This is a genomic window from Bacteroidota bacterium, from assembly GCA_023957335.1.
Taxonomy (GTDB): domain Bacteria; phylum Bacteroidota; class Bacteroidia; order NS11-12g; family UBA955; genus JALOAG01.
The window spans coordinates 230,686-288,356 of the sequence record JAMLHC010000001.1 but is presented as its reverse complement, the minus strand read 5'-3'; the positions used below and the strand labels follow the sequence as shown (position 1 = coordinate 288,356).

Annotated in this window: 41 protein-coding genes and 1 CRISPR repeat array (2 of these 42 only partly in view); of the genes, 16 read left to right on the top strand and 25 right to left on the bottom strand. The window is 38.8% G+C overall.

The window, feature by feature from the left end; translation table 11 throughout:
• Nucleotides 1–157: the 3' portion of an efflux RND transporter periplasmic adaptor subunit gene (locus tag M9892_01155; GenBank protein MCO5252958.1), read on the top strand. The gene continues 938 nt to the left of window position 1, outside the view; the window shows 157 of its 1,095 coding nt (coding positions 939–1,095); the start codon falls outside the window, past its left edge; its stop codon occupies nucleotides 155–157.
• Between the two features lie 26 nt (nucleotides 158–183).
• Nucleotides 184–3,285 (top strand): CusA/CzcA family heavy metal efflux RND transporter, encoded by a 3,102-nt coding sequence (locus tag M9892_01150; protein ID MCO5252957.1) that lies wholly within the window; start codon nucleotides 184–186, stop codon nucleotides 3,283–3,285.
• A gap of 6 nt (nucleotides 3,286–3,291) precedes the next feature.
• On the opposite strand, the gene M9892_01145 is transcribed toward M9892_01150, so the two are convergent.
• On the bottom strand, nucleotides 3,292–4,593 hold the full coding sequence (locus M9892_01145) for an insulinase family protein (GenBank protein MCO5252956.1): 1,302 nt from the start codon (nucleotides 4,591–4,593) through the stop codon (nucleotides 3,292–3,294).
• Nucleotides 4,568–5,515, bottom strand: a complete 948-nt coding sequence (locus M9892_01140) for a nitronate monooxygenase (protein MCO5252955.1) — start codon at nucleotides 5,513–5,515, stop codon at nucleotides 4,568–4,570. Before M9892_01140 ends, M9892_01145 begins: the two co-directional genes overlap by 26 nt.
• 114 nt (nucleotides 5,516–5,629) lie before the next feature.
• Here M9892_01140 and M9892_01135 point away from each other — a divergent pair, with 114 nt between their 5' ends.
• The gene (locus tag M9892_01135; GenBank protein ID MCO5252954.1) at nucleotides 5,630–7,378 is read left to right on the top strand and encodes a 1-deoxy-D-xylulose-5-phosphate synthase; all 1,749 of its coding nucleotides are present in this window, start codon (nucleotides 5,630–5,632) and stop codon (nucleotides 7,376–7,378) included.
• Nucleotides 7,379–7,393: 15 nt separating this feature from the next.
• Nucleotides 7,394–8,119 (top strand): DsbA family oxidoreductase, encoded by a 726-nt coding sequence (locus M9892_01130; protein ID MCO5252953.1) that lies wholly within the window; start codon nucleotides 7,394–7,396, stop codon nucleotides 8,117–8,119.
• Between the two features lie 92 nt (nucleotides 8,120–8,211).
• Here the strand turns inward: M9892_01130 and trxA are convergent, their stop codons facing one another.
• Both trxA and M9892_01120 read right to left on the bottom strand, forming a co-directional pair.
• Nucleotides 8,212–8,934 carry a thioredoxin gene (gene trxA, locus M9892_01125; GenBank protein MCO5252952.1) on the bottom strand — a complete coding sequence of 241 codons (723 nt, stop codon included), beginning with the start codon at nucleotides 8,932–8,934 and terminating at the stop codon, nucleotides 8,212–8,214.
• Nucleotides 8,935–9,029: 95 nt separating this feature from the next.
• On the bottom strand, nucleotides 9,030–9,314 hold the full coding sequence (locus M9892_01120; protein MCO5252951.1) for a YbaB/EbfC family nucleoid-associated protein: 285 nt from the start codon (nucleotides 9,312–9,314) through the stop codon (nucleotides 9,030–9,032).
• A 36-nt stretch (nucleotides 9,315–9,350) separates the two neighbouring features.
• On the opposite strand from M9892_01120, the gene trmB reads away from it, so the two are divergent.
• The 4 genes from trmB to M9892_01100 are packed head-to-tail and all read left to right on the top strand — an operon-like array spanning nucleotide 9,351 to nucleotide 13,090.
• Nucleotides 9,351–10,100 (top strand): tRNA (guanosine(46)-N7)-methyltransferase TrmB, encoded by a 750-nt coding sequence (gene trmB, locus M9892_01115; GenBank protein MCO5252950.1) that lies wholly within the window; start codon nucleotides 9,351–9,353, stop codon nucleotides 10,098–10,100.
• A gap of 23 nt (nucleotides 10,101–10,123) precedes the next feature.
• Nucleotides 10,124–11,140, top strand: a complete 1,017-nt coding sequence (locus M9892_01110; protein MCO5252949.1) for an iron ABC transporter permease — start codon at nucleotides 10,124–10,126, stop codon at nucleotides 11,138–11,140.
• Nucleotides 11,130–11,846 (top strand): ABC transporter ATP-binding protein, encoded by a 717-nt coding sequence (locus M9892_01105; GenBank protein ID MCO5252948.1) that lies wholly within the window; start codon nucleotides 11,130–11,132, stop codon nucleotides 11,844–11,846. The genes M9892_01110 and M9892_01105 overlap by 11 nt, the downstream gene beginning before the upstream one ends.
• 35 nt (nucleotides 11,847–11,881) lie before the next feature.
• Nucleotides 11,882–13,090: a bifunctional 3,4-dihydroxy-2-butanone-4-phosphate synthase/GTP cyclohydrolase II gene (locus M9892_01100; GenBank protein MCO5252947.1), complete on the top strand. Its 1,209-nt coding sequence runs from the start codon at nucleotides 11,882–11,884 to the stop codon at nucleotides 13,088–13,090.
• Between the two features lie 2 nt (nucleotides 13,091–13,092).
• On the opposite strand, the gene dnaE is transcribed toward M9892_01100, so the two are convergent.
• The 5 genes from dnaE to M9892_01075 form a co-directional block, all read right to left on the bottom strand.
• Entirely contained in the window at nucleotides 13,093–16,770 is a 3,678-nt protein-coding gene (dnaE, locus tag M9892_01095) for a DNA polymerase III subunit alpha (GenBank protein ID MCO5252946.1), read from the bottom strand.
• Nucleotides 16,771–16,949: 179 nt separating this feature from the next.
• Complete coding sequence (gene gdhA, locus M9892_01090) at nucleotides 16,950–18,305, bottom strand: NADP-specific glutamate dehydrogenase (protein MCO5252945.1); 1,356 nt, start codon at nucleotides 18,303–18,305, stop codon at nucleotides 16,950–16,952.
• A gap of 284 nt (nucleotides 18,306–18,589) precedes the next feature.
• Complete coding sequence (locus tag M9892_01085) at nucleotides 18,590–19,471, bottom strand: DUF808 domain-containing protein (protein MCO5252944.1); 882 nt, start codon at nucleotides 19,469–19,471, stop codon at nucleotides 18,590–18,592.
• A 91-nt stretch (nucleotides 19,472–19,562) separates the two neighbouring features.
• On the bottom strand, nucleotides 19,563–21,212 hold the full coding sequence (locus tag M9892_01080; protein MCO5252943.1) for an MFS transporter: 1,650 nt from the start codon (nucleotides 21,210–21,212) through the stop codon (nucleotides 19,563–19,565).
• Complete coding sequence (locus M9892_01075; protein ID MCO5252942.1) at nucleotides 21,209–21,835, bottom strand: hypothetical protein; 627 nt, start codon at nucleotides 21,833–21,835, stop codon at nucleotides 21,209–21,211. The genes M9892_01080 and M9892_01075 overlap by 4 nt, the downstream gene beginning before the upstream one ends.
• Between M9892_01075 and M9892_01070 the strand changes: the two genes are divergently transcribed.
• Entirely contained in the window at nucleotides 21,825–22,562 is a 738-nt protein-coding gene (locus tag M9892_01070; GenBank protein MCO5252941.1) for a hypothetical protein, read from the top strand. The two genes, M9892_01075 and M9892_01070, sit on opposite strands and share 11 nt — an antisense overlap.
• Nucleotides 22,563–22,962: 400 nt before the next feature.
• A CRISPR array of direct repeats spans nucleotides 22,963–24,853; the repeat unit is 47 nt; unit sequence GTTGTGATTTGCTTTCAATTCGTATCTTTGACATCATCATAAACAAC.
• 116 nt (nucleotides 24,854–24,969) lie between these two features.
• On the opposite strand, the gene cas2 is transcribed toward M9892_01070, so the two are convergent.
• From cas2 to cas9, 5 genes are read right to left on the bottom strand one after another with little or no spacing between them, the layout of a single operon-like run.
• Entirely contained in the window at nucleotides 24,970–25,314 is a 345-nt protein-coding gene (gene cas2, locus M9892_01065; protein ID MCO5252940.1) for a CRISPR-associated endonuclease Cas2, read from the bottom strand.
• A gap of 16 nt (nucleotides 25,315–25,330) precedes the next feature.
• Nucleotides 25,331–26,269, bottom strand: a complete 939-nt coding sequence (cas1, locus tag M9892_01060) for a type II CRISPR-associated endonuclease Cas1 (GenBank protein MCO5252939.1) — start codon at nucleotides 26,267–26,269, stop codon at nucleotides 25,331–25,333.
• A gap of 20 nt (nucleotides 26,270–26,289) precedes the next feature.
• Nucleotides 26,290–26,925, bottom strand: a complete 636-nt coding sequence (locus M9892_01055; GenBank protein MCO5252938.1) for a transposase — start codon at nucleotides 26,923–26,925, stop codon at nucleotides 26,290–26,292.
• A gap of 54 nt (nucleotides 26,926–26,979) precedes the next feature.
• The gene (locus M9892_01050; protein MCO5252937.1) at nucleotides 26,980–27,465 is read right to left on the bottom strand and encodes a hypothetical protein; all 486 of its coding nucleotides are present in this window, start codon (nucleotides 27,463–27,465) and stop codon (nucleotides 26,980–26,982) included.
• Nucleotides 27,466–27,467: 2 nt separating this feature from the next.
• Nucleotides 27,468–32,144 (bottom strand): type II CRISPR RNA-guided endonuclease Cas9, encoded by a 4,677-nt coding sequence (gene cas9, locus M9892_01045; GenBank protein ID MCO5252936.1) that lies wholly within the window; start codon nucleotides 32,142–32,144, stop codon nucleotides 27,468–27,470.
• 233 nt (nucleotides 32,145–32,377) lie between these two features.
• Here cas9 and mtaB point away from each other — a divergent pair, with 233 nt between their 5' ends.
• From mtaB to M9892_01030, 3 genes are all read left to right on the top strand, one after another.
• Nucleotides 32,378–33,703, top strand: coding sequence for a tRNA (N(6)-L-threonylcarbamoyladenosine(37)-C(2))-methylthiotransferase MtaB (gene mtaB, locus M9892_01040; protein ID MCO5252935.1), 1,326 nt, complete (start codon nucleotides 32,378–32,380; stop codon nucleotides 33,701–33,703).
• A gap of 16 nt (nucleotides 33,704–33,719) precedes the next feature.
• Complete coding sequence (locus M9892_01035) at nucleotides 33,720–34,925, top strand: prolipoprotein diacylglyceryl transferase (protein ID MCO5252934.1); 1,206 nt, start codon at nucleotides 33,720–33,722, stop codon at nucleotides 34,923–34,925.
• Between the two features lie 63 nt (nucleotides 34,926–34,988).
• A complete protein-coding gene (locus M9892_01030) occupies nucleotides 34,989–35,822 on the top strand; it encodes an aminotransferase class IV (protein ID MCO5252933.1) in 834 nt (277 codons plus the stop codon).
• An 80-nt stretch (nucleotides 35,823–35,902) separates the two neighbouring features.
• On the opposite strand, the gene lpdA is transcribed toward M9892_01030, so the two are convergent.
• The 8 genes from lpdA to M9892_00990 form a co-directional block, all read right to left on the bottom strand.
• A complete protein-coding gene (gene lpdA / locus M9892_01025; protein ID MCO5252932.1) occupies nucleotides 35,903–37,288 on the bottom strand; it encodes a dihydrolipoyl dehydrogenase in 1,386 nt (461 codons plus the stop codon).
• A gap of 79 nt (nucleotides 37,289–37,367) precedes the next feature.
• Nucleotides 37,368–38,429 carry a cytochrome-c peroxidase gene (locus M9892_01020; GenBank protein ID MCO5252931.1) on the bottom strand — a complete coding sequence of 354 codons (1,062 nt, stop codon included), beginning with the start codon at nucleotides 38,427–38,429 and terminating at the stop codon, nucleotides 37,368–37,370.
• 112 nt (nucleotides 38,430–38,541) lie between these two features.
• Nucleotides 38,542–39,816 carry a glycosyltransferase gene (locus M9892_01015; protein MCO5252930.1) on the bottom strand — a complete coding sequence of 425 codons (1,275 nt, stop codon included), beginning with the start codon at nucleotides 39,814–39,816 and terminating at the stop codon, nucleotides 38,542–38,544.
• 94 nt (nucleotides 39,817–39,910) lie between these two features.
• Nucleotides 39,911–40,963 (bottom strand): NAD-dependent epimerase/dehydratase family protein, encoded by a 1,053-nt coding sequence (locus tag M9892_01010; GenBank protein MCO5252929.1) that lies wholly within the window; start codon nucleotides 40,961–40,963, stop codon nucleotides 39,911–39,913.
• A gap of 112 nt (nucleotides 40,964–41,075) precedes the next feature.
• A complete protein-coding gene (locus M9892_01005) occupies nucleotides 41,076–41,363 on the bottom strand; it encodes a T9SS type A sorting domain-containing protein (GenBank protein MCO5252928.1) in 288 nt (95 codons plus the stop codon).
• Complete coding sequence (locus M9892_01000) at nucleotides 41,360–41,830, bottom strand: hypothetical protein (protein MCO5252927.1); 471 nt, start codon at nucleotides 41,828–41,830, stop codon at nucleotides 41,360–41,362. The genes M9892_01005 and M9892_01000 overlap by 4 nt, the downstream gene beginning before the upstream one ends.
• 6 nt (nucleotides 41,831–41,836) lie before the next feature.
• The gene (locus M9892_00995) at nucleotides 41,837–42,631 is read right to left on the bottom strand and encodes a T9SS type A sorting domain-containing protein (protein ID MCO5252926.1); all 795 of its coding nucleotides are present in this window, start codon (nucleotides 42,629–42,631) and stop codon (nucleotides 41,837–41,839) included.
• A gap of 32 nt (nucleotides 42,632–42,663) precedes the next feature.
• Nucleotides 42,664–43,461: a hypothetical protein gene (locus tag M9892_00990; GenBank protein ID MCO5252925.1), complete on the bottom strand. Its 798-nt coding sequence runs from the start codon at nucleotides 43,459–43,461 to the stop codon at nucleotides 42,664–42,666.
• Nucleotides 43,462–43,887: 426 nt separating this feature from the next.
• On the opposite strand from M9892_00990, the gene acs reads away from it, so the two are divergent.
• Entirely contained in the window at nucleotides 43,888–45,786 is a 1,899-nt protein-coding gene (gene acs, locus M9892_00985) for an acetate--CoA ligase (GenBank protein ID MCO5252924.1), read from the top strand.
• 402 nt (nucleotides 45,787–46,188) lie between these two features.
• Here the strand turns inward: acs and M9892_00980 are convergent, their stop codons facing one another.
• The 3 genes from M9892_00980 to M9892_00970 form a co-directional block, all read right to left on the bottom strand.
• Nucleotides 46,189–49,704, bottom strand: a complete 3,516-nt coding sequence (locus M9892_00980; GenBank protein MCO5252923.1) for a S8 family peptidase — start codon at nucleotides 49,702–49,704, stop codon at nucleotides 46,189–46,191.
• Nucleotides 49,705–49,779: 75 nt separating this feature from the next.
• On the bottom strand, nucleotides 49,780–51,381 hold the full coding sequence (locus tag M9892_00975; GenBank protein ID MCO5252922.1) for a peptide chain release factor 3: 1,602 nt from the start codon (nucleotides 51,379–51,381) through the stop codon (nucleotides 49,780–49,782).
• 1 nt (nucleotide 51,382) lies between these two features.
• Nucleotides 51,383–51,607 (bottom strand): hypothetical protein, encoded by a 225-nt coding sequence (locus M9892_00970; GenBank protein ID MCO5252921.1) that lies wholly within the window; start codon nucleotides 51,605–51,607, stop codon nucleotides 51,383–51,385.
• Nucleotides 51,608–51,949: 342 nt separating this feature from the next.
• Here M9892_00970 and M9892_00965 point away from each other — a divergent pair, with 342 nt between their 5' ends.
• The 3 genes from M9892_00965 to M9892_00955 form a co-directional block, all read left to right on the top strand.
• Nucleotides 51,950–53,365 (top strand): hypothetical protein, encoded by a 1,416-nt coding sequence (locus M9892_00965; GenBank protein MCO5252920.1) that lies wholly within the window; start codon nucleotides 51,950–51,952, stop codon nucleotides 53,363–53,365.
• 35 nt (nucleotides 53,366–53,400) lie between these two features.
• Nucleotides 53,401–55,317: a cbb3-type cytochrome c oxidase subunit I gene (locus tag M9892_00960; protein ID MCO5252919.1), complete on the top strand. Its 1,917-nt coding sequence runs from the start codon at nucleotides 53,401–53,403 to the stop codon at nucleotides 55,315–55,317.
• Nucleotides 55,318–55,593: 276 nt separating this feature from the next.
• On the top strand, nucleotides 55,594–57,671 hold the 5' portion of the coding sequence (locus tag M9892_00955; GenBank protein MCO5252918.1) for an OmpA family protein. The gene runs 571 nt beyond the window's last position; only the first 2,078 of its 2,649 coding nucleotides appear in the window; it begins with the start codon at nucleotides 55,594–55,596; its stop codon lies beyond the right edge, outside the window.

Here is a 57,671-nt window from a genome sequence, read left to right as displayed (position 1 = left end):
TGTGTTGGTGTATCGCAACGATTGCGATTTTGAAATTCGCAGAGTGGAACTGCTTACCAAAAGCGGCAATCATACCTTTATTGCCAAAGGTTTGACCGCCAACGACAAAATTGTCTCCAAAAATCAATTGCTGATTTACGAAAGAATAAACAAATAAATGCAAACCCTAATCAGTTCAAAACAATGAAAAAATTCATTCTACACATTGTTACATTTTCGCTCAAGAATTCCTTTATCATATTCTTTCTGACTGCATTGTTGATTATTATTGGAGTAATTAGCTATATCAAAACCCCAATCGAAGCTTTTCCCGATGTTACCAATACCAGGGCAAGGATTATCACCCAATGGCCCGGACGCAGTGCTGAAGAAGTGGAAAAGTTTGTAACGCTGCCTTTGATGAAGGTAATGAATACTATCCCCAAAAAGTCTCAGGTTCGCTCAATTTCGCTATTTGGATTATCAGTAGTTACTGTTATTTTTGAAGATGATGTAGAAGATTTTTATGCGCAGCAATATACTGCTAACAGATTGCAAGGTGTGGATTTGCCCGATGGAGCCCACCCGGATATTGAGCCTCCGTATGGAGCCACGGGCGAAATTTTTCGTTATGTAATTAAAAGCAAAAGACCTGTCAGAGAATTAACTGCATTGCAAGATTGGGTGATCGAGAGAGAACTTGTTTCTGTGCCGGGTGTGGCACAGGTTGTTAGTTTTGGAGGAGAAGAAAAAATATACGAAATCAAAATCAACCCGACAGAACTCGCCAATTATGACCTTTCTCCGCAAGAAGTTTATGATGCTGTTTCCAAAAGTAATATCAACGTGGGTGGTGACGTAATTGAAAGAGGCGACCAAGCTTATGTTGTACGTGGGGTTGGGCTTTTAGAAAAAATTGATGATATCAAAAATATCCTGATCAAGGTGCAGGGTAATACTCCCATTCTCATTAAGCATGTAGCAGAAGTAGTTGTTTCTGCTAAGCCGAGGTTAGGAAAAGTGGGTTTGCAAGATAATGATGATTTGGTGGAAGGGATTGTAGTCATGCTCAGAGGCGAAAACCCTTCTACTGTGATTACCAAACTCAAAGAACGAATTGCCGATTTGAATAATCGCATCTTGCCCGATGATGTTAAGATTGAGCCTTTTATTGACCGAACAGAACTGGTCAATACAACCATTCACACAGTCAGTAAGAACCTTGTGGAAGGTGTTGTGTTTGTTTCGCTCATTGTCTTTATTTTCTTATTTGATTGGCGTTCTACACTCATCATTGCTTCTGTGATTCCGCTTTCTTTTTTGTTTGCTATTATTATGTTGCATATACAAGGACTTCCGGCAAATTTGATTTCATTGGGAGCGATTGATTTTGGACTGATGCTGGAGGGCACATTGGTAATCACTGAAGCAGTATTTGTAGGAATGGTCAAGAAGTCTCATTTGATAGGGATGGATAAGTTTAACCTGATGTCAAAATCGGGGATTATCAAAAAAAGTACTAAAAGTGTCGCTTCTTATGTTGTCTTTGCACAGATTATTTTGATTGTGGCATTGTTGCCTATTTTTTCTTTCCAAAAAGTTGAGGGCAAAATGTTTTCACCTCTTGCATTTACATTAGGCTATGCATTGTTGGGTTCTTTATTGTTGAGTATTACATACGTGCCTGCTATGTGCAGGTTGTTGCTCAAAAAGAACGTGTTTGAAAAAGAAAATTTTATAACTAAATTTATTACCAACAATCTGTTTAAACTGTTCTTGTGGACTAATAAACATCGCAGGGCAACGGTTTTGACCTTTGGAATTTTGCTGCTGACCTCAACTGTGGGCTTTGTCTTTTATGGTTCGGAATTTATTCCCAAGCTGAACGAGGGTGCTTTGTATGTCAGAGCAACTTTGCCCAATAGTGTCAACCTGAAAGAATCTACTCGACTTGCCAAGGAAATGAAAGCCAAAATTCGGGAATTTCCGGAAGTTAAATTTGTTCTCAATCAAGTAGGCAGGCCTAATGACGGTACAGACCCGACAGGTTTTTTCAATATAGAGTTTCACATTCAGTTGTACCCGCAACAAGAATGGAAACACAAGGTTACAAAGGATGAACTTATTGCGCAAATTCGCAAAAAATTAGAAAGCTATCCCGGCATTGTGTTTGGTTTCAGTCAGCCTATACAAGACAATGTCGAAGAGTATGTTGCCGGAGTAAAAAGTTCACTTGCCGTCAAAATTTATGGAGATGACCTCTATGAACTCGAAAAATATGCTTTGCAGATTGCAAATACACTCAAAGAAGTGCGCGGTATTACGGATTTGAATGTATATAGAAACATTGGATTGCCTGAATTGAGAATACAACTTCACGAGCATAAAATGGCGCGTTACGGTATTGATATTGCCGATGCACAAGCAGTAGTTGAAATGGCAATTGGGGGTAGAGCGGCTACAAGTTTTTATGAAAACGAAAAGAGATTTGATGTAAGGCTAAGATTTGACGAGGGATACAGAAATAATGAAGAAAAAATCGGCAATATTCTTATTCCTACAAAAGACAACAAAAAAATTCCCCTAAAAGAAATTGCAACAATTGATTTTCATACCGGTCCTGCATTTATATACAGAGAGGGGGGAAGTCGATATATAGCGGTAGGTTTTAGTATCGAAGGAAGAGATTTAGGTAGCACCATTGCCGAAGCGCAATCCAAAGTTGCAAAAGATATTCATTTGCCAAAAGAAAACACCATCACTTGGGCTGGAGAGTTTGAAAGCAAAGAACGCGCTGCCAAGCAATTATCTGTCATTGTACCTGCTGTGCTCGTTCTGATTTTATTTTTACTTTATTTTAATTTTGGTTCGCTCAAAGATACAATGATTGCCGCAGGTTCTATTCCATTTGCGTTCATCGGAGGCTTCGCTTCTTTGTGGGTTACAAATACGGTCTTTGGCATATCGGCAGGTATAGGTTTTATTATTTTGTTTGGAGTTAACACCATCAACAGTTTGATTCTGATTGCGGTTATGCGCGAAAATTTGAGAAAAATGCCTTTGAAAGAAGCTATTTCGAACGGTGTACACAGCAGAATTCGCCCTATTATTATGATTGCATTGATGGATTCTGTCGGATTGCTCCCTGCTGCACTTTCAACAGGAATGGGCTCAGAAGTGCAAAAACCATTGGCTATTATGATTGTAGGTGGTTTGCAAATTTGTATGATATTATCTTTGACCGTATTGCCGCAATTATTCTATCTGGCATACAGAAAGTCAGAGAAGGTGGTTGAAGAAGCGTAATCGTCCTTATTCCTTGCTTGGTATATACGATAGCAGACTCATTTTGTCTTTATCAAACAATCGGTTGGCTGTTTCTTGCAGTTGTTCAGACGTGATGGCATTCACATATTCCAAGATTTCTTTTAAGGTCATGATTGACTCTCCTTGCATCCACTGTCGTCCCAAGGCTATGGCAGAAGATATTTTGTTTTCTTCAGCCAGCATGATTTGACCTGTGAACTGATTAAGCGCGTTGTGCATTTGCAGGGTTCCGAGTTTGGTGTTTTTAAGCCTGTCCAGCTCTTTGTATATCAACGAAATTGTTTTTTTGTGATGAACATTGTCTGTGCCTGCAAAACAATGAAAGAACCCTATATCAGTAAAATGTGTAGTGCCGGCTTCAATATTATAAGTGAAACCGTATTTCTCTCTGATGGCAAGGCTCAGTCTGGAGTTGAGCGCAGGACCTCCCAAGATATTGAGTAACAAAGTCTCTTTTAACCTTTCCGGAGATTTGGACTCCGATGCCTTCCCCCCTAATACAACGTAGCTTTGAACGTGGTCAGTTTCTTTGATTTGAGTTTGAACATTAAAACCGGAGCATTTGACTCTTTTGATATCAAATTTTGATGCATTGTCAGACCGAAGGGGCTGTTGCATTGCATATTTTTCAACTTTTCTGAAAATCTTTTCTGCGGGTAAGTCCGATACAACTACAAATACCATGTTTTCCGGACGGTAAAAGGTAGCGGTGAAGTCCTTTAAGGTTTTGGAATAAATAGTGTCAAGAGACTGGGTGGTGCCTAAAATGTTGCCGGCCAATGGATGACCTTTGAAAATTATTTCCTGAAATTCGTCAAAAATGTTGTCATCGGGAGAATCTTCATACATCCTGATTTCATCTTTGATTACCTTGCGTTCTTTGGTTAATTCTTTAGCAGGAAAAACTGAGTTATAAGCCACATCAAAAATGAGTTCTACTGCTCGATCCAGAAAAATTTCATAAAGCGAAGAATAAATAACGGTGATTTCTTTGGTAGTGTAAGCATTAATCTCTCCACCCACTGAATCAATACGATTGAGGATGTGAAAAGATTTGCGTCTTTTTGTTCCTTTAAAAAGCATGTGTTCCATGCAGTGTGCTGCTCCCATGAAACTCGCATCATCTCGCGAACCGGCATTGAGTACCAATCCGCAATGTGCTACATGAGAATGTGCTATTTTTTTATAGAGTATGCGGAGCCCATTTGGAAGGGTTTTGAAAATTAAATTTTCTCCAAGAATCTCAATTTGACTTGCACTCTTAAAGAGTTTTTGACTGTAATTCACTGATTGTCGTGTTATAATCGTTCACAAAAGATTTCATGATATCTTCAACAGATTCAATACTGTCAAAATAAGCTGAAATCTGACCTATTTCTAATTCGCCTTCATCCAAATTGCCTTCAAACATACCTTTCTTAGCTCTGCCTCTGCCCAGCAATGTAGCCAATTCATCTTTGCTTGCTCCATTTTGATAGGCTGCCTGCACTTGTTCAAAAAATGTATTATGCAGTAGCCTGACCGGTATAAGTTCTTTCAAAGTAAGTGTAGTGTCACCGTCTTGAGAAGCGATGATTTTTTCTTTAAAATGAATATGTCCGGAGGATTCATGGCTGGCTGCAAATCTTGAACCTACTTGCACCCCTTCTGCTCCCAAAGCTATGGCTGCTGCCATTGCCCTGCCGCTACCTATTCCACCTGCCGCAATAATAGGAAGAGAACTTACTTTTTTTACCAAAGGTATGAGAACCATCGTAGTAGTTTCCTCTCTGCCATTGTGCCCGCCTGCCTCAAACCCTTCTGCTACTATTGCATCCACACCACTTTGTTCACTCTTAATGGCGAATTTTGTATTAGCCACAACATGTACGACAGTGATTCCATGTTCTTTGAACAAGGGAGTCCATTTGCCGGGATTACCAGCTGAACTGAAAACAATTTTTATACCTTCTCTGATAATAATGTCAATATGTTCATCAACTTGCGGATAAATCAATGGAAGGTTGACGCCAAAAGGTTTGTTGGTAGCTTTTTTGCATTTCCGGATATGCTCTTCCAAAACAGCCGGATACATTGAGCCGGAGCCAATCAGTCCCAACCCCCCGTGGTTGCTAACCGCAGATGCTAATTTCCATCCGCTGTTCCAAATCATTCCGCCTTGAATGATGGGATATTTGATTCCAAAAAGAGTTGTGATTCGATTTTGCATTGGATGCGCAAATCTATATAAAAAAGACCCGCCCACAAATATTCGTTTGATAACCAAGCGGCTTCGGTCTATAGTTGTTAAATCTGCTTTTCCCTTGCTATCTTTGCCCCCGGAATGAGTTGGCTCGAAAAGATAAATTCGCCTCAAGATTTGAAAAAACTGAATCAAGGAGAATTACGTGTTTACGCAGATGAATTAAGAGCTTTTATCATTGACACCGTGAGCAAGACAGGTGGACATTTTGCGGCTAATCTTGGGGCTGTGGAACTGGCAGTGGCTTTGCATTATGTATTTGATACTCCTCATGATAAATTAGTGTGGGATGTTGGTCATCAGGCATATCCACATAAGATTATCACGGGAAGGAGGGATGAATTTGCCGGACTTAGACAATTTGATGGTATTTCAGGTTTTCCAAAAATGTCAGAAAGCGAGTATGATGCTTTTGGTACCGGACATTCCTCTACTTCTATCTCGGCAGTGTTGGGTATGGCGGCTGCAGATAAATTGCAAAATATACAACGTCAGCATATTGCAGTGATTGGCGATGGTGCTTTATCTGCCGGCCAGGCATTTGAAGGCTTGAACAATCTTGGCTTTCTTAATCTGCCGGTGATTGTGATTCTCAATGATAATCATATTGGTATTGATCCGGTAGCAGGTGCTTTGAATGATTATTTAAAATCACTTGAGGATGGAAAACCAAACCTGTTTACAAGACTTGGTTTTGCTTATAAGGGTGGGGTTGACGGACATAATTTGGAGCAACTGGTGCAGGTTCTTAAAGAAGCCAAAAACACCCAAAAACCTTTGTTGTTGCATATCAGAACAACTAAGGGCAAAGGCTTTGCACCCGCAGAGCTTGAACAAACCCGATGGCATTCTACAAGTGGTTTTGACAAAATCAATCCACTCGGTCAGACGAATAAAAATGCAGGTGCGAAATTCCAAGATATAGCAGGTAAAAAACTACTGCAACTGGCGCAAGTACATAAGGATGTTGTGGCAGTAACACCGGCTATGGTGAGCGGAAGCTCACTGCATTTTATGCAAAAAGAGTATCCTGACAGGGTTTTTGATGTAGCGATTGCCGAACAGCATGCCGTAACTTTCGCTGCCGGCATGGCTGCAAGCGGTTTACGTCCTTTCTGCTTTTTGTATTCTACTTTTTTACAAAGGGCTATGGATCAGATTATCCACGATGTTTGTCTGCAAAACTTACCCGTTGTCTTTTGTATTGATAGGGCAGGATTGGTAGGCGAAGATGGAGCAACACATCATGGAGCTTTCGACATGAGTTTGTTGCACACCATTCCCAATGCTACTATTTGCGCTCCGGCTTCCTTGCAAGAGTTAGAAGAAATGATGGATTTTGCTTACCGACACACACAAGGTCCTGTGTTTCTGCGCTATCCGCGAGGGACAGGTCTTGCACAACTCGAAAACCGTACCAACATTGAGGAAGGCAAAGCACAGTTGCTTGCAACCGGAAATAACATCGCATTGCTTTCCTACGGGACTATGATTGAGAGGGTTTTGGATGTAGCCAATCAATTGCATCAAAGGGGATTGAATACCACAATTATCAATATGAGATTTGTCAAGCCATTGGATGAAAACATGCTTCAATCTCTATCAAACAATCATACCTTGTTGTGTACTTTTGAAGATGCTGCCGTCATTGGTGGTTTGGGTTCTACGGTGAGTATGTGGTTGCACAAAAATAACTTGACTAACAAACTGTTGACTTTTGGTATTCCCGATGAGTTTATTCCCCATGGAAAGACAAGCCAATTATTCGATTACTGCGGTTTAAGTGCAGATGACATCAGCAGGCAAATTGTTAAATTTGCAGCATTGTAATCATAAGGGTTTATCATGGAAAATAAAATGAAAGTGGAGATATGGAGCGATATCATGTGTCCGTTCTGCTATATAGGGAAAAGACATTTTGAGGCTGCTCTCCAACAATTTGCAGACAGCAAATATCTTGAGGTAATTTGGAAAAGTTTTCAGCTTGACCCCGATATTCCTGAGCACATTGAAAATAAAACCAATGTTTATCAGTATTTAGCAGACCGGAAAGGCATCAGTTACCAGCAATCGGTGCAAATGCACGATAGAGTTTTGGAAATGGCTTCTGCTGCCGGATTACACTATAATTTAGAGGCGCTTGTGGTTGCTAACTCTTTCAAAACACATAGAATTATCCAGTTTGCCAAATCAAAAGGACTTGGAGAGCAAGCTGAGGAAGTATTTTTTAAAGCATATTTTGTCAATGGCAAAGACCTGGCAAATGAAACTACCCTAACAGAATTAGGGCACGCAATAGGACTGACTTCCGATGAAGTGAATCAAGCACTTACCCACGATGAATATTCATATCAAGTGAAACAAGACATCATGGAGTCGCAACAGTTGGGTATAAACGGAGTGCCGTTTTTTGTGTTTAACAGAAGATATGGAATTTCAGGAGCACAACCGGTGGAAGCATTTGTTGAAACGCTGAATAAATCTTATGCAGAATGGCGCAAAGACAATCCCACAATTCAACTTGACATTCAAAACGGACCTTCTTGTACTCCGGACGGTAAATGTGAGTAGTGTGAAGCCATGCGGTTTTACACCGATAACTACTACTTTTTTATAAAACGATTAATACTGACTTTGGGTTGCAACCCGCGATTTGTCAGAAATTATTTATACTTATTAATCAAATCATTGATTTGGTCATAGGTATGTAAACCTGCTTGTTCATATAACAGTTCGTTGTTCTTGAACATTATCAGCGTAGGTATGGAAGAAATTTTATATTTTTCTGCTAATGCAGTTTCGTTGTCAGTATTGATTTTGAGGACAGTAACATCACTTGCTCTTTCTTGTTTGATACGGTTTACATCGGGTTCCATCATTTTACAAGGTCTGCACCAATCGGCATAAAAATCAACCATTACCAACTTGCTTCCTTTGATTTCTTCATAGAATTTTTCAGAAACAGAAAGTCTTTTTTCGCCTGTAGCAGGGTCTGTGTTTATGGTAGGTAAACCGCTGTTGCGCCAACCAAGGATACCTTGATTGAGTTCTTTGACTGTAAATCCTTTTTTTGCAAGTATATTTCCAGCTTCTTTGCTTCTGGAGCCGGATAGGCAATAGACATAAATGATTTTATTTTTATCTAAGGTTTCGATTTGTTTTTCAAAATTTGGGTCGTTAACATCCATGTTAACAGCTCCGTCAATACGGCTTACGCTGAATTCTTGCGGTGTGCGCACATCCAACAGAATTGCGTTGGCGGCATCTTTTTGAAAAGCCGCTTGAAATTCCAGAGGTGAGAGATTGGCAATCTGAGTGTTTTGAGAACAAGAGTTAAAAATAAAGATTGCGAATGTAAGGATGATGAATTGTGTGATTTTGTTCATTTTGGAATGTGTTAAATTTGAGATTACAAAGATAAATAAGAAAAAAGTGAGTGAAGTTAATTCTCTATAAAGTACAATTTCATTGGATTGAAAGATTATAGCCCTAATCCTCCTGCAATACCGGCAAACTGTGTTTTGAGTTGATTGTTAAGCTCTTCTTGTGCAGCGTTAATAACCAATGAAAGCATCTCTTCAATTTCTTGTTTGCTTTTATCAGCAAAAAAATCATCACTGAATGTTATGCTCTCCACTTTATTTAATCCGGTTAATACAACCTTGATTCCGAGATTTTCTTTTACTACTCTGATGTCAGCAAGTTTAGCTTTCATTTCTTCTGCTTGCTTTTTGAGTTCAAGCATTTTACTAATATTTCCGAACATATTTCTTTGATGTTTTTTGCACTGCAAATATAAGCAATGAGCCTGTCAGTTAAAAACCATGTTCCAAGTCTGAATTTGATATTGTTTTTAGGGTGCTCCGCCTTTGAGGTTTTTGAGTTTCTTTGCAGCCGCAAAATGGGAAAAGGAAAACTTCGAAAATTTGCTGAATACAATGCAATGGAACATACTTTTGATGCTAAAGACACGCATTTGAAAGGGCAGTGGAATAACTTGGTTTTCAAAAATAACAATCCCATTGTGCTGGAACTAGCTTGTGGCAGAGGCGAATATTCGGTTGGATTAGCTCACTTGCACCCTGATAAGAACTTTGTGGGGATTGATATCAAAGGAGCCAGACTGTGGAAAGGTGCTACTCAGTCCAAAGAAAGGGGCTTGGATAATGTGGCTTTTTTACGCATTCAAATCGAATTGATTGATAAGTACTTTGCTGAAAATGAAATTTCTGAAATATGGATAATATTTCCCGACCCGCAGCCGCAGGAAAGTCGCATTCAGAAGAGATTGACTTCTCCCCGATTTTTAGATTTGTATAGAAAAATCGCAAAACCCGACACTCTAATCCACCTCAAAACTGATTCTCCTTTGCTCTTCGAATACACCAAAGAAATTATTGCAGAACAAGGATTGCCATGTGTGGAAGCACTTACCAATATCTATCAATTAAACCCCGTTCCTGATTTTCTCCTCATCCAAACTTACTACGAAACAATGTGGTTGAAAGAAAAACGGGTGATTAGATTTCTGAAATTCGGTTTGAATAAATAATAAACTGTTATTTTGCCTCAACCTTGAAGAAACAATATGCCATATTATTCATTATTTTGTTTGCAGTAGCCATTCTTGACTTGATGTTAGGCGCGAGCAAAATGAGTTTAACTGACATTAGAGAGGCAATCTTTTTTCAAAATACGGATGCAACATCGCATTTTATAGTCTGGAAATACCGCATCCCAAAGCTCTTCACTGCATTGCTTGCCGGAGCCGGATTGTCCATCAGTGGATTGCTCATGCAAACCTTGTTTCGCAACCCTTTAGCCGGTCCTTATGTATTGGGTATTAGTTCGGGTGCTTCTTTTGGGGTTAGTTTAGTGATGTTGGGAGCAGGGTTTTTGCCTGCATTTGCTGCGGATTTTTTCAGAAATGATATTGGTATGGGCTTGTCTGCACTTGCCGGAACTTTTATGGTGCTGCTGCTTATGATTTGGGTAGCGGGCAGAGTGGGCGGAAATTTTACTATTCTTATTATGGGCTTGATTGTAGGGCAGATTCTGGGAGCGATGCAGGGAGTAGCTAATTTCTTGGCAAATCCTGAAACATTAAAAGCTTTTATATTGTGGGGCTTAGGTAGTTTCAACCAAACCGATACAAGCCAAAACCTGCTCATTTTTGCTGCCGTTGTGGTTACTACGATTACCTCATTTTTATATGCCGGAAGGCTAAACACATACTTGCTTGGAGATTTGTATGCAAAATCTATGGGAGTTGATATGACCAAGTTCAGAAAAGTGATTATCCTGATTACAGGACTCTCAGTAGGCGTTATCACTGCTTTTTGTGGTCCCATTGCTTTTGTAGGAATGGCAGTGCCACACCTTGCAAGGCATTTGCTCAAAACCTATCATCACACCCAACTCATAGGAGCAACAGCATTGTTGGGTGCTATTTTGGCTGTGTTGTGTGATTTGATTTCGCATGTTTTGATTGAAGGCTATGTGATTCCTATTAACGTAATTTCGGCTATACTGGGAGGTCCGGTAGTAGTAGGGGTAGTGTTTAGACAAAGAACCAAAATGTATGAAAACTGATAATAAACTCATACTGGAAAATGTCCTTTGGGGTTACGGAGACCGGAGTTTGGTAGCCTCACCGGTTTCTGTTGCTATCAACTCGCCAGCCTTTATTTTGCTTTTGGGAGCCAATGGGACGGGGAAGTCCACTTTGCTCAAAACATTGGGAGGATTGCTAAAACCTATTGCCGGCAGAACTGTGTTTAATGGTGAATCAGTTGATAAATTAAGTAAGAAAGAAGGGTTTGTGGCTTTTGTATTTGCGCAAAGACCTCATGTAGATTTTATGAAGGTGCGTGATTTGGTCATGTCCGGTGCTCTTGCTCATAACAATATCATTAGCCGATTCTCGCAAGAACAAATTCAGTACTTTGAATATGCAGTGCACGTTACGGGGGTAAAAAGCATACAAGACAGATATATCAATGAAATTAGTGACGGTGAGTTTCAAAAAGCAATGATTGCACGGGCACTTATGCAAAATACTTCTGTGATTGTGCTGGACGAGCCCACAGCATTTTTGGATTATAATAGCAAGAGCAGTTTGTTTGAACTATTGTCGGATATTGCCCGCAAAGAACATAAAATTATCATTGCTTCGACCCATGACCCTGACTTGGCACAAGAAAAGGGAGAGATTTTTTGGTTGATAAAAAACCAAGATTTGCGAATCATTCACAAAGTCAATCTCGACAATAAAAAGCTTAGAGACGAACTGAAATAGCGCTTTGTGTTATACCTTTGCAGCACTTTTTTGACATGGACGAAATTAAGCTAAACACAATAGAAGAAGCTATTGCAGACATAAAAGCAGGAAAAGTTATCATTGTGGTAGATGATGAGGACAGAGAAAACGAAGGTGATTTTCTGACTGCTGCACGAAATGCAACTCCTGAGATTATCAACTTTATGGCAAAGGAAGGGCGGGGTCTCATTTGCGCCCCCATTTCCGAAGAAATTTCAAACAAGCTCGAACTCGAGTTGATGGTGGGTAAAAACACCGCCTTGTTTGATACTCCTTTCACGATTTCGGTTGATTTGATTGGGCATGGTTGTACAACGGGGATTTCGGCACAAGACAGGTCAAAGTGTATTCAACGCTTGATACACCCTGATGCAAAACCGGAGGATTTTGCCCGTCCCGGACATATTTTTCCGCTTAAAGCCCGTTCAGAAGGCGTGCTCAGACGCGCAGGACACACTGAGGCTGCTATTGATTTGGCAAAACTGTCAGGATTTGAGCCGGCAGGCTGTTTGGTCGAAATCATGAACGAAGACGGAACAATGGCGCGGCTTGCAGATCTTATGCAAGTAGCTAAAAAGTTTGATCTTAAAATCATTTCTATTGAGGAGCTTATCAAATACAGAATCAAAAATGAGAGTTTGATAAAGAAAGAAGTAACCGTTAAATTGCCTACTGCGCACGGAGATTTTATGCTGACTGCTTATACACAAATCAATACGGGTGAAGTGCATCTGGCTTTGGTTAAAGGTGAAATTAAACCCAATGAGCCGGTCTTAGTTCGGGTGCATTCCAGTTGTGTTACCGGTGATATTTTTGCCTCTTTCCGTTGCGATTGCGGAGACCAACTGCACCATGCAATGGAAATGATTGACAAAGAAGGAAAGGGAGTTATTGTGTATATGAACCAAGAGGGCAGGGGTATTGGACTTGTCAATAAACTCAAAGCATACAAACTGCAAGAACAAGGCATGGATACGGTCGAAGCCAATATTGAACTTGGTTTCAAACCGGATCAACGAGATTATGGCGTGGGAGCGCAAATTCTCAGGGATTTGGGGGTTGCCAAAATGCGCTTAATGTCAAATAATCCTAAGAAGAGAACCGGGTTGATAGGGTACGGTTTGGAAGTAGTGGACAATGTGCCGATTATCATCCATACCAATCCTTACAATGAGGATTATATGAAAACCAAAGAAGAAAAATTAGGACACAAGCTTAGCTAAACTTACAGTGTTTGTGAGTTTATACGCACTTCTGCATCCATATCTTCCAGCGCTTTCAGAAATTTTAGGTTTAAATCCACTTTGTACTTTTCTGAGCGAGTTGGTAATAGATATCCGTTTGCTACAAAAGTGATATTTAGAGGGTACTTGCCTTTATTCTCCTTAATCAAGGTCATAAATTCGTCTAACTTTTCTCGTTCTGTTGATTGAATACCAAAAATGATCTCAAGCCCATTGATTTTTCTATTGGCAAGGTCTTGCAACATGCCAAACTCATAATATTTAGTTTTGATATAACTCTTGTCAACTCCGTCTTTTGTATAACTGTTCTTGCTAAACTCCATTACCATATAAACTGCGGTCTGCGGTGAAAAGTGTTTGCCAAAATTGACAAAATCATTGTCGTAAAAACGCAGAGAATGAGAGTCTGATTTGTCTTCAATCTCCACAACCATAAAAGGTTTATTGTTTTTGCCCATTGCTTGTTTAACACTCAAAACATAAAAAGCCAGTAGGAGTTTTTTATTTTGAATCTTATCTATTTCTTTGAGCGCTGAGAGTGGCGTGGCTTTGGTTGCAGTGATTTCGACTTGGTACAAATCCAGTGGGTGGCTTGACAAGAATAGACCGGCAATTCTGCGTTCTTCCTCGAGTAAAGTAAATTGTGGAAGTGGTTCCGCCTCGGGCAGCTTGGGTTTGCCTAATGCAGAGTGCTGAGTATCGCCACCTCCAAACAAAGAAATCTGAGAAGATAGTTCTGCCTCTTGTGCTGCCGTACCATATTTAAGCAGTAGCTCTATTCCCGTTGGTTCCCCGGGTTTCTCAGCAAAATACTGAGTTCTGTGATATTTTTTATCAAAATCAAAAGCTCCGGAGCGTGCCAAACTGTCCAATACTCTTTTATTTAACTGTTTGGATTTGACCCTTTTTACTAAATCAAAAGCATCTTCATAAACACCATTAGTTTCTCTTTCCTCTACAATAGCTTCAGAAGCACCTTCGCCTACACCGCTCAAACCACTCAGCCCGAAACGGATAGCTCCTTGCTTGTTTACAGAAAACTTAACATCACTTTCGTTTATGTTAGGTCCCAATACATCAATGCCCATAGACTTACATTCATCCATAAAAAAAGATAGTTTGGACAAATCATTAAGGTTGTGAGACAGTACAGTTGCCATATATTCTGCCGGATAATGCGCTTTGAGATAGGCAGTTTGATAAGCCACAATAGCATAGCAAGTTGAGTGTGATTTGTTGAATGCATACTCGGCAAATTTTTTCCAGTCGTTCCAGATTTTTTTACATGCTTCAGCAGGGTGATTGTTTTGGGCAGTCCCTGCAATAAATTTTTCCTCCATCTTGTCAATGATGGCAATCTGCTTCTTACCCATTGCTTTACGCAAGGTGTCAGCTTCCCCTTTGCTAAAATTAGCTAACTTTTGGCTTAACAACATAACCTGCTCCTGATATACAGTAATACCATAAGTTTCGGCAAGATATTCTTCCATTTCAGGCAGGTCGTATTCAATGGCTTCTTTGCCGCGTTTTCGGGCAATAAAAGAACTGATATATTGCATTGGTCCGGGTCTGTATAAGGCATTCATCGCAATCAGGTCTTCCAGCCTGTCGGGCTTGAGTTCGCGGAGATATTTCTGCATCTGCGGACTTTCAAACTGAAAAGTTCCAATGGTGTGTCCTTTTTTGTAAAGCTCAAAAGTCTTTTTGTCATCCAGCGGGATGGTGTCCAAGTCAATGGTTATGTTCTTTTTATTCTGAATTAATTTGATGGTGTCGCGGAGGATTGACAAGGTTTTCAAACCCAGAAAGTCCATTTTGATTACGCCTGCGGATTCAATCACCGTTCCTTCATATTGCGTAACATACAAGTCTGAATCTTTGGCTACTGCAACCGGAATGATATCAGAGATGTCTGTGGGTGCAATGATTACACCCGCAGCGTGCACGCCTGTGTTTCGTGCGGTTCCTTCTAATTTTCGGGCTTCTGTTAATACTTTGGTCTTGAGTTCGTCAGGGTCACCGGATATGATTTCGCGGAGTTCTTTGATTTTTTGTATATCCTCTATGCTGACTCCTTTGGCTTCAAGGCTTTCGGGGTTGTTTGCGCCTGTGAGCGGTCTTTCATAAAGGTCATCAAATTTCAAGCCTACCGGTCTGTCGGGGATGAGTTTTGCTAAATAGTCAGATTCTTTTAAGTCCAAATCCATAACCCTTGCGGTGTCGCGTATGCTGGTTTTGGCAGCCATTGTGCCATAGGTTATGATATTGGCAACTTGGTTTTTACCGTATTTTTCAGATACATATTGTAGCACACGCTCCCTGCCTTCATCATCAAAGTCAGTATCAATATCGGGCATGCTGGCTCGCTCAGGATTTAAGAAACGCTCAAAAAGCAGTTCGTATTTAATGGGGTCAATATTGGTAATTCCAATGCAGTATGCAACCGCACTACCGGCTGCCGAACCTCTGCCGGGTCCTATATAAACCCCGTTATTTTTGCCCCACACAATGAAGTCCGATACAATGAGAAAGTAGCCTGCGAATCCCATGGTCTTAATGGTGTGTAATTCAAAATCTATGCGTTCTTTGACCTTGTCTTCCAAGGAGCCATAGCGTTTTTGCGCGCCTTCATAAGTCAGGTGTTTGAGGTATTCCCACTGATTGAGTGCACTTGCGCTAATCGCTTTTTGGTTGTGTGTTTCCTCATTAGTATGGATGTTGTACTCTGTTGGAATCGGGAAGTCAGGCAGAAGAATGTCTTTGTGGAGATTTAGTGCTTCTACCTTATCTACTATTTCGTTGGTGTAATCAATCGCTTGGGGTATATCTTGAAACAGAGCGTTCATTTCGTCCTGTTTCTTGAAATAAAACTCATCGTTTGCAAAGGCAAAACGACCGGATTTGCTCACTCCGTCTTCGGCAAAATCGCTGGCTTTAGGGTCGTTTACTTTGGAACCCGTGTTGATGCACAGCAGGATGTCATGTGCGCTGGCGTCTTCGCGTTCGGTGTAATGACTATCATTGGAAGCTATGACTTTGAGATTGTATTTAGTGGCAAATTTTAATAATACTTCATTAACCTTAATCTGGTCGGGGATGTTATGTCTTTGCAGTTCTATATAAAAATCTTCGCCAAATAGATTCAACCACCATTTCAATACTTTTTCGGCTTCTTCTTCTCCCTTTCTAAGAATAGTGCGGGGGATTTCGGCAGCCAAACAACAACTTGTAGCAATCAAACCTTCGTGATACTTTTCTACTAATTCTTTATCAATTCGAGGATATTTGCTGTAATAACCTTCAATATATCCCAAAGAGCAGAGTTTGGTCAGATTACGGTATCCGATTTCGTTCTTCGCCAACATGAGTTGATGACAACGTTGGTCTCTATCTTCTTTGGTAAAAGTTTTTCTATGTCTGTCCTCTACTAAATAAAATTCGCAGCCTATGATAGGCTTTACAATGGGTTTGCCGTTTGCGTCTTTGTGTTTCCATGCTTCTGCCACAAATTCAAACACTCCAAACATATTGCCGTGGTCAGTGATGGCAATAGCCGGCATATTGTCAGCCATCGCTTTTTTATAAAGATCTTTAATTTTGGCGGCACCATCAAGCAAAGAGTATTGAGTGTGTACGTGTAAATGAGAAAATTTAGGCATATCGGAAAAGGGGTAAAAGGGGCTAACAAAGATAGTTATCTCCAAATGGCTTTTGAGTCAGTTGCCACTCTTTTTATCCGATATTAATCAACAGTCGGATGGTAAAACTATTGTTCAATTAAATACCTTACTTTTAATTGATTGGTATTAAGTGAGGACGAAGAATCACAAAGGTTGTATTAAACCAAACCCTGTTCAATCATGGCGTCTGCTACTTTCACAAACCCTGCTATATTGGCTCCTTTGACATAGTTGATATGCTTCCCATCTTTGCCATATTTCACACAGGATTCATGAATTAGTTTCATGATATTTTGTAATTTGTGGTCAACCTCTTCAGCAGACCATGAAATTCTCATTGAGTTTTGGGTCATTTCTAAGCCGGATGTTGCTACTCCTCCGGCATTGGATGCTTTGCCGGGAGAAAACAATATGTTTGCTTTTTGAATCAGCTCAACAGCTTCGGGAGTGCAAGGCATATTAGCACCTTCGGTAACACAAATACAGCCGTTTTTTATCAAATTAGCTGCATCATATGCGTCTAATTCATTTTGTGTAGCACAAGGGATGGCAATGTCGCATTTGACTTCCCAAGGGCGTTTTCCTTTCACAAATTTTGCTTTAGGAAATTTATTCAGGTACATCTCAACACTGTTTCTACCACTCATTCTCATCTCTAACATAAATTCAATCTTGTTGCCCGATATTCCATCTGCATCATAAATATAGCCGTCAGGACCTGAGATGGCAATGGGTTTTCCGCCCAATTCGTTCACTTTCAGTGCAACACCCCACGCAACATTTCCAAAACCTGAAATCACAACAGATTTACCTTTAATATTTTGACCTATTGTTTTGAGCATTTCTTCTGTAAAATATACAATTCCGTATCCCGTTGCTTCAGGGCGAATGAGCGAGCCGCCATAGCTTAAACCTTTGCCGGTTAGAACTCCGGAAAACTCATTGCGAATGCGTTTATATTGACCAAATAAATAACCTATTTCACGTCCTCCAACACCGATGTCCCCGGCAGGTACGTCAATATTAGGTCCGATATGGCGGGCAAGTTCTGTCATAAATGATTGGCAAAAACGCATAATCTCGTTATCCGATTTTCCCGTAGGGTCAAAATCAGCTCCGCCTTTACCGCCACCCAAAGGCAATGAAGTGAGGGAGTTTTTGAAAATTTGTTCAAAACCCAAGAATTTAAGTATAGAAAGGTTGACTGAAGGATGAAACCTTAATCCGCCTTTATAGGGACCTAAGGCTGAGTTAAATTCAATACGAAATCCTCTGTTTACTTGATAGTTTCCTTTGTCGTCCATCCATGGCACTCTGAAAATTATGGTTCTTTCCGGCTCTACGATTCTTTCAAGAATGTTTTTGGTTTGATAAATTGGGTGTGTAATGATGTACGGAATCACAGTTTCAGCCACTTCACGTACAGCCTGAATGAATTCTGTTTCGTGTCCGTTTTTTGCTTCTACTTTCTTCATAAAAGCATCCACTTCTTTTTGCAATTTAGTGCTTGCCATAAGTGTTCTATTGTGTTTTAGGGCAGCAAATCTAAAATCTTTTAAATAGGTTGATATTTTTGTTTTAATTTTTATTTGCGTCTTGTAATGTGCTGATTGTGATAGTGCAACGAAGTGATTTTTCTATTCTAAAATAACTATTGTGCCAAGTTTTAGAATTTACAATAGAGAATCTTGAGCGAAAAACGTCTGCTTTTCTTCTCATTTACCGAGAGGATATATATTGGATTTTGGGATACAATTAATCTGATTCACCCTTAGTATAGTTAAGTTTTAACAAAGCCTTAAGATTTTGCAACTGCTTGTTTAGTCTTGTTTGGGATAATTTTCTTAAATAACCAAAGTGCCAAGAATGTTAATATTCCTGCAATTAGCCCCAAAAATAAAGAAGTAAATAATTCGGGTATATTTTCAAACCAATGATGCAAGAGTGGGATGTTGTGTAAAAAAAGTCCTCCCGCTACCAATAACAAGGCAATAGTACCAATGACAGACATGGCTCTAATGATGATGGGCAAAGAGCTGACTAATATCCTTCCAATGATTCTTAAAAATCCTTTACCTTTTGATTTCTTTATGAACCTATATCCTATGTCGTCTAATCGCACAATCAGGGCTACAATCCCATATACCCCAATAGTGGCAATGATTGCTATGATTGAAACTGTAGAAATTCGAAGCCAAAGTTCTTTGTCTAACACCGTACTGAGTGCGATGATGACAATTTCAATAGACAGAATAAAATCAGTTTTAATAGCATCGGAGATTTTCTTTTTTTCCGAAATCTCATCATTCATGTTGTTTGTAGTTGTACTATTTATGTCTGATTTGCGATGAAAGAGATAAGAAATGATTTTTTCCGCTCCCTCATAAGCGAGGTATATACCACCCGCCATAAGGACAACTGTAATAACAACGGGTAGATAAATATTGAGCAAGAAAACCACCGGAATGATAATGAGTTTATTTATAAAAGAGCCTTTTGTAATCTCCCAAAGAACCGGCAACTCTCTTGATGAAACAAATCCGGTTGATTTCTCTGCATTGACCGCAAGATCATCTCCTAAGATTCCGGCAGTTTTTTGTGTGGCTATTTTAGCGGATGTTGCCACATCATCCATTAATGCTCCAATATCGTCTAAAAGAGCAAATATCCCTGATGCCATAAATTCTATTAGGACTGCAAAATTAATGCAAAATCACATTTGCATTAAGCTATGCTTTGGAACAAATGGATTGAAATAAATTATTTTTAGTTTAGAGGGATTCTTGTTTTACTGCGCGTTTAATAATGCGTTTGTTATACCAGCTTAGCGTTAACACAGAAAAGATTCCAATTCCAACGACTACCCACCAAATTTTGTTTGGATTATAATTGTTCCATAACATTTCAGCCATGTCCCAATGTTGCATATTGAGTTTTTGTTCTGCCAAAGCAAAATAATCGTTTTTTGAGAAAGGAGTATGTACTGAGCTGATGTCAATGCCTTTGTTTATTGCATAGTTCTTAAAAGATTGAATAGAGGTTGCCCAGTCCACATCTTGCGCCTTGAGATGAAATTTATTTTCAAAATCAGTAATAGACATTTGAAGTGCATGCGCGCCCTTTTCAATAAACTCATTGTTTGATACAACTTCGGGCATATCAATTCCGCGGTGTAACATTTCTTTTTTGAGTAAACTGAGTTTGTCAGACCATGCTTGATATAAATCACCTGCAATAAGCCCCGAAAAGTAGTTTCCCAACGCAACCGGCAAAAAGTATGTTCCTTGATACAAACCCTCTTTGCCTTTGGGTGTAATAAGCGCAATAAACGATGAGACAGTAGGGCTGGACATCATTTCTCCGATAGCAAAAATCGCTGTGCCAATAATGGTGTAATAGGGATTGTTTGTGTAAAAAGTTAAACCAACGCCAATAGTGGCAATAACCGCACCGCGAATGACCGCACTAATATGCTTCATTTTGGTAACAAAATAGGATACAATCACTTGCAAACAGATAATCATAAAGGAATCTATCTGTGTGAACCATTCGGCTTTTATCAAACCATTCTGTGTCATTGCAGTGCCTAAAAAAGGAATGTTATTATTAATCCAATCGCTCAAAACCCTTGAATCTACCCAATCTTCAATAAAATTGGGTAGTGTGTAAAACAGTTGGTTGAACATTGTCCAAAAACAAACCATCAAAAGCAACAATAGACTCAAACGAACATCTTTGAGTGCGCTGATGATATTGGATAGAGAGCCTAAAAGAGCAGCACCCAATGATTCTTTAGGTTTCTCGTTCACTTCTTTCTTTTCTTTATAGAACAGAAGAAGGATGAGCAAGTTGAGTGTGATGACACAAGCCGCTTGCAGAAAAATGATTTTCCATCCGAATTCTGTGCGAAGTGTTGAAGACATGACAGGTCCCACAAAACCGCCTACATTTACCATCATATAAAAAATGCCAAAACCGAGTGTTCCTGTAGAATCATCAGTGTTTCTTGCAACGATGGCAGAAGCAACGGGTTTGAAAAAAGCGGCTCCTAATGCCACAAAAAGGAATGCCATATACATCATCCAAAATGTGTTGACTTCTCCCATGAGATAATACCCTGCAATCATAATGATATAGGCAATTGTAAGAGAGAGTTTATAACCGATTCTGTCTGCAATTACCCCAAAAAACACCGGTAAAAGGTAGAGAATGGCTGTAATGTCGCCCATTATTTTTCCTTTTTCGATGTGGTTTAAACCCAAAGCTCCTTCGTCCGTAGAGCCAACCAAATACAATCCGAAGAGGGTGAAAATTCCATACCAAGCCCAGCGCTCCATAAGTTCCATCATGCTGGCAACCCAGAAGTTTTTGTTCATAGACTTAATGGTTGTAAAGAAAGTTTTTTTGTTTTCCGTATTCATTTTTGTTGGCACAATAATACTATACTGCAAGCATAACACAATAAAACAACTCTATGCCACAAAACAAGCGGTTGTGATTTGCTTTGATTTACAGCCTCATACCCTTTATCTTGTATATCCTTTTTAACTTCTTCAAATGTTAAAGGACTATTTTTATAGGGTCTAACTCTATTCTGCTCTACGATTGCAACAGATTCTCCATACGTCTTTTTTTTCGCGTATTCTTCTAAGGTTTCTTGTTGTATGTCTTTGATTGGACGTTCCGAAGCCACTCTCCGTCCTGCTTGAAGTCCTCTATCTGCTCCAAGTATTTTGCTTGCTTCAACGAGTGATTGTCTGCCTTCGACAAGTCCTTGTTGTTCTTTTTCGGAGAGTCTTTCTGATTTTCTGTTTCCGTTTTTGTAGCCATAATATATGTTTTGTAAAGTTTGTAAATTTAATGATTTTATTTGCTCTTGTTCACTTAATTTGAGACAACGACCAAACCAATTTTGGAAATATTTGCTTCTAACCCAAACCCACTGTCTCGGAGTTAGGTTCGTATCTTTGACATCATCATAAACAACTGCGGCTCTGAATGGATTTACATTTCGTGTGGATGACCCCAACAGGATGAAGTACACCCCGCCTCTTGACTATAACTGTCGCTGTTTTCTGACCCAAGAATTTGAGCCGCCTGCAGGCAGCACAATAGTTGCACCAAATGACTTCAAGACCAAGCCGGCATTTGAGCGGGATTACTTGAAAAAGAAGCAGATTTTTACGGACAATATGCCCTTTATGAATCAAGCAAAAAATGAGGAAATGGGGCTAACACCTGTGAAGTTTAGTGATGAAAAACTGTTTAAATCCATGAACAAAGCCATGTGCGAGATGTTGCCGAAGTTACAACATGGGTGGGAGGAATACAACATCAAAAGTGGCGGAATAATCATGCGACACGTATTTAGCAACGAGAACACATATAAACGAGAGATTTCACAACTGTCTCCTTTTATAAGGAAAGGCGAAACTGCCTATATGCTACCTGAATTAAAAACACATTTGGGACAAACACTCTCGAACTTTAACAATCCTGATGCTATATTAAGAGGGAGAATTTGGGAACTAAAAAAGCAAGAAGGAACAAAAGTTGTACGTTTTTTTAAAAATCACTTTGACGATGCGATTGAAAAACAAATGGCTCACATAGTCATTATGGAGGTGAACGATTTGGACTGGAAAGCAATCAATAATCAGCTAATAATGCGCTGGAAAGACGATAGACCTGAAAGAGTTATCATTGTACACAAAAGTGCGAGATATATATTAAGGAAAATAGGGGGTAAAATAGAAAGGCTCACAGAGTGAGCCTTTCTCCATTGCTTGCTGAACCATGTTTGTACATAGTTTAGCCGCTTTGGAATACTGCAAAGATACAACAAAAATTAACAACCAAACAAAAAAAATAAGAATATGAGCAAGATGAGCCTTGAATATGTGATAAACCTGATGGACGGAACGTTTGGCAAGAACTTGACAAACGCCCAAAAGCAAACAAGCAAGATGGACGGCATGATTCAGAAGTTGGGGGTAACCATGGCGGGAGTGTTTGCTGCGCAAAAAGTGTGGGGATTAGTGGAGGAGAGTACACAGGCTCATGCCAAAATGGAGGCGTTGGACGTGCGGCTCAAAACCGTGAGCGGCAGCACAGAGCGTTATGCTCAGTACAATGCAGCTTTGGGCAAGAGTATAAAAGACCTTGCCCTGCGTTGTGATTTGCTTTCAATTCGTATCTTTGACATCATCATAAACAACTTTGGGAGGTCTTACTCAAAAGAGTTTATCGTTGTGATTTGCTTTCAATTCGTATCTTTGACATCATCATAAACAACACTTAGAAATTCTAAAATATCAGAATCTGGTTGTGATTTGCTTTCAATTCGTATCTTTGACATCATCATAAACAACGTACAAATATAGTGAAACTGAACGTTTCAAGTTGTGATTTGCTTTCAATTCGTATCTTTGACATCATCATAAACAACACATGACAATTACTGTCATTTTCACAATATGTTGTGATTTGCTTTCAATTCGTATCTTTGACATCATCATAAACAACCCGGTTGCGTAAGTCTCTAATTTCGCTTCAGTTGTGATTTGCTTTCAATTCGTATCTTTGACATCATCATAAACAACATGAGCAACTTTAATATCATTTTGGTAGTTGTTGTGATTTGCTTTCAATTCGTATCTTTGACATCATCATAAACAACTTATCATCTTTTTAACATTCTTGAGGGTGTGTTGTGATTTGCTTTCAATTCGTATCTTTGACATCATCATAAACAACCGGACTAGGTAAATCTTTTACAGTAACTCAGTTGTGATTTGCTTTCAATTCGTATCTTTGACATCATCATAAACAACTGCAGAAATATAGAGACTTGCAAGCACAAGTTGTGATTTGCTTTCAATTCGTATCTTTGACATCATCATAAACAACTTTTATGGCACTGGCAAATGCACATATCCCGTTGTGATTTGCTTTCAATTCGTATCTTTGACATCATCATAAACAACACTCTCGTAGGTTGCTCCGATAGAGCCGCTGTTGTGATTTGCTTTCAATTCGTATCTTTGACATCATCATAAACAACAAGCCTGAATATTTGACCGTTGGCAAATGTGTTGTGATTTGCTTTCAATTCGTATCTTTGACATCATCATAAACAACCGAAACCTACGCTGCTGTGGGCGACTTCTTGTTGTGATTTGCTTTCAATTCGTATCTTTGACATCATCATAAACAACCCAATACTAAATAACCCTTTTTCTGTAGGAGTTGTGATTTGCTTTCAATTCGTATCTTTGACATCATCATAAACAACGCAAATGGAATTTCTTTCTCCTAAAATTCTGTTGTGATTTGCTTTCAATTCGTATCTTTGACATCATCATAAACAACATTTAAGATTACTTTGCTCGCGTGCTATGGTTGTGATTTGCTTTCAATTCGTATCTTTGACATCATCATAAACAACCTCGTTGTATTGCGCATCTGCATCGTGGGCGTTGTGATTTGCTTTCAATTCGTATCTTTGACATCATCATAAACAACGTTCTTCGTTTGACATATTATTGTTTGTTTGTTGTGATTTGCTTTCAATTCGTATCTTTGACATCATCATAAACAACTGATAATAAAACGGATAAAGCCTTCCGAGAGTTGTGATTTGCTTTCAATTCGTATCTTTGACATCATCATAAACAACCTGAAGTAATAGAACTAACAATGTAACTAGTTGTGATTTGCTTTCAATTCGTATCTTTGACATCATCATAAACAACCTATCAACCAAGATGAAAACAATTACTATTGTTGTGATTTGCTTTCAATTCGTATCTTTGACATCATCATAAACAACCTTTTTCTTCTCTTTCCATTAGTTTTATTTGTTGTGATTTGCTTTCAATTCGTATCTTTGACATCATCATAAACAACTTCCAACCCCACGTCCCCCTATGGAAGTAGGTTGTGATTTGCTTTCAATTCGTATCTTTGACATCATCATAAACAACTTTGGTAAAATGTTAATCACAGAATTGATAGTTGTGATTTGCTTTCAATTCGTATCTTTGACATCATCATAAACAACAGAACATGGCTTAAAGCCTTGGTAGGTATGGGTTATTGGTAGTTTTGATGCGATGAAAAAAATGATTTTTTTAAGGGGATTGTGCAAAGCACAATCCCCTTTTTTTGTTAGTTACATTAAAACATCTGTAATTGCTGCACTATTTTGTGTTGGTTGTCAGATGGTTTTTTACCGTAATAAATTTCAATATCTCCGAATTGTTTGTCTGTGATACACAATATCCCTACATGTCCTGATTCGGGCAAGTGTTTTTTGGTTCGCAAGATATGTACATCTGCATTCTCTCTGCTGGGGCAATGGCGCAGATAAATACTGAACTGAAACATCGTAAAGCCATCTTCAATCAGCTTTTTGCGGAATTCACTATAGCGTTTTCTGTCTTGTTTTGTTTCGGTCGGTAAATCAAAAAATACTAATACCCACATGATTCTGTATGCATTAAAACGGTCTTGTGTTGCCATATTGGTTCATGTTCTTTCAGAGCATTTGCGGATAAAGGATTTTGGATTCTTTTCCTTCAAAACATTTAGACAAACTTGCCGTAGTAGTTTGAAATGCAAGCATCAAAGGACTTTTCTTGCCTCCAATTTCCACATCTATGACAGGAATTCCTAGCAAAGCGTGTTTGATTTCGGGGGTAATTTCGCCTGTGGATTCGGGGAATATCCGCAATAGTTTACAAACCAATTCATCTACAAAGGGTCTGTAAGGTTCCATGATGTCATCTGCAAGACAGTATGAGTTGTATTGATTGCGGTGGTGGATTCCCAATGTGGGCAACAATCCGCTGCCCACTAAAGAACGGGCGGCACCGGCTCGCAATATGGCATAGCCGTAATTGAGCCATGAGTTTGGATGTTTGCCCTCGCGGTCGCGTTGAAATTTTTTTTCCTCGCCAAAAATGTTTTGCCAATAATAGGCTGCTGCTCTGCCTTCGTGGTTTTCGGGGTCTCCGCTGCGGACTTGCTTTGCCATATTATACAGCATTTGCGGATTGCCGTGTTTTTGTTTCTCAAGCAAAATGCCCTGATTGTTGATTTTCTGTTTGATGGTTTGTTGCCACAACTGTTTTTTGAGCGGTGCAGAAGACTCTATTTGGTGCATAAAGCGCTTGGCTTGCAGGCTGTTTCCGTCTAAATTCAACATCAAGCCCGTTGGGTGGTGCGAATTGTCGCAGGTTATCAGCGCAACATTGTTGTCTAACAGCTCTGCAATGACGGATTGGGTGATGGTTATCCGGCTGTTGTCCAAAATGATAAGCCCAATATCTTCAATGGGGATTTGGGATTCCGCCTCTTTTTTGAATTTGTCATGCAGGGTTTTGTTCGTTTCAACTTCGGGAAGCCTAACTAATAGTTGTTTGTAGCTTAGGCTGAGATAGGCAGGGTTGCCAAAATAGAGTGTGCGTTTAATCATGATTGAAACTGTCTGTTGGACTAAGTCAGTAGAAAGTTTTCCAGCGACTCGTATTCATTAAAATAGTTTTGCTTGCGGAGGTGGATTTCCTTGTATCCTGTTTCATTGTCAAATAATTCGCTTGACAAATCTTGTTGCTCCTCAAAGAAAGTTTGAAAGCTGTGCCATTTCCACTCTGCCAAATCTCGTGTGAATCCATGTTTGACAGGGTTTAGGTGGATGTACAGAATCAAGGTTTTGAGATATTTTTGATTGCTTATCTCTTTGCGTTTGAAATTTTTGAGGAATAATGAGCCGCGCCTGTTATAAACCTTATTAAAAGCCTGTGAGTAACTGCTGAAAAAATTAGAAAACTGTTTGCTGAGGAATTTTAATTTTTCTTCTTCGAGAACTTCAACTTTTCTAAAGTTTAGAACTTTAGAAAAGTTAGCGGAGGCGGAAGAAGAAAAATTATCAACGATCTCCTTTTCGCTTCTAATTTTTACCAGCAAATGAAAATGGTTCGGCATCAAACACCAAGCAACAGTTTCAGCAATCGGGTCAATATGCTGATGGTATTTTTCAAGAAAGAAAGGATAGTTTTTTTCTTCCCGAAAAAGGTTGTCATCGCCATTGGCGTGGTTGTAGATATGGTAAAAGGTGTTGAATTGGAGCATTTAACTTTCTCTTTTTTTATTATTTATCCATTGTAAAACAAAGAGGGTGTTTAATCATTTGAGTTTATTTTTCAAATGCATGATTTTTTCTAAATACTCCACATCGGCTAAATCTTTTGTCCTTCCGGTTGATTTTTTATTTTGAATCAAACTATTGTAGTGTATCATTGGCAAACGTAGCCCATCAATGTCCGTAATTATTTTTTGTTCAGCAGCATTTTGAAACATTATACCTGAAATATGGGTCATAAATTCCGTTTTATCCGGCTGTCCATCGCTTCCGATATGAAATTTTTGAGGCTTGGTAAAATCCCAACTCCTTACCGTATTGATCCCTTTTTCATCAAATCCCAAATCGGTTAAGGCTTGTAGCAACGATGCCTTATTCTCATTGGAGGGCTCCAGCCAAATATCCATGTCCCCGGTAGTACGATGGTATCCGTAGTAGTTTACGGCATAGCCACCTATCAACATAAAATTTACATGATGCTTTATGAGTGCGTTTAGAATTTCCTGATGTTCTTTAAAAAATATATTCATCGTTATTGCTCAAATTTTATTTTACGTTCAGATACATTCATGTCTGATTCCTGACTGAAACCAAAAGCGTTTAATGCCAATTCTTTTAAAGCCCTCAGTCGTTCTATTGGGGGCAAAGATGCATAGTAGGCCAACTGATCTTGTTCCATTGATTCAAAGGAATTAAAGCTTTTCAAAGTCCACTTTTTTTTTTCGTAGTTCACCGCTGGTTCAGATACTGTATTGGTGTCATTCGGTGAAATTATTTTGGGGTTTCCCGACTTTGTGATATTGCCTAATCTATCTACTTTGAGTTTAATGCAATGATTTTTTATTGACCGACCATCAATAATTTCATAGGCATTTTGCGAACCAAATTCTTTCCCTCTAACAATAGTATCAGCAATTCTATTGTTGATGAAATAAATCTGTTTACCACTATATTTAGTTACAAAATGAATGTTCTTACTTCTTGCGACTTTATCGTTCCAAAAACTTTCATAAAGTGGGCTTTCAGGGTCAGTTATTACTTCTTCACCATCAACGGACATATATACAGGGTCGCCTTGTTTAAGAGTAAACAATAGTTTTGCTTTGTTCTTTTCTTCAAAATAGGATTTGAAAAATTGCTCTTTACTAAATGCTTTTTTATCAGAATACCTGTTGAATTCCTCTCTTAATTTTTGTACTGCTTCAAAAAATGTAATAAGGTCAAAGATTCTATTACCGTCTTTCTCCATAACAGCAAACAGATAATTGTCCCCTGTTTTTACGAGTAATGTTTCGTTGTAGGCCTTTTTTCTGTTAAGTCGTTCTAATGCCTCATCAGCTTCTTCTTGCCCTTTTTTCTTTTTAATTTTTTCGGGGGCTCTATAAAATACTTTTACGGAAGAAATTGGTGTATGAGGTGCAGTTTCTCCCACTTTCTTCTTCTTGCCTTTTCTTTTCCATTCATTGGCTCTTTTCTTTTCTGATAATTTCTTGTTTAATGCCAATATCCCCTCTGCCGAAAACGCTTCTTCTTTCTTATTGTCAAAATCTTTCTCCAAATGTTCTTTGATAGCTTCTTTCAAATAACTATTCGTTACTTTCTCAATCGTTTTTTCGGTAGCAAACTTTTTTCCTGCAAATTTTGATAGTGGAATTCTATACGCTTCAACCCCTTGACTTTTTCCATACAAAGTTCCTTCGTGCAACTGTCCACGGATTTTAATTTGTAATTGCCCATTTTTATCGGGCTGAATCAGTAGTTTGTCTTTCGGTTTTTGAGAAACAATAATTTTCTGAATTTCCTGTTCTGCATTTTCAGGAAATCCACTCCACGGCATATCAATAGCCTTAAATTTCTCAATTTGCTTAAAGATTATTTTTCGTTTGCTTTCATCAAGATTGAGAATTTCATCTAACAATTCACTTGGGCTTCCTTCAAAGTCAGGCAAAATATCTTTCTTGTGTTCATCAAGCCAATTTTGCAACTCTTTGTTTAAATCATTCAATCGTTTCACGTGTGCAGGCTCTGTGCAAGCGATTACCAACGCATCAATAGCGTGGTGTCTGTGGTCTATACGTTTGCTCCAACCTTTGATGACGAGTTTGTTGTTTTTCTTTTGAAAGAAATTGTTGTTGAACGACTGAATGAATTGTTCTTTGGTTAGTTCAATGGCTGTAAACTCTTTTATTTTATCATTATACTCATTTAGTACCTTATCGTATTCGTCTTCCCCTTTTTCCTTAATATATTCATCTTTTTTCTCTTCAAGTTTTTTTATTTTTTCTTCATACTCTTTTTTCTGCTCCAAAACTTTGAGATACTTTGCATATTCCATTTCAGCAAGCAATGGTTGCGATTTCTCATAACGACTTTTTAAAAGCTCTTTAAACTTATCCGTCAAACCCCATTGATTTCTCAGATAATCGGTAACTCCGCCTGTGGTTGTTTTTACATTTTCATTGCCTACAATTTTGTTTAATTCTTCTTTTACTCTTACGGAAATGTATTGTGTTTCTTTCATCTGCCTTGCCACCGGGTCTTCGGGCATTTTTGTTGCCAACAAGTTTTTCCGTTTTTGTCCTTCAAATCTTTTGTTTACGTGGTCAATAAAATTTTCTTTAGAGAAGACAGACGGAATAGAAGAACCAACTTCAAAGTATTCCATTGCGGTTCGGTTACTCTTTTCTTTATTGATTGCCTTTTCACAAATGACTTTATTGGTAAATGAATCATCAAAATAGCGCGATTGCGGTATGATATGGTCAATATCGTATCGTTCTCTGTTGAATAAATCAGATAAGGGAATTGGTTGCCCTGTGTATGGCGAAACGTGTCCTTGTTCACGCCATAGTTTCATTTTTTCAACTTCCGATTTTGACGGGTCTTTGTATTGTTTTACAAATTCGTCTGCAAGATTTTCCTGTGAAAGCCACAACTTATATTTTTCAATATTGGCAAGTGTTATTTCCTGTTTGAGCTCAATCAAGAGATTTTTGACTTCGTCATTTGCTGTCTGATTTGCTCTGTTTGATTTGTAAATTTTTGCTCTTCTATCCGCATTATTTTTTAACTCGCGTGCAAGCTCCAATCGTATTTCATCAGGTTTTCCATATTGTTTCCAAATATCCTTTACAATCATCAATGCTTCACTAATCAGTTGCTCCACCAATGGATTTCTTAACTCTCCGGGTGTTAATCGTTGAATTTTTTGATAGCTGTCAATACGTTCAGTTTCTCCATATTCTTTTGCCGTATGTTTATCATACACTAATATGGTTGCATAAGCATTCATAATGCCGCCTTCTGCCAAAACCTCCACATTGCTTTCCAAATACTCTTGTGCCGCTTTTTCAAATGGGTCACTTACATTTTCATTAACTAATTTGATAATTTTTTCTTTTAATACATCGGAGATATCATTTGAAAAATATTTTCCACTCCTTACAAGTGGTAGTATTTTTTCAATCGCTTTAAGGCTCAAAGCACCGTAGCTTCTGTTGAATTTTATTTTGCTTATCTGAATGGCTGTTTGTTCAGTATTTTCAACGTTCGTTGTATATTTTTTTATGAAACTTAAAACCTTTGAGGTACGCTCGCTTTCCAAGTCATACTCGTTGCCTTTTGCGTTGTATAAAATATCCCACAACTCAATTTGTCTTTCTTTGTCCACTAAACCAAGAGTGTTCCAAAAGTGTTCTCCTAATGATTTTTTGAGTTGTAGTTTAGTTTCATCGCCTCGTAACTTTGCTTTTGGATTCATTCCATTCAGAAAATCAATTCCGTCACGTAGGCCATATTCTTTTTTCAATTTGTTGAGTACGGTACCAAACCCAATTTCTTTTTTCTCTTGCAATTCATCAAAGAGCCATTCTTTAAGAGCAGAAGGAATAGGCCTGTCCACATACTTATACTTTATTTCTCCTTTTCGATTTTTGCCATCTTCTGTTTTGGTATTTATGGTCAGTTTATTGATTTGCTCCCAAATTTTAAATTCCTGAAATACGGGATGACTTTTTGCAACTGCTTTTTCATCTTTTTCAAAACGACAATCTGAAATAAGATTGCTTTGGTCTTTTAACTCTCTTTGATAATAAATAATTTGGTTTCTAATGAGATGAAAAAGTCCTTTTTCAAGTCCTGCTTGTCGATACTTCTCTTGCGTTTCTTTTGTACCAGGGAAAATAAACTTTAGTATCTCCAATAACTTTTCTTGCGAAAGAGTTTGTAATGCTTTGTATAATGTACCTTCGGGATTCTCGCTTTGTGTTTTCCATATTTTATCAAACTCTGCCTGATAACGCGAGCGAAGTACAACATTGTTTCTGATTTTCGCCCACTTGTTTTCTTTTAAAATGGAAAGAAAGTATTCCGACAAATAAATTTCCCTACCTTTTTCTTTAGATAATTCGGTCAGTTCCTTTTCCAAATTTTCCATTTTCTTACGCCAACTTGTCTTGTTGGGTAATTTGAAAACAGTCGTTTCTCCATGTTTCTTCGAGACCGTAATATTCACTAGCAATTCAAACGATTCACCCACTTTCAAAATGTCTAAGTAAGTATCTCCCTTTAATTCTCCATCTTCGGTTTCCACAGATACTTTATACTTTTTGAGTTCTTTGTTTTTGTATTCAGAAAGAGACAATACTTTTCCGAATGTTACATAACTCTCTTTTCCACTTTTTTCTTCTTTTTCATTTTCCTCTTCGCTGGCATCTTCCTTTTCAGGTTCATTACCTCCACCTGCATAGCCACGCAGTTGATTAAATAGATAGATTATCCTACCTAATTCTTCCAATGAAATTGGTTCATTTAATGCTTTTACTCGCAACTCTAATAAGTCAATAGCAGAATATTGTTTTTGTTTTTTACCAATCGGAAGAATAGAAACCTTATCTATTTTCAATGGATTTTCAAATGGTTCAGACAATTTGATTTGCTTAGGTAACATTTCTAATTGTTGCAAAACGTAGATTAGTTTGTTACGCCTTTGTTTGTAGCGTTTGTTGAGTTTTCGCATTCCACGAGCAATACGCCTGTTTGCGTTTTTAGTCTGTGCTTGCCCCTGTTCAAATTTGCTTAACTCCTGTCCCATCGGAATAATTCGACTTCCCATGCCAAGAATTTTACCCTCTTTATTATCGAAATCTCGTTCGATCAACGCCCACCCGATACTATTTGTTCCTAAGTCCAATCCTAATATTTTTTTCATTGTCGTTTCATTTTTGGTTTGCAAGTAACATTATTTCGATTAGATTTGCAAATTGAAAGCAAATCACAATAAGGATTATTCCGTTGTGAAAACATTTACTACGGGGCATTCGCAAGTTTGCCTCGTTTTTATTTGTAGTAGATTCCATCTATCATTCCAACAAAATGTCTTACTTGCGTTTTCATTTGTAAACGGATAAACTACCTTTGCAGCCTTCAAACAGGGAAAACCAAATGAATAGGTCGGTGGCTTTTTATACTCTGGGTTGTAAACTCAATTATTCGGAATCCTCCTCGCTCAATCAGCAGTTGGAGAAGATTGGATATGTTAGCAAAGATTTTACAGAAGGACCGGATGTGTATGTGATAAATACATGTTCTGTTACTGACCATGCCGACAAAAAATGCAAAAAAATTGTGCGAGAGGCGTTGAAATACAACCCTGATGCTTTTGTGGCAGTCATTGGTTGCTATGCACAGTTGAAACCCGGTGAGATTGCAACCATTGAAGGAGTTGATTTAGTGTTGGGTGCTGCAGAGAAGTTCAACTTAATGAACTATCTCAATGACATTACAAAAAAAGAAAAAGCAGAAGTGGCACATTCCAATATCAAAAAAGTGCAGGACTTTGTGCCCGGTTTCTCCGGTGATGACCGTACCCGCTCTTTCTTGAAGGTCCAAGACGGATGTGATTATTTTTGTTCTTTTTGTACCATTCCTTTGGCGCGTGGCAGCAGCCGAAGTTTAGATGTGCAAGATACGCTGAGAGTCGCCAAAGAACTTGCCGCAACTGATGTTAAAGAAGTTGTATTGACAGGATGTAATTTGGGCGATTTTGGGGTGAATCACAATGAGAGTTTTTTGGATTTAATCAAAGAACTGGATAAGGTAGAGGGGATTGAACGATACCGTATTTCGTCTATTGAGCCCAATTTGCTCACGGATGATATTATTGCTTTTGTGGCAAGTTCCAACAAATTTCTCCCTCATTTCCATATTCCGTTGCAGAGTGGTTCTAACACCATATTAAAAGCCATGCGCAGACGGTATTTGAGGGAATTATACGAAGAAAAAATTGAAAGAATCAAGGCTGCTATGCCTGATTGTGCGATTGGCGTGGATGTGATTGTGGGCTTCCCCGGAGAAAGTCATGAGGAGTTTTTGAAAACATACAATTTTTTGAATCAGTTGAATGTGAGCTATTTTCACGTTTTTCCTTATTCCGAAAGACCCAATACCACTGCGTGGAAGATGACAGATGTGGTGCCTGTAAAAACAAGAGGGGAGCGCACTCAACAACTGATGAACTTGTCTGAAAAAAAGAGACAGCTTTTCTATCGCGAAAATTTGGGTAAAATCTCTCCCGTGCTTTTTGAAAAAGAAGAAAGGGCAGGCAAAATGTATGGTTTTACACCCAACTATATTCGTGTTGAGACTGATTATGACCCTATGTTAATCAATGAAATAGTACCTGTTAAAATGATTTCTGTTGACCCTGAGTCAATGCATGTTTTGGGAGAAGTTTCTGAATATGCTGCTACTGCTTTAAAATTAATGTAATATCTAATACTACTCAATGTATCCTACTCTTTATGACATGTTTGCAGATTTATTCGGGTTACACATCCCGTTTCTGCGCGTAGTTCAATCTTTTGGTTTTTTTGTAGCCATTTCTTTTTTGTTGGCTCACTATACGATGGCGCTCGAGTTGAAACGCAAAGAAAAAGAGGGTGTTTTGACCGGCAAACAGATAAGAGTAGTAATAGGTAAGCCCTATCCGAAATCTGAGTATGTACTGAGTGGTTTTTTGGGTTTTTTGTTGGGATTCAAACTGTTGCCGATTTTATTTTTTAGTAGTAGTATGAGCGATCCGCGCTCTTTTCTGTTGTCATTAGAAGGAAACTGGGTGCTGGGTATAGTAGCGGCTATTGCCATTGTTTTTTATAAAAATTATGAAGATAAAAAGCAGCGCAAATCCCCGCCCATTGAGCAAACCATCACCGAACATCCTTTTCAATACATGGGCAATATGACCGTACTTGCGGCTATTGCGGGGTTGATAGGGGCTAAGATTTTTCACAATCTTGAAAACTGGGATCAGTTTGTTGCAGACCCGGTGGATTCATTGCTTTCGTTTAGCGGACTGACATTTTTTGGAGGGTTAATATGTGGAGGTTTAGCGGTGATTTGGTATGCCAACAAAAAAGGTATAAAACCCTTGCAGATGCTCGATGTAGGAGGTCCTGCCATGATGTTGGCTTATGCAACGGGCAGAATCGGCTGTCATATTTCCGGAGATGGGGATTGGGGCATTGTGAACACTTCGCCCATGCCTGCTTGGCTTTCATGGTTGCCCAAATGGTTTTGGGCTTATGATTATCCCAATAATGTCAATGGAGAGTGTAATCCTTTTACAGTGGGCACCCCGGAATATTTAGCGAATATCAATTGCAATTTTGCAGAAACTCCGCATTTGGTGGCTGATGTTTTTCCTACGCCTTTGTATGAAATTATTGTGTGTGGAATTTTCTTTTTTGTGTTGTGGTCTTTGAGAAAAAAGATTCAAACACCCGGTGTGTTGTTTGGAATCTATATGATACTTGCCGGTTTTGAAAGATTTTGGATTGAAAAAATCAGGGTGAATACGGTCTTACATTTCTTGGGGATGAAAGTAACCCAAGCAGAAATTATTTCTGTTATGCTGATGTTGTGTGGAATAGCGCTGATTGTGTATGCTAAGTCCAAATACAAAGGCACTCTTGCACGTTCTGCTTCTGTTTGATAATAGCCTACGGAGCTTTAAACTATTTTTTCTTTTTATACATTTGCAATCCTTCATATAGCTATGTCAGGCTTAATGTTTAATGGTTCATTTGTGGAGTCAAACAAAAATTTGTTTGAGGAAGACAACCGTTTGTGGCAATTTGGAGAAGGATTGTTTGAGTCCATCAGGGTTATGGATGGGGAAATTCCTTTATTGAATTTGCATGCAGAAAGGCTCACAAGAAGTGCAAAGATATTGGGCTGGGCAATTTCACCTTTCTGGAACGCGGGATTTTGGCAAGAACATATAGTGCGATTTTGCAAACATCATAAATGGACAAATGCACGAGTGAAGATTATTGTATTCAGACAAGGAGCCGGTGCTTATTTGCCGGATACCGAATTTTTTAATTGGTTGATAACGGGTAGTGCGCTTGAATCAAACAAGTTTGAATTGAACGAGCTTGGTATCAGGACGAAAGAGTTTTCGCATTTACCCAAGCCGGCTGATTATTTGTCTTTGCTCAAAACAACCTCTTCAATCCGATACGTTCAGGCAGCGCGTTTTGCATTTCAAAATGGGGTAGATGATGTGTTGGTTACCAATCAATTTGAAAGGTTCTGTGAAGCGAGTTCTTCTAATCTTTTTATTGTTCAGGGTGCAACCCTTCTTACACCTCCTTTATCTGAGTATTGTCTTGATGGTGTAATGCGCAGGGCTGTTATTCAGTTGGCACAAGACAACGGGATTGAATGTTTGCAAACTTCTCTGTTCAGAAATGATATTTGTTATGCGGATGAGTTGTTTTTGACCAATGCCATCAAGGGAATTCAATGGGTGGGAAGTTTTGAAGACAGTGAGTTTGAGTTGGGTAGTATGACCCGTAAACTGCTGGGTTTGTTGCAACAGCTATGAAATTTTTAATCCAAAAAGAAAGGGACTGCAAAATGAATCACAGCCCCTGTTCTAACACTATGAAAAACAACAATACTTTCTTATAAGTGTATGCACTCGCCATAAGCTTGTGCAGCCGCTTCCATTACGGCTTCGCTCATGGTTGGGTGTGGGTGAACCGCTTTGATGATTTCAAGCCCTGTAGTTTCCAATTTTCTAGCTACAACCGCTTCAGCAATCATGTCTGTTACACCTTCTCCAATCATGTGGCAACCAAGCCATTCGCCATATTTTGCATCAAAAATCACTTTCACAAATCCATCTCTGCTTCCGTTTGCATTGGCTTTTCCGGATGCTGAGAATGGGAATTTTCCAACTTTGATTTCATATCCTTTCTCTTTTGCTTGTGCTTCGGTCAGCCCGACAGAAGCTACTTCAGGGTGGCAATAAGTACAGCCGGGGATATTGCCGTAGTCAAGCGGTTCAGGCTTGTGTCCGGCAATTTTTTCTACACAAATAATTCCTTCTGCAGATGCAACGTGTGCAAGTGCTTGTCCGGGTACGATGTCGCCTATGGCATATATGCCCTCTACATTTGTTTTGTAAAATTCATCAACGACTACTTTGCCTTTGTCGGTTTTGATTCCTAAGGTTTCAAGTCCTATATTTTCAATATTGGTTTGAACACCTGCTGCTGACAACACAATATCACATTCAATAGTCTCAACGCCCTTGGCAGTTTTGATACTTACTTTGCAACCTTTGGCAGTTGATTCTACTTTCTCAACAGCACTTGAAGTCATGATTTCTACTCCGTTTTTCTTGTAAATTTTTTCGATTGCCTTAGAAACTTCATCATCTTCAACAGGCATTACTCTGTCTAAGAATTCCACAATCGTAACTTTGGTTCCCATGGTGGAATAAAAATAGCCGAACTCCATGCCAATGGCGCCAGAGCCAATGATAACCATGCTTTCCGGTTTTTTGTCCAACACAAGGGCTTCACGGTATCCGATTACTTTTTTACCATCTATTTTAATATTAGGTAATTCTTTGGAACGCGCTCCTGTAGCGAGGATTATATGTGTACCTTCAACCGTTTCTTTTTTGCCGTTGTTTTCCACTTCCAATTTGCCTTTTGCTACTAATTTGCCATAGCCGTTGATGACAGTGATTTTGTTCTTTTTCATCAAGAATTCAATCCCTTTGCTCATGGTATTAGCAACGCCTCTGGAACGTTTGATAACTGCACCGAAATCTTCCTTAGAGTCCTTAACGGTGATTCCATAATCTTGTGCATGGTGAATGTATTCAAATACTTGCGCAGATTTAAGCAGAGCTTTAGTAGGAATACAGCCCCAATTAAGGCATACTCCGCCAAGTTCTGATTTCTCTACGACAGCTGTTTTAAGTCCGAGTTGAGAAGCTCTAATAGCAGCCACATAGCCACCGGGTCCGCTTCCTAATACTACTACATCAAATTTCATATCTGTTTTTTATTGGTTTTTAAATTGCGGTGCAAATTAAGTTATTATTTCGGGTTCGTGAAAGTCAAAAGATTGGAGCTTATAAATAGCCTTCGGGTGCGTGTTTCAAATCCTCGGGAATATCGGCTGTAAATGCTTTGAGGAAGCTAACAATGGATGTAATTTGTTCTTGGGTTAAATCCTTGCCGAGTTGTATTTTTCCCATGATTCTAACTGCTTCATTCAAATCAGTCACGCCTCCGTCATGAAAGTAGGGGAACGTTTTTTCGATGTTGCGCAAAGAGGGGACTTTGAAGAAGTATTTGTCGGCTTCATTTTTTGTTACATCATATCTACCTGAATCCACTTTAGCGCATTTGGTTTCTGTCCAATAGTCGCCATATACGCCAAATTTTTGCAGGAGCATCCCTCCGGCAGCCGGTCCATTGTGACATGTATTACATCCGGCATCCATAAAGATTTTAAACCCTGATTTTTCTTCATCTGTAAGAGCTGTTGCATCACCGGCAATGAATTTATCCACGCGAGAAGGGGTAATAAGCGTTCTTTCAAATGCTCCAATGGCTTTTGTAAGGTTTGTATATGTGATGGGGGTTTTGTCATTCGGAAATGCTTTTGCAAATAAATCTTTGTATATCTGTATTTTACTCAATTTTTTAATCAAAAATCCTGAATCGGGTATATTGTGTTCAACAGGGTTGAGAATAGGTCCACCTGCTTGTTCTTCAACATCTTTGGCTCTTCCGTCCCAGAATTGCATAAATTGCAAAGCTGCATTGAGTACGGTTGGAGAGTTGCGCCCTCCTCTGATGCCGTCATCACCGGGGGAGGTGGGCTCGTTGTCAACGCCAAATTTGTCAAGTGCGTGACAAGAGTTACAGCTTATATTCCCTTTTTTGGACAGTCTTGTGTCAAAAAATAAAACCCTACCTAAAAGGACTTTATCGTTACTAATTTCATTGTCAGGGTTTGTGACTACTTCCGGCAGTGTTCCAAACGTGGACTTAGCAAGTTCCATAAGCACTGAATCCGTGTTTGTTTGGGGTGTTTCTGTTTGGACTGTCGTTTGGTTTTGACCGCTGTTACAAGCGATGATGGCACCCATTGCTGCCAAAGTTGTCATTGTTAGGAATTTTTTCATGTGAATGGTGTTTAAATAAATGAATGAAATGAGAAAGCAAAGTTAGAAAAGATACTCACTCATACAAAGGATTTTAATTCAAAGTGGTAAGAAATTTTAAGCCCTTTTCAACTTATTTCAAGATAGCTTTGGCGTAGTTTTTCCAACTGAGTTTTTCAGTAGATTTCTTGATGTTTTCTCTCGGAATAGGCTGTTCTATGGCTTTGAGCATTACATTTGCCATGTCTTCTAAATCTCTGTCATTTGCAAGATACCCGTTAAATCCATCTATAATAGTTTCGGGGAAATGTCCCACCTTGGTTGCCAAAACCGGAAGGTTGAAATTATAAGACAAGGACTCAACTCCGGATGGGGTTGCTGTCAAATAAAACAAGATAATATTGTCGCTCACTTGAAAGTATTTGTGCACGTCTTCATTGGGTACAAATTCATTCACCACTTTGACATTCTCTTGCAACCCTAGTGTGTCTATCAAATCCAAGGGCTTGTAATTTTGTTCATCATCTGACTTTTTGAGAAAAATGGTTTTGGCTAAGCCAAATAAAAATTTCTTGAGCCTTGCACCTGCGTTGTTTTTGGGTAAAGTGTTCCAAAATGATTCGCCTACAATCAGCAAAGAAACATCGTCTCTTTGTTTGCAAACCTTGTCAAAGGCTTCTATTGCTTGGTGTAAGCCTTTGTATTTGCGTATAAAACCAAAAAACAAGAACACATTTTGCTTTAATCCCATTGCTGCTTTTGCCTTGGCTACATCAAAACTTGTATTGGGTTTAAAAAGGTCATACACAGGGTGGTATAGTTTAATGACACTGCGTTGAGGCGAAGTAGTTCTTTGACCGTCTTCGTTTACGGCAAATTGAAATTTAGGAAAAACCTCTTTAAGTTCATTTACGGTTTTGTAGGCATGTGCCAGGTAAGTGTGGGCATGCGCTAAACCCATGCGAGTGAAAAATTTATCTAAGGATGAACCCTCTTTTTGTACAACGAGATGACAATCAAAAATAACTTCTGTTTTGCCCCATTTGCAGAGTTTGCGTGCTATGTAACCCATTGGTAAGCCCTGAATGGCAATAGCCCATTGGAAAATCACTTTGTCGGGATTAAGGCTTTTGATGTAACGAACGGTTTGTGCCCACGAAAAAGGATTGTTGTAATTGGTCAAATAGCTCACCTTAATGTTTGTCCCTTCTAATAAGTCGCTTTTGCTTGCGCGGTCTTTAAAATCGCGGGGGATAATGGCCGGATATTGTTGTGTCCATGAAACTATATGGACATCTGCTCCTTCTTTTTCTAAAGCAAGTGCAAGAGAGGTGTTGTAGTTGGCAATGCCACCTTTGAAAGCCGGTCCGGGACCGAAACAAACTATTTTAGGAGCCTGATTTGACAAATGATTTATAGGTTCTTATGTGTTTTGCAAAATTATGATTCTGTGAGAAATTTCATTAAGAAGCTAATAAACTGATAAGGAATGCTATGCCCGACTATTCATTATTTCTTTCAAGTGCCTTGTTGTACACCCTTCTCATTCCCTCCTCAATAGAAATCTTGGGCTTCCATCCGAATTTGTTTGCTACGTAGCTCATGTCAGAATAGCGTGAGTGAACACCCACAGGCTTGTCTAACAAGGGTTTTATGGTAGGACTGTATCCTGCAATTTTACAAAATACTTCAATGATTTCCAGAAAAGAGGTCAATTTACCTGAGCCAATATTGATGGCAGAACCGTCAGAAATATTGTCCATCGCCATTAAAATCGCGTCAATGCAGTCGTCAATGTGTACAAAATCACGTCCTTGTTTACCGCTTCCCCAAACTTCAAACGGGTTTTCGCGAGAGGCTGCGCGTGCTGCTATTGCCGGAATGGGATATGTTAAATCCTGGTCTTCGCCATAGCCGGAAAAAGGTCGGATACAGGCAACTGAGATGCCGTAATATTGAGCGGCAATTTGTGCCAAATATTCTCCTGTGAGTTTGCTCCAGCCGTAGGTCATGTCGGGTTGTCCCAGTCTGCCGTTAAAATTGATATCGCTTTCTTTGAGTGCCACCGCTTCCGATTCGGTCTGTTGATCAATGGGATAAGCAGCCGAAGAACTGGGGTACAACACTCTTGCCGGCTTGTAGTTGCAAACCCAATAAAAAAGTTCTGCGTCTATACTGAGGTCGAGTGCGACAACCATAGGGTCTCCGTCTATTTTGGCTCGTCCACCTACTATGGCGGCAAAGTGGTAAACATCAGAAAAACGAGGAAAATTAAACCCATAGCGTTTGTTGATAAATTCAGGGTCTTTTCTGATTTCATACAGAAAATCGCGGAAATCTCCTTTTCTGAAAATCAAGCGTTTGTTGCTTCCGTAGATTCGCAAATCTTGCACTTCTTCATGCAATGGCTCGTGATACCACGCATCGGGCGGAGGAGTGCCTGCAGACAAGTCATCCACAACAAAGATTGTATCGTTGCTTGTTTGCAAAAGTCTTTTAATCAGATTGCGTCCAACAAAACCACAACCCCCTGAAACTAAATGTATTTTTGACATAAAGGAATAACGAATGTAGGGGCGCAAAACTACGTTTTTTAGCCCGTAATTGAGAATAGAAGCTTAAAGTAAATATCAAATAAGCAGCTCATTCTATGTTGCATACTTGTGCTTACTCGATTTGTACTTTCTCTGTTCTGACAGCGTCTTTTGAAATCAAACGGAATACATACAAGCCTTTTGCCATTTGTGCTGCATTCACTCTAATTAATGTAGGACTGAAGATTTCAAATTCTAATAGCTGAATCTTGCCGGCAGCATCAATCAATTCAACTTGCTGCGGGTTTATCTCCTTATCAGTTAATCTAACAAAAAAATAGCCTGATGCAGGGTTAGGGAAAAGCGAATAATAATAGGTGGATGAAGGTTTGTTGATAATGGAGGAGTCAATAAAATTCAACTTCTCAGGTCTGGGAGAATAAATAGAGTAATATATAATTTTGGTGCATAGCTGTTTGTCTGGGTCAACATAGGCTGTTTTCTTTTTGTAATTTCAATATTTTTGGAGTTGCGTACAGATTTAAGATAGACACAAAATTCCATATTGTGGGTTTCAGTCCTAAATGCTGAAGAAATATATGAATATTTGATAGTGTCTGTTTCTCCGGGAGCTAAAGAACGTATAACATAGTGTTTGCTTGTTGCAAATTTTGCATAGAACTCTATATTGTCACCCATCAACAGAGAGTCGGGTCCTTGATTTGTAAATGCAAACACACCCACTCTTTTTGTGCCATTCTTGTCTTCATCAAAAGTATCATTGTATCTTGGCTCAATAATCTCAATTGGAACTAAGTGTACTTTCCTTTCTTGGGAGAAAGTTGAATGTCCAATTAGCAGAAGCAGACAAATTAGAATTGACCTCATAAAGTTCTATCGTTGAATAATGATTTTCTGCCAAGTGGGTACATCGTTTACATATAATTTCAGGAGATAGATTCCATTCTGCAAATAAGCAGGGATGTTTATCTGTATTGCTCTGTCGGTTATGTGTTCTGCCCGAAGGATTGGTTGAGAATACATACAGCGCCCGTTGATGTCAATTAATTCAATACGTTGTGGTGTTCGACTGATGTTGTTATATTGAATTGTGAGCATATCATTGACAGGATTTGGGTAATAATTGAAATCCTGCGATGAATTGTTTATGAACTCAATTGAGCTAATAATGGAGCGGTGCTTCATCTTGCGATACCAGAAATTATTTTCACGATTTGTTTTTGGGTCGCCTGCAATTTCTCCGATATAAGGGCGATGAATATTTATTGAACGATTTCTTAGCCACGCTTCACAAGAGAGGTGGAAATCATTGTCAAAGAAAAGGATTGAGTCGATTGATATTGTTTTTGTCAGCACAATTGAATCTCCCGGTAGGATTGAAATGTTGCACGGGTAAACATAACCAAAATCTCCATTATAAATGCCATTAGCGGTTTTGAAATCCATGTATATTCTAACTGAATCCTCCGGTATAATAGTGTCCGGTCCATAGTTGACAATCGAAAATTTAACTTCAAAATGTGCGGGTGTAGTAAAGTAAGAATTTGGTAGGGGGCTAATGCAGTTAGTACCCAAATCAATGTATCTAACTTCCATCCATTGACCTTGTGCGTTCAACATGAACATTGCAAAAAAACTAAGGATTGAAGTTTGAATTAAGTTTTTCATTTTTGTTAATTTTAAAAGTTATACAATTAAGATCAGTCGCAATTAGTGCAAATTGGTCCTTCGTAACCGGTTGCATGCTCTCTGCATTTGCAGCAGATTAAAAAATTTTGTGTTATAGTAAATGGAGGACAATTAGGGTCGCCTTCGGCAAAAACGCAAGGATAAAAGGTAATGTCGAGGTCGAAATTTTCGCATTTTGGAACTGAATAAATATTTCCATATTCATCAACTTGATGATAAGGCTGATAACAATCTTCAGGGTTAATCGTGAATCCCGCAAATATGTTGTTGAATTCTAATTGATTTTCAGATACTTTTATAGAAAAAGATTCTGCAGGGAAAGGGATGCCAAATAAGTTAATGGGTGTAGAACGAAATTTAAATGACGGAGTCATACACAAACCCGTCAGATTGTGCTCTAACTCCAACATTCCGTTATCTCCTAATTGAATACAGTTATCGTCTTTGAGCGGATTGGGGTTCTTGAGAGTGAATTCAAAATCTACAAATTCAATTTCAAAAGGATCATAAGAAACGAAACTGCCAACACCATATTTAGAATCAGGTACAATCCTATACTTTTGGTTAGTATTTAGCTCTGCAACTCCTACTATTGTATATGGAGTAGTAAAAGGATCCGGATACTCTATGTAATCATAAAAAAGAGGAATGTTGTCAACGATTGCATAGATATGGAAAGCAGAGATGTCGCCAATATTGGTGCTTCCAAAGGTTACATCCACACTTGTCCCCGATTTTAGTAATTTAATTTTCTGTGGATGCTTATACTGCTGTTGAAATTCTTGGTAACAGGTCTTGATGAATGGCATTCCAAATGTCTCAGCTGTGATATTTGAGTGAAAAAATACCATAACAATAAACAGCAAGCAAATCTTAGAAAAAGCCGAAAAAGATGTTTTTAGACCTATTACCTTGTGTAGGTAGGTAGGTAGGTAGGTAGGTAGGTGTTGTAACCTTTGGGAGAGTAATTTTTGTAGTTCATAACATTTTTATTTTAAGGGTTGAATAATAAAATTTAGGTCTCTATGTGCAAAGTTAAATCAAAATAAACATACAAAGCAAGCACGAAACATAAAACTTAATCAAAGGTGGAAATTTTATAATCAGAGGTTGTATTCGGCATATTAAATCATTCAATTCTTTATTTGTCATAGGGATTTGTATTGTATTGGTGGAAAAGACATAACAGCCTTTTATGTTTTGTTCTACTTTAGCCAGCACAATACAAGTCAATAATGAAACAGATATCCAACCTTGCAGAATACCGCGAAGCTTACCAAAGGAGTGTATCACACCCTGAAACATTCTGGGCAGAAATAGCCGAAGAATTTGTGTGGTATAAAAAATGGGACTCAGTACTCCAATGGGATTTTGACACTCCTGAAATAAAATGGTTTGCTGGTGGCACTACCAATATTTGCGCCAATGCGATAGACCGCAATCTTGCTAAGTTTGGCAATAAAACGGCTCTTATTTTCGAACCTAATAATCCAAAAGATGCCGACAGAAAAATCACCTATCGAGAACTCCATGCGTCAGTTTGCCAATGTGCCAATGCACTCCAAAGTCTTGGAGTACAAAAAGGCGACAGGGTATGTATATATATGCCCATGATACCAGAAGGAGCTGTTGCTATGCTCGCTTGCGCCAGAATAGGTGCCATTCACTCGGTGGTGTTTGCCGGATTCGGAGCAGATAGTTTACGGGACAGAATCAATGGTTCTAAATGTAAATTGATTATCACTGCCGATGCTTTTTACAGAGGTAATAAGAAAGTGATGCTCAAAGAGATTGCAGATACTGCGCTTGCAGAAACACCTTCCATTGAACATTGTCTTGTTTTTAAACACATGAATGAGAGTCTGAATTGGGTTGCAGGGCGCGATGTGTGGTGGCAAGACTTGGTGGACAAACAAGATAACAGCCATGAGCCGGTACCAATGGATGCCGAAGATGCACTGTTTTTGCTTTATACTTCCGGTTCTACAGGTAAGCCCAAAGGAGTACAACATACAACAGCCGGTTTCATGATTTATATAGCTTATACATTCAAGCAAGTATTTAATTACCAAGAGGGTGAGGTGTTTTTCTGTACTGCCGATATAGGTTGGGTTACAGGACACAGTTACACTCTTTACGGACCTCTGCTCAATGGCGGTACTACCGTGATTTTTGAAGGTATCCCTACTTTTCCGGACCACGGACGTTTTTGGGATATCATAGATAAACACAAGGTGAATATTCTTTATACAGCACCTACGGTTATTCGTTCATTAGAAACTTTTGGTACTGATATTTTTAAAAATAAAGATTTGAGTTCGTTGCGGGTGTTGGGCAGTGTGGGCGAGCCCATCAACGAAGAAGCGTGGCAATGGTACTACAAGAATGTAGGCAAGGAACGATGCCCGATAGTGGACACTTGGTGGCAAACCGAAACGGGAGGTATTTTAATTTCTACTCTTGCTCATGCCACGCCCATGAAGCCTGCTTTTGCTACATTACCCCTGCCGGGTGTGCAAGCGCTGTTGGTAGATGAAAACGGCAAAGAAGTAATCGGCAATCCGGCAGAAGGGCGATTGTGCATGCGTTTCCCTTGGCCCGGCATGGCACGAACCCTTTATGGAGACCATGCAAGATTCAAACAAACCTATTTTTCACTGTATCCTCATTTGTATTTTTCGGGAGATGGAGCGCGAAGGGATGAGAACGGAATGTATCGCATTACGGGTCGGGTAGATGATGTGATTAATGTAAGTGGTCATCGTATTGGAACAGGAGAAGTGGAAGAGGTAATCAATAGTCATACTTTAGTGGCAGAGAGTGCAGTGGTGGGTTTCCCGCATGACATTAAAGGTCAAGCACTTTATGCTTTTGTGATTTGTGTCGAAAATTGTGGAGACACAACTCATATCCCCGATGAGATAAAGAAAATTGTATCAGAAAGATTAGGAGCTTTTGCCCGTCCCGACAAAATTCAAATCGTGTCAGGCTTGCCCAAAACCCGAAGCGGCAAGATTATGCGCAGGATTCTTCGCAAAATTGCCGAAGGCGATATTTCTAATTTGGGCGATATCACCACCCTGCTCGACCCCGGCATAGTGAACAAAATTATTGACGGGGCAAAAGGGACTTGACTAAGGGGGAAAGGTTTCCAGCCGTGGTTGGTGTTGTCACCAACCACTCCAATCATCTTCCCTTAAACATCTATAACCTTGAATAAATTTAAAATTCTTTATTCCTGTATCATAGAAAGAAGCACTTCTATGATAGTAGTCAGTAGGTAATAAAGCTAATGTTTCTGCTGAACTGCAAGGATTATTGTTTATATAATCCAACTTTTAATTTGTGTGGTTGGTGACAACAACAAACACGGCTTTTAAAGATTAATATATTAAGGATTAATCTGCTGCAAGGATATTCAATGGCGCAAAATGTAGAAAAATGTCATTATGGCAATCGTATGTTGAATTGCGTATTTGTATGTATTATGTATGTAAGAAAGTATAGTTTAAACTACAAGAAGGGTGCAACTTGTGTTATTGCTTCAAAAGCTTAGACCTGAATATTCGCCCTTCGCTTTCTATTTCTATAAAATATACTCCATTGGCTAAGTCTGAGACATTGATTTGAGATTGGGCATTTATATATGAACGGATTATCTTGCCGGTTATATCTTTGATATAGATATTGTTTGTTGCGTCAGGAGAAATAAAATATAACCAATCATTGACAGGGTTAGGGTTGATTGTGATGTTGCTTGTCGGTAATTGATACAAAACCTGCACAACCTTTGAAAAAGAATTGTAATTGTCTATGTCGGTTTGTTGCAACTTGTAATATTGTACTCCATTGACAGGATGTTCATCGTTGAACAGATATTGAACAACAGAATATGAATTGCCAGCGCTTTTCTTTGTGCCAATGGCATGCCAATCGGTCAAGTTAAGTGATTTAAGTATGGTAAAATAATCATTGTTGAATTCATTAGCAGTTTGCCATTGCAATAAGATTGAATTTGCCTGAGCAGTAGCTGAAAAGCTGAGCCATTCAATGGGTAACGCTATACATCCAATGTTTGTGGTTGTTGTATCTGCGTTTGAGCAATTGTTGCCGGGAAAAGTAACTTTGAGTATGATTTCTTTGATTCCCGGGAGGGTAGGATAAACCCATTGATTGGTTGGATTATCTAAATTAAGTCCGCTCAGGGTGGGGTACTCTGCCTCTTCAAATTTCCAATCATAATTTAAGTTAACCAGTCCGTGGGGATAGCTGAACTCAATAGTGTCTTTGCAAACAGTCAAGGGGTTAATGCCAATCGTTGGTTTGAGTGGAATAGAGTCAGCAATGACCGACACGTTATTGGTATAAAAAAGACCACCGCAGGCGTTGTAAAAAGAGTTGCGGTATAAGTTAGTCATCAGTCCGGAGTCTATGGAGGTGATGCTAAGGCTTGCGGAAGTTTCTCCTACTATGTTGGTCCAAGTCGCACCCCCATCTGTGCTCCGTTCCCATTGATAATAAATCGTGGGTGTGCCGTTGAAAGAAGGGTTAAAACTTATGTCAGAAAACCTACATGCTTTTTGATTTGTGGGCTGTGTGTTCACAGATGTCGGTATTGTGCCGGCAATGGGGGTAAAAGGTTGTGCCCAACTTCGGATACTCTCAACATTGTTTTGGTCGATGATAGACAACGCAAACCAATACTGTGTGCCGTTTGTCAATCCGGTTACGATATAGAATGTGTCAGTAGTCTTGGCGATTTCAGTCATTTCTTCGCCAATCAACTGAAAGATGCGGAAAGTATCAGTTGCTACGGTTGACTTCCAATAGAGTGTTACTTGTTGAGAACAAGGAATGCCTGACACTCCCGTATTAAGGGGATTGGACATAATGGTAAATACACGACTGTTTTGTGAACTCATTCCACCTGTTGTACTAACGCGGATGAGCGCTTGCCCGGTGTATAAAGTAGGGGAAGCATTGTTCCAAACGTAGTATCTTGTTGTATTGGCTAATCCGCTTGTAAGTGTGTTCCATGTAGAACCGCTGTCATCAGAGAATTCAACACTGATAGTCCCGGTCAAATCATAACCGTCCCAAGCAATAATCTGTGCAGTGGCGGCATCTTTGGGTGGAAGCCATTTTTCTCCTCCAAAAGGATAGGTCAGCTCTAAATAAGGTTCAGTTTCCTGCCATGTCAAAGTGTAGCCCACTTTGCCTGCCGGAATTGATTTTCCTAATACAACAACTTTGTAATATCCTGGAATTACATTACTGACCACCACTTGTTCATTATTGTTCAGTGTGTCAATCTGTTCACCGGCAACAGTGCTTGGGTTTGTGTAATCGGGAACCAAGGGTCGGATAGTGTCGAAGTTGGGGTCAATCAAAAACAAATCAAGGTCATTTATCAGTGCCATGGCTGAAGGTAAAGGAGTGGGGTCTTCCGCCCAAGCTAACATGAAGCGGATTTCCTTGGTCTTAGAAACTCCTGATATGAAAAGTGAATCAGTGAGCGAGTCTTGATGGGCAATGCTATCCACAAGGTAATATTTGTTCTCAAGCACTTTAGCTGCTTTGTATCCGTCAATCCTTCCATATCCATATATGAAATCGGGTCCTGCGTTGCCCAAGTCAGTAGCCGTATTCATCAAAATGGCTTTGATTGTGTGTGTTGCAGGGTCTTTGCCTGAATTAAGCGCACGATAATGTTCATACAATAAAGTTGCAGTTCCTCCGGTATTGGGAGTGCTGAACGAAGTGCCCGAAACTGTTGTGTAGTTTTGTCCGGTGATGGAGCTATATACGCTAACACCTCTTGCTACTACATCGGGCTTGATTCTCCCGTCCAATGTGGGTCCGTAAGAATGGTCGCTGCTGTTACCGTCTATAGCCGTAACTGAGCCGATTGTCATTCCGTTTTTTGATGATTGCAAACCTTCAAAAACGGTTCTGTATCCACCTGCAATACAGTTATTGGCTCTGTGGTTGCCCGCAGCAAATACTTGAAGTAAACTTGGGTGTTTGGCAGCCAGTGTGTCAAAATAATAACTCACAATATCATATTCTCCTCGATTTGTGCAACTGCCAGAATTGCCAATAAAATACGAATGGTTGGCAATCATCATATTGTAGTCAATGACCCCTGAATCAATATCGTTGATAATGTTATTCGTAATTTCCCATGAATAAATGTCGGCTTTATGGGCGTGTCCGATGGCAATTGGATTTCTGTTTCCTGCACCTGCAAACAAACCTGCTATTTCTGTTGAATGGTCATATACCGAAGACCCGCTTACGATAGTCAACCTGTTGGCAAAATCAATATGGTTGTAAACAATGCCGTCAAAAATGCCAATGGCAACACCATTGCCGCTTAATCCTCTTTGTCCGGTCAAGGTGGATTTAAGTATGTTGGTTTTGTGCAAATTAATAGATGATATGTCCAATAAATGTGGTGTCATATCCTGCTCTTCAACCCATTGGATATAGGGAAGCTCAACTATTTGATGAATTTGCTCTCTTCTGATATTGACAACGAAAATACCCTTTGTTATACTTATAAAATTTATATCGTCAACCTGACTCTTTAGGTGAGAGATGGCAGCCTGTGAATTCGCATTTTTGTAAATTGAAATACATAGGTTTATGCGTTCGATTCCTACGGTTTCAGTTCCTTTTCTTATTTTGAATGTAGAGGGTAGGACAAAAAAGCTACGCAGCCCTTGCAGATTTTGAATTAAAGTGAAATTGTGTTGTGGAATGACAGCAGCGTAGGTGTTTCGTTTTATATATTCTCCTAATTCTATACCTATATTATGAAGTTGGTTTCTTTGCTCTTGGTTGGGGATTTCATAAAATTGAATAAATCCATAAACAAAACCCTCAACACTTGTGTTTGTTATTTCATAATTGCTTACAACACCTTTATTTTCAGCAGGTGTAAAAGTCCCGTTTTTAAAAAATACATTATAATCCTGTATTTGTGCAGATAAAGTTAAATAGAAGAAATTCAGTAAAATTAGTGATATACCGCTACTTATTCTTTTCATATTTGACAACACGAAGGTATGAAATAGAAAATTCCGTGATGCAAATTTTTGAAAAAACTCAAATAGTATATTTTTTTATGACATTAAGTCATCTTTAAACTCGGAAGTTGTATGGAATTGAATGTCGGGATTGGTTTCCATTGCAGTTTTGAGCACCCATGCGGTCTCAGCCAAAAAAACAAGGTTAAGGTCTTTGTCTGTAACAATGTTTTTGGATTTGAATTTAATAAACTCATGGATTTTAGCTTTGTCGCCCGTAATCCAGCATGCTTTGTAAAAAGAGCGTGGCTCAAAACGGCATTTTGCTCCATATTCATGTTCAAGTCTGTACAGAATTACCTCAAATTGGAGTTCGCCAACTGTGCCAATGAATTTTCTGTTGCCCGGCTCTTGTCTGAAAAGTTGCGCTACCCCTTCGTCTGTGAGCTGGTCTATGCCTTTTTCCAATTGCTTTGACTTCATGGGATCGAGGTTTATCAGTTCCTTGAAAATTTCGGGAGAGAAACTGGGTATGCCTTTATACATCATTTTTTCGCCTTGGGTCAAAGTGTCTCCAATTTTGAAAGTTCCGGTATCATACAATCCGACCACATCACCGGGATAAGCACTATCAACCAGACTTTTGCTTTCTGCCATAAATGTTACAGGATTGGAGAATTTCATTTCTTTATTCAGTCGTACATGATAATAAAAAGTATTGCGGTCAAATTTGCCTGAAACAATGCGCATAAAAGCAATTCTGTCGCGGTGTTTGGGGTCAATATTGGCATGAATCTTAAATACAAATCCGCTTAATTTTTCTTCTGAAGGAAGAACTTCTCTTGTTGTGCTTTCTCGCGACCTTGGGAATGGTGCTATCTCCACAAATTTGTCTAACATTTCTTGGATTCCGAAATTGTTTAAGGCAGACCCAAAGAATACAGGAGCTAATTTGCCGTCAAGGTATTGTTTTACATTGAAGTCCCCATAGATTCCCTCAATCAATTCTTTGTCTTCTCTGAGTTTGTCCGCTTCTTTTTCTCCTATAAGTTTTCCCAGTTCAGGAGAGTTGAGGTCGTTCAATATTGCTACTTCTTTGCCCACTTTAGTTTTGGCACTTTCTGTAAAGCGAAAACTTCCGTCATATAATTTATAAACTCCTTTAAATGTTGCTCCAATTCCTATAGGCCAGCTGAGAGGGCGTACTTTGATGGAAAGTTTTTCTTCGAGTTCGTCAAGCAACTCGTAAGGGTCTTGACCTTCTCGGTCGAGTTTGTTTATAAAAACAATCACAGGCGTATTCCTCATACGACACACTTCCATCAGCCTTTTGGTTTGTTCCTCAACCCCCTTTACACAGTCAATCACAAGGATGACGCTGTCCACAGCCGTAAGGGTTCGAAAAGTATCTTCTGCAAAGTCTTTGTGTCCGGGAGTGTCCAAAATGTTAATGAGTTTGTTTTTATAAGCAAAAGTCATAACGGAGGTCGCAACGGAAATTCCTCTCTGCTTCTCAATTTCCATGAAATCAGAAGTGGCGGTTTTCTTGATTTTGTTGGATTTAACCGCTCCTGCTGTCTGAATAGCACCGCCAAACAGCAACAACTTTTCTGTAAGGGTGGTTTTTCCCGCATCGGGGTGGCTAATGATAGCAAAGGTTTTTCGCTTTTCTATTTCTTTAACAAAGGCAGGATTCATTTCAGGATTTCTTTTTTCTTCTTTTGATGATGATAAATAATATAAGTGCAGACACAAATCCAATTACTGTAAACAATATAATTCTGGGTTTATGTTCAACCGGAGTGAGAGTCATTGAATCTGATTGTGCGAATTGTGCTATGTCAAAATCGAATGATAGCAACGATATAGGCACAGTCGTAGTCAAAAATACAAGAAATAAAATGACTTGGAGTGACTTTCTCATAAGGCGCGCAAAAGTACAATGAATTCGTACTTATTTTTATTTAAAAACGGGATTTGTAAATCGTAAAATAAAAATATGGGTTAGTCTAAAATAAAAAAAGTTTTTATTTACTTTAACTATTGGTAAATCTGCTGCAATCCCTTGATACTAACGGGTGTTAGGCTTTATAATTTTTCAATTTTGCTTGATTAAATGAAAATATGAATACATTTGCACGCGATAAATAACCCCTAAAAAGTCATAAAATACATGATGAATACTACGATAAAAAAGAACTTGTTTAAAGCCTTTGCAGCGATTTTAGTTGTTTCATTAACATACATATTCGCACCCCTTTTCAATATGCATTCACTCCCGTTTGAAACACAACAAGCCTCTTGGTTTGGTGTGGGCGGTGGTGAATTTAAGCCTTACCACGAATCAACTCCTTATGAAACCATACGTACAGAAGTTTTATGGATGATTTTTATTGCTTTTGCGTTATTGGTAACTGTGCTTGCTTTTGTGTTTGATATTGCCCATTTCACTCAAAAAATAACCGGAAAGAAAGTGGCTGATGTAAACAAAGTCAGTGCATGGATTGGTCTAATCATTCTGATTTTAGGAGTTTATTTTGCATTTTGGGAACTTGCCATTCATGGTAAATATGCCAAAGTTACTAATCCTAGCGCTGCGCACGGGTTTGCAATAGACAATATGTTCATGTTTACATTTGTTTTGACTTTTGCGGTATTTATCATTACCGAAATACTTCTGTTCATATTCCCATTTATGTATAGAACTAAAGAAGGAAGAAAAGCCTATTACTATCCTGAAAATAATAAACTTGAAATCTTTTGGACGGTTGTACCTTTTGTGATGTTGTTGTTTATGGTCTTTAGAGGTAATGCTGCATGGAAAGAAATTACTTATAATCCCGAGGCTAAGCAAGCGCAAGAAATTGAAGTTTTTGCATATCAATTTGGGTGGTCTGCTCGCTATCCCGGCAATGACGGTAAATTGGGAGTTTCCAGTTTTAACTATATTTCAGGAACCAATCCGTTGGGACTTGCAGTAAAATCAGAAGTTGACAATTTTAAAGAAGAACTGAAAAAAGATACCGCCAATTATAGTGCTAAAATTGTGAATGTTAAAGGGTATTTGGATGATTTGTATAAGCAATTAGATGCTTATAGCAATAAAGCTGACGCGAAGGGTATTGAAGATACCAAGAAGGAGATTACAAAAGTAAAAAATGGTGAATATGCAGACGAAATGGCTTTAATGTTGAGAAGAAGAACCAAGCAATTGGAGAGAATGGCTATTGTGGAATCTGACAAAACAAAGTTTGCAAGTACCTTTAATGGCGAGGCAAATGATGATATCGTAGTAAAAGAAATAGTGCTTCAAAAAGGAAAGACCGTGAGATTCAAATTCCGTTCAAGAGATGTTATTCACTCTGCTTTTGCACCCGATTTCAGATTGCAAATGAATACTGTTCCCGGAATGAGTACTTATTTTGTGTTCGAGCCCATTAAATCAACAAAAGAAGCAAGAGCTGAGAAAAAAGATGATTCGTTCGATTACTTTGTTTATTGCAATAAAGTATGTGGACAGGCTCACTTTAATATGAAAATTAAAATTACGGTTGTAGATACAGAAGCCGAATACAATGAATGGTTGAAACAACAAAAGCCAGCTTTTGCAAATTCAGAAGTACAACAATCAAATACAAGAATGGTTAAAAACGAATCCAATAAAATCACTCCCTCAATATAATTAATACATATCGCTAAACAATAATTAATCAAATAATGAATCATACAGCACACATAGAATCAGGCGAACACGGTCATCACGAACATGGCAAGCAGAGTTTTATCAGCAAGTATATTTTTAGTCTGGATCACAAGATGATTTCCCGTCAATACCTGATTACCGGTATTATCATGGGTTGCATCGGAGGGTTTATGTCTTTGCTTTTCAGATTGCAATTGGCGTGGCCCGGTCACTCGTTTACCATTATTGAAATGTTTTTAGGCAAATGGGGTAAAGGCGGAGTTATCGACCCTAACTTCTTCCTTGCACTTGTTACTATTCACGGTACAATCATGGTGTTTTTTGTGTTGACAGGCGGGTTGAGCGGTACTTATAGTAATTTACTTATTCCATTACAGATTGGTGCCCGAGATATGGCATCACCTTTTATGAATATGTTGGCGGTTTGGTTCTTTATTGCCTCTGCATTTGTGTTGGTTTGTTCATTCTTTTTGGAGACAGGTCCTGCCGCAGGTGGTTGGACAGTATATCCTCCCTTGTCGGCTTTGGATAAAGCCATACCAGGCTCAGGCACCGGAATGACACTTTGGTTGTTTTCAATAGTGCTCTTTATTATATCTTCCTTGTTGGGAGGTATTAACTACATCTCTACAGTATTGAATATGAGAACAAAAGGTATGTCCATGAACCGCATGCCGTTGACTGTTTGGAGTTTCTTTTTTGCTGCGGTTGTGGGTCTGCTTTCTTTCCCCGTGTTGTTGGGAGCAGGATTGTTTTTAATCTTTGATAGAATGTTGGGAACTTCATTTTTTCTGTCCGATATATACTTAAATGGTGTAGGAGCTTTGGATAATGTGGGTGGAAGCCCGATTTTGTATCAACACTTGTTTTGGTTCTTAGGACATCCGGAAGTGTATATTATCATCTTGCCGGCATTTGGTATTGTCTCTGAAATCATTGCAAACAATGCACGTAAACCTATTTTTGGTTATACTGCCATGATTGTTTCTATGTTTGCAATTTCATTCTTATCATTTCTTGTATGGGGACACCACATGTTTGTAACCGGAATGAATCCATTCTTGGGCACAGTCTTTATGGCAATCTCGCTAATTATTGCAGTACCGTCTTCGGTAAAAACTTTTAATTATCTGACCACTTTGTGGAAAGGGAATATCCGATTTACACCCGGTATGTTATTTTCAATAGGCATGGTTTCTTTGTTTATTTCAGGTGGTGTTACCGGAATGTTCTTGGGTAATGCTGCTGTTGATATCACACTCCATGATACATATTTTGTAATTGGACACTTCCACCTTGTTATGGGTGCTGCGGCAATATTTGCAATGTTTGGTGGTGTTTATCATTGGTTCCCCAAAATGTTTGGACGTATGATGAACAATACCTTAGGACATTTCCACTTTTGGCTGACCTTTATTGGTGCTTATGTTGTGTTCTATCCTATGCACTTCTTGGGAGTGGCAGGTGTGCCCAGAAGATATTATGAATTTACTTTAATTCCTGAATTTGGGATTTGGATGGACGCTAATATTGTGATGACATTGGGTGCTATTTTAGGCGTTTCTGCACAACTCTTGTTCATTGTTAACTTTGTGAAGAGTATTTATTGGGGGGAGAAAGCAACCCAAAACCCATGGCAGGCAAACGGACTTGAATGGACTACACCTGTTGAACACATCCATGGAAACTGGGACGGTCCATTACCCGTAGTTTACAGAGGTGCTTATGAATATAGCGTACCTGGGAGAGAATTGGATTATTGGCCTCAAAACGAACCGGAAGACGGTGATGTTTCCGAATTTTCACATGAAAATGTTAAGAATGTCACACCGGAAAATGATACCGTACCAACATTAGATGAAAGTCCCGATGCCGGTAAAGTGTTTTTCACTTCATTTGCCAGACTTTTTGGTTTGGTAAAAGCCTCTTAATATTTACAATCAGGATTTATTATAGTGCAAAGCCTCTGAATCACATTTAGAGGCTTTTTTTATTTTACCGTTTTTGAAATATTCTTATCACATATAACCTTGCAATTTGCTAATACTATTGAATGATAATTTATTTATTTTATGCTATGATGCTCAAATCGTAAGCACTTTCAATGGGATTGGGACGATAAAAAAAATGGTATTTTTTTTAAATAAAGATTATCTATGTGATTCCAAACAATTATTATTGCAGCATTATTTTAATTAATTAATCCAATGAAAAACAAACTACTCAAAAGCTTAGGCAGAATCTTGTTCGTTTCTGCTTTCATGTTGTTTTGTAATTCGCTCTATTCGCAAATGTCGTATGAGCAATACAAGGCTACTTACAAACCCAATTACAAGACGATTACACCGGATATGAAGTTGGTGAAAACCGTTAATGAGTCCACCCCTGCAGTTGGTGCAGCAGTGATTGAACTGCTTCTTGGTAAGTTGAATGAAAATTCAAGTGATCAAGATTCAAAATTAAAAATTGTTGCGATATTGACGAGTTGCAAAAGAGATGTAGTAGCCCAGATTCTTAAAAATCTATCAACAGAAGATGCAGTCAAAGCACTGAATGTAGTAAAAGATGAGTGGGTGAGAGAAATTATGTGGTTTGTGGATGTGAATACTTATCACAATTTAGCATCAAGCTTAGACCAAATTAAAAATTGGAAAATGAATGATGGTGCATTTGGTCAAAAATCAGACAAATGGATGCCGGTATATGCTGGTCTGGGTTATGATAGAGCGTGGGGCGGTTATAGTGCTTTTAATGAATATATTGATGCATACAATAAAAACCCTAATAAAAAGGATGGTGCAAATAATCCCCTATTATTATCAGAACCCTTAAACAAAATGGGTACTACCAATGGTATTGATATAATGGGTGCTTTTTATAAAACAGGAAAGTCTATCATAGAAATTCAGATTCAGAGTAGGAAAGCTGTATCCAAAGGTGGTGGTGCTGATTGGAGTCGCTCATATAGCTTTGGTTCAAATGCTTTGAATTTTATATTCCTCAAACCTTCTAAACATTACTATCGACCTGTGATTACCTATTCCGGATGGGGTTTCCATGGAGCAATGACCAATATTAAGTCTAAAATTACTGCAAACGATGTAACCGGAATACCACAAGGTAGGTTGGGAGGTGGTTTTACCGCTGGTTTGAGCTATAACTTAGGTATGTATATTAACCCATCAAAATCACTTCCTGTGATGATTGGGCTTAGGGCATACGCTCAATTTAACTTGATGTTATCTGATGTTAGTTATTTGGAATCCGGTAATCCACAAGGAGCACCTCAAAAGCTAAAATCAATGATGAATCTTTATGGATTGCAGTTCCAAGTTCTTTATAAGTTCCCTACCAAGTCGCCTTCTCATCAATATCCCACATTTAATGAGGAGGTAATTGCTAAAATGGATAGACATATTAATACTGTTTATAGCGAAATTAGCCCGACTATTTCTCCTGATGGAAAGACACTTTATTTCATCCGCTCAGATCATCCTTTGAATAACACCGGTGCCTATAGTTCGCAAGATATTTGGGTGGCTGATATTAGCAATGGAATAGAAAATGCCGAAGCTAAACACCTTGACGCCCCCTTTAACACCAGAACCTATAACAGCGTTGCCGGTGTTAGCCCTGACGAAAACACCATGGTAATCAAAGGTTACTTTAATAATGGTGAATATGTGAAAAAAGGATATTCTTTTATCTATAGAACCGTTGATGGTTGGTCAAAACCACAAGGAATTGATATTAAGGATTATGAAAATATGGCAAAAGGTACTTACGTTGCTTGCTATTGGACACAAGATGGTAAACACTTGATTTTAGGGTTCTCAGAAAGTTCGTCTGATGATAATGAAAATTTGTATGTTTCCCATTTGCAAAAAGGTGGTACTTGGTCAAGACCTATCAGTTTAGGTACAACCATCAATACCAAAGGAGATGATGTACACTCTCCATTTATGGCATCAGACGGAAAAACTCTTTATTATTCTTCCAACAGAAAAGGTGGATTGGGTAGCAATGATATATGGATGGCAAAACGTTTGGATGATACTTGGACAAATTGGTCAGAACCCGAAAATCTTGGAAGTGATGTAAATACTGAAAAATGGGATGCTTACTACTCAATTGATGCTTCCGGTAAATATGCTTATATGGCAAGTTCTAAAAACTCAGTTGGGTTGACTGACATTATCAGAATAGAATTAAAACAAGAAGTGCAACCGGACCCTGTTATTCTTATCAAAGGTAAGGTTTTGAATGAGAAAACCAATGAGCCCAT

Coding starts and splice junctions, on each gene's coding strand:
- M9892_01010 (MCO5252929.1), bottom strand. CDS start 40,963: ATGTCAAAAATACATTTAGTTTCAGGGGGTTGTGGTTTTGTTGGACGC.
- cas1 (MCO5252939.1), bottom strand. CDS start 26,269: ATGATTAAACGCACACTCTATTTTGGCAACCCTGCCTATCTCAGCCTA.
- M9892_01030 (MCO5252933.1), top strand. CDS start 34,989: ATGTCAGGCTTAATGTTTAATGGTTCATTTGTGGAGTCAAACAAAAAT.
- M9892_00995 (MCO5252926.1), bottom strand. CDS start 42,631: ATGAAAAACTTAATTCAAACTTCAATCCTTAGTTTTTTTGCAATGTTC.
- lpdA (MCO5252932.1), bottom strand. CDS start 37,288: ATGAAATTTGATGTAGTAGTATTAGGAAGCGGACCCGGTGGCTATGTG.
- M9892_01080 (MCO5252943.1), bottom strand. CDS start 21,212: ATGAATACGGAAAACAAAAAAACTTTCTTTACAACCATTAAGTCTATG.
- gdhA (MCO5252945.1), bottom strand. CDS start 18,305: ATGGCAAGCACTAAATTGCAAAAAGAAGTGGATGCTTTTATGAAGAAA.
- cas2 (MCO5252940.1), bottom strand. CDS start 25,314: ATGGCAACACAAGACCGTTTTAATGCATACAGAATCATGTGGGTATTA.
- M9892_01000 (MCO5252927.1), bottom strand. CDS start 41,830: ATGAGGTCAATTCTAATTTGTCTGCTTCTGCTAATTGGACATTCAACT.
- M9892_00960 (MCO5252919.1), top strand. CDS start 53,401: ATGAATCATACAGCACACATAGAATCAGGCGAACACGGTCATCACGAA.
- M9892_01150 (MCO5252957.1), top strand. CDS start 184: ATGAAAAAATTCATTCTACACATTGTTACATTTTCGCTCAAGAATTCC.
- M9892_00990 (MCO5252925.1), bottom strand. CDS start 43,461: ATGCCATTCATCAAGACCTGTTACCAAGAATTTCAACAGCAGTATAAG.
- M9892_01035 (MCO5252934.1), top strand. CDS start 33,720: ATGTATCCTACTCTTTATGACATGTTTGCAGATTTATTCGGGTTACAC.
- M9892_01020 (MCO5252931.1), bottom strand. CDS start 38,429: ATGAAAAAATTCCTAACAATGACAACTTTGGCAGCAATGGGTGCCATC.
- M9892_01055 (MCO5252938.1), bottom strand. CDS start 26,925: ATGCTCCAATTCAACACCTTTTACCATATCTACAACCACGCCAATGGC.
- cas9 (MCO5252936.1), bottom strand. CDS start 32,144: ATGAAAAAAATATTAGGATTGGACTTAGGAACAAATAGTATCGGGTGG.
- M9892_00970 (MCO5252921.1), bottom strand. CDS start 51,607: ATGAGAAAGTCACTCCAAGTCATTTTATTTCTTGTATTTTTGACTACG.
- M9892_00975 (MCO5252922.1), bottom strand. CDS start 51,381: ATGAATCCTGCCTTTGTTAAAGAAATAGAAAAGCGAAAAACCTTTGCT.
- M9892_01140 (MCO5252955.1), bottom strand. CDS start 5,515: ATGCAAAATCGAATCACAACTCTTTTTGGAATCAAATATCCCATCATT.
- M9892_00965 (MCO5252920.1), top strand. CDS start 51,950: ATGCATTCACTCCCGTTTGAAACACAACAAGCCTCTTGGTTTGGTGTG.
- M9892_01050 (MCO5252937.1), bottom strand. CDS start 27,465: ATGAATATATTTTTTAAAGAACATCAGGAAATTCTAAACGCACTCATA.
- trxA (MCO5252952.1), bottom strand. CDS start 8,934: ATGAACAAAATCACACAATTCATCATCCTTACATTCGCAATCTTTATT.
- M9892_01085 (MCO5252944.1), bottom strand. CDS start 19,471: ATGGCATCAGGGATATTTGCTCTTTTAGACGATATTGGAGCATTAATG.
- M9892_01135 (MCO5252954.1), top strand. CDS start 5,630: ATGAGTTGGCTCGAAAAGATAAATTCGCCTCAAGATTTGAAAAAACTG.
- mtaB (MCO5252935.1), top strand. CDS start 32,378: ATGAATAGGTCGGTGGCTTTTTATACTCTGGGTTGTAAACTCAATTAT.
- M9892_01100 (MCO5252947.1), top strand. CDS start 11,882: ATGGACGAAATTAAGCTAAACACAATAGAAGAAGCTATTGCAGACATA.
- M9892_01070 (MCO5252941.1), top strand. CDS start 21,825: ATGAAGTACACCCCGCCTCTTGACTATAACTGTCGCTGTTTTCTGACC.
- dnaE (MCO5252946.1), bottom strand. CDS start 16,770: ATGCCTAAATTTTCTCATTTACACGTACACACTCAATACTCTTTGCTT.
- trmB (MCO5252950.1), top strand. CDS start 9,351: ATGAGCCTGTCAGTTAAAAACCATGTTCCAAGTCTGAATTTGATATTG.
- M9892_01120 (MCO5252951.1), bottom strand. CDS start 9,314: ATGTTCGGAAATATTAGTAAAATGCTTGAACTCAAAAAGCAAGCAGAA.
- M9892_01130 (MCO5252953.1), top strand. CDS start 7,394: ATGGAAAATAAAATGAAAGTGGAGATATGGAGCGATATCATGTGTCCG.
- M9892_01105 (MCO5252948.1), top strand. CDS start 11,130: ATGAAAACTGATAATAAACTCATACTGGAAAATGTCCTTTGGGGTTAC.
- M9892_00980 (MCO5252923.1), bottom strand. CDS start 49,704: ATGAAAAGAATAAGTAGCGGTATATCACTAATTTTACTGAATTTCTTC.
- acs (MCO5252924.1), top strand. CDS start 43,888: ATGAAACAGATATCCAACCTTGCAGAATACCGCGAAGCTTACCAAAGG.